57 protein-coding genes, 2 tRNA genes and 1 rRNA gene are annotated in these 55,933 nt (G+C 36.0%); 1 reads left to right on the plus strand and 59 read right to left on the minus strand.

The genetic code is table 11. From position 1 onward, the window contains the following. From LC095_RS23440 to metG, 48 genes are all read right to left on the minus strand, one after another. Positions 1–65: ribosomal RNA gene (locus LC095_RS23440) — 16S ribosomal RNA — on the minus strand; the annotation flags it as partial. A 290-nt stretch (positions 66–355) separates the two neighbouring features. Then, complete coding sequence (lysS, locus tag LC095_RS23445) at positions 356–1,855, minus strand: lysine--tRNA ligase (protein ID WP_226530417.1); 1,500 nt, start codon at positions 1,853–1,855, stop codon at positions 356–358. Positions 1,856–1,929: 74 nt separating this feature from the next. Next, positions 1,930–2,931, minus strand: a complete 1,002-nt coding sequence (gene dusB / locus LC095_RS23450; RefSeq protein ID WP_226530418.1) for a tRNA dihydrouridine synthase DusB — start codon at positions 2,929–2,931, stop codon at positions 1,930–1,932. A gap of 13 nt (positions 2,932–2,944) precedes the next feature. Continuing rightward, positions 2,945–3,160: a helix-turn-helix domain-containing protein gene (locus LC095_RS23455; protein ID WP_026562675.1), complete on the minus strand. Its 216-nt coding sequence runs from the start codon at positions 3,158–3,160 to the stop codon at positions 2,945–2,947. Beyond that, complete coding sequence (gene folK, locus LC095_RS23460; protein ID WP_226530419.1) at positions 3,112–3,639, minus strand: 2-amino-4-hydroxy-6-hydroxymethyldihydropteridine diphosphokinase; 528 nt, start codon at positions 3,637–3,639, stop codon at positions 3,112–3,114. Before folK ends, LC095_RS23455 begins: the two co-directional genes overlap by 49 nt. Continuing rightward, complete coding sequence (gene folB, locus LC095_RS23465) at positions 3,636–3,998, minus strand: dihydroneopterin aldolase (RefSeq protein ID WP_226530455.1); 363 nt, start codon at positions 3,996–3,998, stop codon at positions 3,636–3,638. Before folB ends, folK begins: the two co-directional genes overlap by 4 nt. After that, positions 3,991–4,830 (minus strand): dihydropteroate synthase, encoded by an 840-nt coding sequence (gene folP / locus LC095_RS23470; RefSeq protein WP_226530420.1) that lies wholly within the window; start codon positions 4,828–4,830, stop codon positions 3,991–3,993. Before folP ends, folB begins: the two co-directional genes overlap by 8 nt. Continuing rightward, the gene (gene pabC / locus LC095_RS23475; protein ID WP_226530421.1) at positions 4,811–5,719 is read right to left on the minus strand and encodes an aminodeoxychorismate lyase; all 909 of its coding nucleotides are present in this window, start codon (positions 5,717–5,719) and stop codon (positions 4,811–4,813) included. The genes folP and pabC overlap by 20 nt, the downstream gene beginning before the upstream one ends. Before the next feature lie 4 nt (positions 5,720–5,723). After that, positions 5,724–6,308, minus strand: coding sequence for an aminodeoxychorismate/anthranilate synthase component II (pabA, locus tag LC095_RS23480; protein ID WP_226530456.1), 585 nt, complete (start codon positions 6,306–6,308; stop codon positions 5,724–5,726). A 10-nt stretch (positions 6,309–6,318) separates the two neighbouring features. Continuing rightward, on the minus strand, positions 6,319–7,731 hold the full coding sequence (locus LC095_RS23485; RefSeq protein WP_226530422.1) for an anthranilate synthase component I family protein: 1,413 nt from the start codon (positions 7,729–7,731) through the stop codon (positions 6,319–6,321). Positions 7,732–7,933: 202 nt separating this feature from the next. Next, on the minus strand, positions 7,934–8,857 hold the full coding sequence (cysK, locus tag LC095_RS23490; protein WP_026562669.1) for a cysteine synthase A: 924 nt from the start codon (positions 8,855–8,857) through the stop codon (positions 7,934–7,936). 103 nt (positions 8,858–8,960) lie between these two features. Continuing rightward, a complete protein-coding gene (locus LC095_RS23495; protein WP_226530423.1) occupies positions 8,961–9,857 on the minus strand; it encodes a peptidyl-prolyl cis-trans isomerase in 897 nt (298 codons plus the stop codon). A gap of 36 nt (positions 9,858–9,893) precedes the next feature. Further along, positions 9,894–10,775 (minus strand): Hsp33 family molecular chaperone HslO, encoded by an 882-nt coding sequence (gene hslO / locus LC095_RS23500; RefSeq protein WP_226530424.1) that lies wholly within the window; start codon positions 10,773–10,775, stop codon positions 9,894–9,896. 42 nt (positions 10,776–10,817) lie between these two features. Next, complete coding sequence (locus LC095_RS23505) at positions 10,818–11,588, minus strand: type III pantothenate kinase (RefSeq protein WP_226530425.1); 771 nt, start codon at positions 11,586–11,588, stop codon at positions 10,818–10,820. A gap of 165 nt (positions 11,589–11,753) precedes the next feature. Then, positions 11,754–13,685: an ATP-dependent zinc metalloprotease FtsH gene (gene ftsH, locus LC095_RS23510; RefSeq protein ID WP_226530426.1), complete on the minus strand. Its 1,932-nt coding sequence runs from the start codon at positions 13,683–13,685 to the stop codon at positions 11,754–11,756. A gap of 83 nt (positions 13,686–13,768) precedes the next feature. Then, the gene (gene hpt / locus LC095_RS23515) at positions 13,769–14,308 is read right to left on the minus strand and encodes a hypoxanthine phosphoribosyltransferase (protein ID WP_026562664.1); all 540 of its coding nucleotides are present in this window, start codon (positions 14,306–14,308) and stop codon (positions 13,769–13,771) included. Between the two features lie 21 nt (positions 14,309–14,329). Beyond that, complete coding sequence (gene tilS, locus LC095_RS23520; protein WP_226530427.1) at positions 14,330–15,712, minus strand: tRNA lysidine(34) synthetase TilS; 1,383 nt, start codon at positions 15,710–15,712, stop codon at positions 14,330–14,332. A 141-nt stretch (positions 15,713–15,853) separates the two neighbouring features. Continuing rightward, entirely contained in the window at positions 15,854–16,864 is a 1,011-nt protein-coding gene (locus tag LC095_RS23525) for a serine/threonine-protein kinase (RefSeq protein ID WP_226530428.1), read from the minus strand. Beyond that, positions 16,848–17,612: a VWA domain-containing protein gene (locus LC095_RS23530; RefSeq protein ID WP_413467531.1), complete on the minus strand. Its 765-nt coding sequence runs from the start codon at positions 17,610–17,612 to the stop codon at positions 16,848–16,850. Before LC095_RS23530 ends, LC095_RS23525 begins: the two co-directional genes overlap by 17 nt. A 92-nt stretch (positions 17,613–17,704) precedes the next feature. Continuing rightward, the gene (gene spoIIE, locus LC095_RS23535; protein ID WP_226530430.1) at positions 17,705–20,179 is read right to left on the minus strand and encodes a stage II sporulation protein E; all 2,475 of its coding nucleotides are present in this window, start codon (positions 20,177–20,179) and stop codon (positions 17,705–17,707) included. Positions 20,180–20,626: 447 nt separating this feature from the next. Next, positions 20,627–20,698: transfer RNA gene (locus LC095_RS23540), tRNA-Glu, on the minus strand. 19 nt (positions 20,699–20,717) lie between these two features. Beyond that, a tRNA-Met gene (locus LC095_RS23545) sits at positions 20,718–20,794 on the minus strand. A gap of 286 nt (positions 20,795–21,080) precedes the next feature. After that, a complete protein-coding gene (locus LC095_RS23550) occupies positions 21,081–21,521 on the minus strand; it encodes a S1 domain-containing RNA-binding protein (protein ID WP_026562659.1) in 441 nt (146 codons plus the stop codon). A gap of 87 nt (positions 21,522–21,608) precedes the next feature. Next, the gene (locus LC095_RS23555) at positions 21,609–21,977 is read right to left on the minus strand and encodes an FtsB family cell division protein (protein ID WP_226530431.1); all 369 of its coding nucleotides are present in this window, start codon (positions 21,975–21,977) and stop codon (positions 21,609–21,611) included. Between the two features lie 11 nt (positions 21,978–21,988). Further along, positions 21,989–22,624 carry a spore cortex biosynthesis protein YabQ gene (gene yabQ, locus LC095_RS23560; protein ID WP_226530432.1) on the minus strand — a complete coding sequence of 212 codons (636 nt, stop codon included), beginning with the start codon at positions 22,622–22,624 and terminating at the stop codon, positions 21,989–21,991. Continuing rightward, entirely contained in the window at positions 22,621–22,932 is a 312-nt protein-coding gene (gene yabP / locus LC095_RS23565; RefSeq protein ID WP_026562411.1) for a sporulation protein YabP, read from the minus strand. Before yabP ends, yabQ begins: the two co-directional genes overlap by 4 nt. Before the next feature lie 284 nt (positions 22,933–23,216). Then, positions 23,217–23,486: an RNA-binding S4 domain-containing protein gene (locus LC095_RS23570; protein WP_226530433.1), complete on the minus strand. Its 270-nt coding sequence runs from the start codon at positions 23,484–23,486 to the stop codon at positions 23,217–23,219. 10 nt (positions 23,487–23,496) lie between these two features. After that, complete coding sequence (gene mazG / locus LC095_RS23575; RefSeq protein ID WP_226530434.1) at positions 23,497–24,963, minus strand: nucleoside triphosphate pyrophosphohydrolase; 1,467 nt, start codon at positions 24,961–24,963, stop codon at positions 23,497–23,499. Between the two features lie 15 nt (positions 24,964–24,978). Further along, a complete protein-coding gene (locus tag LC095_RS23580; RefSeq protein ID WP_226530435.1) occupies positions 24,979–26,544 on the minus strand; it encodes a polysaccharide biosynthesis protein in 1,566 nt (521 codons plus the stop codon). A gap of 131 nt (positions 26,545–26,675) precedes the next feature. Further along, positions 26,676–27,212 (minus strand): stage V sporulation protein T, encoded by a 537-nt coding sequence (gene spoVT, locus LC095_RS23585; protein WP_026562415.1) that lies wholly within the window; start codon positions 27,210–27,212, stop codon positions 26,676–26,678. Positions 27,213–27,444: 232 nt separating this feature from the next. Continuing rightward, positions 27,445–30,975 (minus strand): transcription-repair coupling factor, encoded by a 3,531-nt coding sequence (gene mfd / locus LC095_RS23590; protein ID WP_226530436.1) that lies wholly within the window; start codon positions 30,973–30,975, stop codon positions 27,445–27,447. Between the two features lie 148 nt (positions 30,976–31,123). Next, positions 31,124–31,354, minus strand: a complete 231-nt coding sequence (locus LC095_RS23595) for an anti-sigma-F factor Fin family protein (RefSeq protein WP_026562417.1) — start codon at positions 31,352–31,354, stop codon at positions 31,124–31,126. 92 nt (positions 31,355–31,446) lie between these two features. Then, positions 31,447–32,004 (minus strand): aminoacyl-tRNA hydrolase, encoded by a 558-nt coding sequence (gene pth, locus LC095_RS23600; protein WP_226530437.1) that lies wholly within the window; start codon positions 32,002–32,004, stop codon positions 31,447–31,449. A 210-nt stretch (positions 32,005–32,214) separates the two neighbouring features. Beyond that, entirely contained in the window at positions 32,215–32,841 is a 627-nt protein-coding gene (locus LC095_RS23605; RefSeq protein WP_226530438.1) for a 50S ribosomal protein L25/general stress protein Ctc, read from the minus strand. Between the two features lie 171 nt (positions 32,842–33,012). After that, positions 33,013–33,966 (minus strand): ribose-phosphate diphosphokinase, encoded by a 954-nt coding sequence (locus LC095_RS23610; RefSeq protein WP_078433057.1) that lies wholly within the window; start codon positions 33,964–33,966, stop codon positions 33,013–33,015. A gap of 18 nt (positions 33,967–33,984) precedes the next feature. Continuing rightward, positions 33,985–35,361, minus strand: a complete 1,377-nt coding sequence (gene glmU / locus LC095_RS23615; protein WP_226530439.1) for a bifunctional UDP-N-acetylglucosamine diphosphorylase/glucosamine-1-phosphate N-acetyltransferase GlmU — start codon at positions 35,359–35,361, stop codon at positions 33,985–33,987. Positions 35,362–35,716: 355 nt separating this feature from the next. Next, on the minus strand, positions 35,717–36,007 hold the full coding sequence (spoVG, locus tag LC095_RS23620) for a septation regulator SpoVG (RefSeq protein WP_026562422.1): 291 nt from the start codon (positions 36,005–36,007) through the stop codon (positions 35,717–35,719). 181 nt (positions 36,008–36,188) lie between these two features. Next, on the minus strand, positions 36,189–36,563 hold the full coding sequence (gene ridA, locus LC095_RS23625) for a 2-iminobutanoate/2-iminopropanoate deaminase (protein ID WP_078433054.1): 375 nt from the start codon (positions 36,561–36,563) through the stop codon (positions 36,189–36,191). Next, positions 36,550–37,410: a pur operon repressor gene (purR, locus tag LC095_RS23630; protein WP_226530440.1), complete on the minus strand. Its 861-nt coding sequence runs from the start codon at positions 37,408–37,410 to the stop codon at positions 36,550–36,552. Before purR ends, ridA begins: the two co-directional genes overlap by 14 nt. Before the next feature lie 59 nt (positions 37,411–37,469). Further along, a complete protein-coding gene (gene ispE, locus LC095_RS23635; protein ID WP_078433052.1) occupies positions 37,470–38,339 on the minus strand; it encodes a 4-(cytidine 5'-diphospho)-2-C-methyl-D-erythritol kinase in 870 nt (289 codons plus the stop codon). A gap of 322 nt (positions 38,340–38,661) precedes the next feature. Next, on the minus strand, positions 38,662–38,844 hold the full coding sequence (locus LC095_RS23640) for a small, acid-soluble spore protein, alpha/beta type (RefSeq protein ID WP_226530441.1): 183 nt from the start codon (positions 38,842–38,844) through the stop codon (positions 38,662–38,664). Between the two features lie 143 nt (positions 38,845–38,987). Continuing rightward, the gene (gene veg, locus LC095_RS23645) at positions 38,988–39,257 is read right to left on the minus strand and encodes a biofilm formation stimulator Veg (RefSeq protein WP_026562427.1); all 270 of its coding nucleotides are present in this window, start codon (positions 39,255–39,257) and stop codon (positions 38,988–38,990) included. A 418-nt stretch (positions 39,258–39,675) separates the two neighbouring features. Beyond that, positions 39,676–40,557: a sporulation peptidase YabG gene (yabG, locus tag LC095_RS23650; protein ID WP_226530442.1), complete on the minus strand. Its 882-nt coding sequence runs from the start codon at positions 40,555–40,557 to the stop codon at positions 39,676–39,678. A 294-nt stretch (positions 40,558–40,851) separates the two neighbouring features. Further along, positions 40,852–41,733, minus strand: a complete 882-nt coding sequence (rsmA, locus tag LC095_RS23655) for a 16S rRNA (adenine(1518)-N(6)/adenine(1519)-N(6))-dimethyltransferase RsmA (protein ID WP_226530443.1) — start codon at positions 41,731–41,733, stop codon at positions 40,852–40,854. Further along, positions 41,733–42,290, minus strand: coding sequence for a ribonuclease M5 (gene rnmV / locus LC095_RS23660; RefSeq protein WP_226530444.1), 558 nt, complete (start codon positions 42,288–42,290; stop codon positions 41,733–41,735). The genes rsmA and rnmV overlap by 1 nt, the downstream gene beginning before the upstream one ends. A gap of 193 nt (positions 42,291–42,483) precedes the next feature. Beyond that, positions 42,484–43,677, minus strand: coding sequence for a ubiquitin-like domain-containing protein (locus tag LC095_RS27180; RefSeq protein ID WP_319005842.1), 1,194 nt, complete (start codon positions 43,675–43,677; stop codon positions 42,484–42,486). A 241-nt stretch (positions 43,678–43,918) separates the two neighbouring features. Continuing rightward, positions 43,919–44,689 (minus strand): TatD family hydrolase, encoded by a 771-nt coding sequence (locus tag LC095_RS23675; RefSeq protein ID WP_226530445.1) that lies wholly within the window; start codon positions 44,687–44,689, stop codon positions 43,919–43,921. A gap of 206 nt (positions 44,690–44,895) precedes the next feature. After that, on the minus strand, positions 44,896–46,884 hold the full coding sequence (gene metG / locus LC095_RS23680; protein ID WP_226530446.1) for a methionine--tRNA ligase: 1,989 nt from the start codon (positions 46,882–46,884) through the stop codon (positions 44,896–44,898). Positions 46,885–47,501: 617 nt separating this feature from the next. Here metG and LC095_RS23685 point away from each other — a divergent pair. Then, positions 47,502–47,783: an AbrB/MazE/SpoVT family DNA-binding domain-containing protein gene (locus LC095_RS23685; RefSeq protein WP_026562434.1), complete on the plus strand. Its 282-nt coding sequence runs from the start codon at positions 47,502–47,504 to the stop codon at positions 47,781–47,783. A 34-nt stretch (positions 47,784–47,817) separates the two neighbouring features. On the opposite strand, the gene rsmI is transcribed toward LC095_RS23685, so the two are convergent. The 11 genes from rsmI to LC095_RS23740 all read right to left on the minus strand — a co-directional run bounded on the left by rsmI (position 47,818) and on the right by LC095_RS23740 (position 55,467). Next, positions 47,818–48,696, minus strand: coding sequence for a 16S rRNA (cytidine(1402)-2'-O)-methyltransferase (gene rsmI / locus LC095_RS23690; protein WP_226530447.1), 879 nt, complete (start codon positions 48,694–48,696; stop codon positions 47,818–47,820). A 7-nt stretch (positions 48,697–48,703) separates the two neighbouring features. Then, positions 48,704–48,961, minus strand: coding sequence for a GIY-YIG nuclease family protein (locus LC095_RS23695; RefSeq protein WP_216774931.1), 258 nt, complete (start codon positions 48,959–48,961; stop codon positions 48,704–48,706). Positions 48,962–48,997: 36 nt separating this feature from the next. Then, on the minus strand, positions 48,998–49,750 hold the full coding sequence (locus LC095_RS23700; protein ID WP_226530448.1) for a tRNA1(Val) (adenine(37)-N6)-methyltransferase: 753 nt from the start codon (positions 49,748–49,750) through the stop codon (positions 48,998–49,000). A gap of 108 nt (positions 49,751–49,858) precedes the next feature. After that, entirely contained in the window at positions 49,859–50,230 is a 372-nt protein-coding gene (gene yabA, locus LC095_RS23705) for a DNA replication initiation control protein YabA (protein WP_026562438.1), read from the minus strand. Positions 50,231–50,243: 13 nt separating this feature from the next. After that, the gene (locus LC095_RS23710) at positions 50,244–51,071 is read right to left on the minus strand and encodes a stage 0 sporulation family protein (RefSeq protein ID WP_226530449.1); all 828 of its coding nucleotides are present in this window, start codon (positions 51,069–51,071) and stop codon (positions 50,244–50,246) included. 2 nt (positions 51,072–51,073) lie between these two features. Continuing rightward, a complete protein-coding gene (gene holB / locus LC095_RS23715) occupies positions 51,074–52,066 on the minus strand; it encodes a DNA polymerase III subunit delta' (RefSeq protein WP_226530450.1) in 993 nt (330 codons plus the stop codon). 12 nt (positions 52,067–52,078) lie between these two features. Then, the gene (locus tag LC095_RS23720; protein ID WP_226530451.1) at positions 52,079–52,519 is read right to left on the minus strand and encodes a YaaR family protein; all 441 of its coding nucleotides are present in this window, start codon (positions 52,517–52,519) and stop codon (positions 52,079–52,081) included. Between the two features lie 38 nt (positions 52,520–52,557). Then, positions 52,558–52,887 (minus strand): cyclic-di-AMP receptor, encoded by a 330-nt coding sequence (locus LC095_RS23725; RefSeq protein ID WP_026562442.1) that lies wholly within the window; start codon positions 52,885–52,887, stop codon positions 52,558–52,560. Positions 52,888–53,035: 148 nt separating this feature from the next. Further along, positions 53,036–53,665 (minus strand): dTMP kinase, encoded by a 630-nt coding sequence (gene tmk, locus LC095_RS23730; protein WP_226530452.1) that lies wholly within the window; start codon positions 53,663–53,665, stop codon positions 53,036–53,038. Between the two features lie 6 nt (positions 53,666–53,671). Then, entirely contained in the window at positions 53,672–55,108 is a 1,437-nt protein-coding gene (locus LC095_RS23735) for an aminotransferase class I/II-fold pyridoxal phosphate-dependent enzyme (protein WP_226530453.1), read from the minus strand. A gap of 146 nt (positions 55,109–55,254) precedes the next feature. Next, positions 55,255–55,467, minus strand: coding sequence for a sigma factor G inhibitor Gin (locus LC095_RS23740; RefSeq protein WP_413467532.1), 213 nt, complete (start codon positions 55,465–55,467; stop codon positions 55,255–55,257). Positions 55,468–55,933 lie beyond the last annotated feature (466 nt).

Below are 55,933 nucleotides of genomic sequence, written 5' to 3' on the forward strand. Positions count from 1 at the left end.
TCGACTTGCATGTATTAGGCACGCCGCCAGCGTTCGTCCTGAGCCAGGATCAAACTCTCCAATAAAGTGTTTGATATAGCTCATAAAAGTTTGTACTATATAGTACGTTTTTGTTAATCGAAATTAACGTTGGCACGCTTGGTTTTGTTTAGTTTTCAAAGATCATTTTTTACTTAACACAACTTTTATATTGTAACAAAACCCCAAAGTGTTTGTCAACAACTTTTTTGTTTTGTTTTATTTAAGTTAACTGCATGTTTCGCAGCAACGTATTCAAATATACCATCACCTAATAATTAAATCAAGAACTTTTTTCAAAAAAAATTAAAACTCCTGCAAATGCAGGAGTTTATTATTAACGATGTCTCATTTGTGGAAATAACAGTACATCTCTTATTGACGGAGAATTAGTTAATAGCATAACTAAACGATCAATACCGATGCCTAATCCTCCTGTTGGAGGCATTCCGTATTCCAATGCTTCAATAAAGTCCTCATCCATCATATGAGCTTCATCATTTCCTTGCTCACGCTCTTTTAACTGTGCCTCAAAACGCTCTTTTTGATCAATTGGATCATTCAACTCTGTAAATGCATTTGCGTGTTCACGGGCCACAATGAACAGCTCAAAGCGATCTGTAAAACGAGAATCTTGATCATTTTTCTTAGCTAATGGTGAAATTTCTACAGGGTGGCCATATATAAATGTTGGTTGGATTAACTTTTCTTCAACCTTTTGTTCAAAGAATTCATTAACAATATGTCCATACTGCATATGTTCATTAATTTCAACATTATGCTGTTCCGCTAATTCACGTGCTTCTTCAACAGACATCTCTTTCCAAAAGTCTGCACCAGTATGTTCTTTAATTGCATCTACCATATGAAGTCTTGTCCATTGAGGTTCAAGGTTAACCTCATACTCCCCATACTGAACCGTTGTACTTCCTAATACTTCTTTTGCAATATGTGCAATGACATTTTCAGTTAATGTCATAATATCTTGATAATCGGCATATGCTTCATAAAGCTCAATCATTGTGAATTCAGGGTTGTGTCGTGTTGAAACACCCTCATTTCTAAATACACGGCCAATTTCATAAACCTTTTCTAATCCACCGACAATGAGTCGTTTTAAATGGAGTTCAATTGCAATACGCATATACAATGGCATATCAAGAGCATTATGGTGAGTAATAAATGGACGTGCAGAAGCTCCACCTGGGATTGAATGCATCGTAGGTGTCTCGACTTCCAAGTATCCATGATCATCTAAATAACGTCGCATAGCTTGTATAATTTTACTTCTTGTAATAAAGGTTTTCTTACTATCAGGACTCATAATCAAATCAACATATCTCTGACGATAGCGTTGTTCGATATCTTTTAAACCATGAAACTTATCAGGCAGTGGACGTAGGGATTTTGTTAATAATTTAAATGACTTAACTTTTATTGACAGCTCACCAACTTTTGTTTTGAAAATAACACCCGTAACACCGATGATATCTCCAAGGTCAGCTGTATTAAAGATTTCATAAGCTTCTTCACCAATCTCATCTTTACGAACATAAATCTGAATTTGACCAGTTAAGTCTTGAATATGAGCAAAGCCCGCTTTCCCTTTTCCACGCTTTGTCATAATTCTACCTGCAATTGTAACAGAGGCTTCTTTTTCTTCTAGTTCTTCCTTCTCAAACTCACTGTACTCTGCAATAATATCTTCTGTTTGATGTGTTCGCTCAAAACGTTTACCAAAAGGATCTAACCCTTTTTCTCTTAAGTTATGTAATTTCTCTCTTCTGACTTTCAGTTGATCACTTAATTCTTCTTGATTCATTTCTTCCTGACTCATCTATAACACTCCTTCTTCCTTAATAAAAAAAGCAGAAAACTGCCAGATTTACCGGCAGTATAAAAAACATAGAATTAACCTGCTTGACTAGCACTTTTTTCTTTTGCTTCCATTTCTAAAACAAATTCATCCAAAAGTGTAACAAATTCATCTCTAGTATTCATCAAATTAATATCATTGCGGACTTTTGCATTGCCTCGAATACCCTTTAGATACCAAGCTGCATGCTTTCTCATTTCACGCACAGCGATTTTTTCATTTTTCAGATCGATTAAACGATCTAAATGAAGCTTACAAACTTCCATTTTTTCACGCACTCCCGGCTCATCCATTAACTCACCGGTTTCTAAATATTTTACGGTTCGATAGATCATCCATGGATTACCTAAAGCTGCACGTCCAATCATGACACCATCAACACCTGTTTCATCAAGCATGCGCTTCGCATCTTGAGGTGTTGTCACATCACCATTGCCTATTACAGGGATAGTAACTGATTCTTTCACTTCTTTAATGATATCCCAATTAGCCGTTCCTTCATACATTTGTACTCTGGTACGACCGTGCAGAGCAACTGCTTTAGCTCCTGCACGTTCAATAGCCTGCGCATTTTGGACAGCAAAAATATGCTCATCATCCCATCCCATACGCATTTTAACTGTAACAGGTTTATCAACCGCTTCAACTACAGCTGATACCATATCATAGATCTTGTTAGGATCTAATAACCACTTGGCACCTGCATCACACTTAGTAATCTTTGGAACAGGGCATCCCATGTTAATGTCAATGATATCAGCCGTTGTATTTTTATCAACAAATTTAGCTGCTTCAACTAGCGTTTCTTTTTCTCCACCAAAAATTTGCAAGCTTAGTGGTTTTTCACGTTCATCTATATAAAGCATTCCCATTGTTCTTGCATTATTTAATAGAATGGCTTTATCACTGACCATTTCCGCACATACTAAACCTGCACCAAATTCTTTTACTGTTAAACGAAATGCTGAGTTACAAACTCCAGCCATTGGTGCCAGAACAACACGGTTCTTTAATTCAATATCGCCAATTTTAAACAATTTTTTCTCCCCCCTATCTATCAACATCATTTGGACTTAGCTCTTCAATTGTTACATTTAGAGATTTAGCCACATCCTCTAAAAACTCTTTGCTGGGTTCACGATTGCCTCTTTCTATTTCTCCTAATACAGAAACAGAAACACCAAGATCTTTCGCAAAGCTTTCTTGGGTATATCCTTTTAACTTTCTAAAAGCGCGAATACGTCTACCCCATTTTTCTGCTTCCATATTCGTACTCCTTCTTTATCGTGTAATTGATCTATGATAGTCGAGATTGGCTCATCTATACTAGGTATTCTTATATCTTGATTTAACTCAAATAATGGAATAAGAACAAAAGCTCGTTCATGCATTCTAGGATGAGGAACAATTAATTGTTCTGCTTCAATATTTTCATAATTAAATAACAAAATGTCAAGGTCTAAAGTTCGCGGTCCCCATCTGATATCTCGTTTACGATTTAGTTGCTTTTCAGTTTCCTGTAAAACTGATAGTAGTTGAAATGCTGTTAAATCGGTATTAATGGAAATGACCATATTTAAAAATTCTTCTTGATCTGTATAACCAACTGGATCCGTTTCATAAATAGAGGATATATTTACCACTTTAATATTTGGGTAATTATGAATCTTCTTTATGGCATCTATGAGATATTGCTCTCGATCTCCTATATTCGACCCAAGAGCTATATAGGCATGATTTTTCATGATCTTCCCCTTCTAATTTCCACCGCAACTTCTTTATAGTGTCCTGGAATAGGAGGATCCGGCTTAATAACCTTTACAGTACAATAGGATATTAGAGGAAAATCAAGTAAGATTTTAGCCGAAATTTGTTCTGCAAGGGACTCAACAAGCTTTACCGGCTGACCTTCAACAATATCCTGGCAAGCTTTATATAACGAAGCATAGTTTACACTATATTCTAAAGAGTCAGTTTCTCCGGCTTTCTTCAAATCTAATTCTACCACTAAATCAACTCTAAATCGTTGTCCAAGTTTATTTTCTTCTTTAAACACACCATGGTACCCGTAAAACTCCATTCCACTCACATAAATCTTATCGATTTTTCTCCCCTCCCTTTCCAAGCATTGCATCCATCATCTTAGCCATTCTGGATATTTCTAACACATCATGGACCCTAACCATATGACAACCTTTTTGTATTCCAAGACATACAGTTGCACCAGTACCTTCCATCCGTTCTGTTGGCGGTAAATCAAGAACATGTCCTATAAACCTTTTACGGGAAGTTGCTAACAATAAAGGATAGCCTAATTGTACAAGTGCTTCTAAATTCCTCATAACAACTAAGTTGTCATCCATCGTTTTAGCGAAACCAATACCAGGGTCCAGGATAATATTTTCATCCTTAACTCCGGCATTTTTAGCTATTGTAACGGATTCCATCAAATCTGCAATCATGTTTGGAATTAACTGATCATAGTTTTGATTGTCACGATTATGCATAAGAATAATCGGTACACCATAAGCAGCTGCGACTTTCGCCATATCTTGATCCGCTTTTGCTCCCCATATATCGTTTATAATGGTAGCCCCGGCCTCAATGGCTTGCTTGGCTACCTCCGCTTTATATGTATCGATGGATATAGGTACTTCAATCTCTTTAGACAACCTTTTTATAACGGGGATAACACGTTTAATTTCTTCATCAGCCGTAACAATTGTTGATCCTGGCCTTGTCGATTCTCCGCCAATATCAATAATATCTGCACCTTGTTTGATCATTTCTTTTGCATGTTCTACAGCTTTTTCTATATCAATATAACGGCCGCCATCCGAAAAAGAGTCAGGGGTTGTATTTAAAATACCCATGATCATTGTCTTATCCTGAATGTTAAGTGTATATTTCCCACATTTAATTTGCTGATGTTTCATTGTCACTTGCTTCATCTTTTTCAACCCTTTGCAACTCGTCTATACTTAATAGTTTCGTCCTATTGTTCTTATATAAATCATATAACTTTTGAATAATTATTCCATTTTCGCCCTCAAATTCATGTCCGTCAATATCTCTTATGGCTATAAGCTCTTGTGATGAGTTTGTCATGATCACTTCATGGGAATCGAACATTTGTTCCTTTTTAAAAAAACCTTCTACTACAGGTATTTGAAGTGTTTCTAAACATCTAATGACAAATTTCCTCGTAATTCCATTGAGAATTCCTGTTTCAAGAGATGGTGTGTATACTCCATTCTCATCTCCCCAAAAAATATTTGAGACAATGCCCTCTGCAACAAAGCCTTGCTCATTTAAAAAAATGCCATCTAGATCGGGGGTCTGAATAAGCTCCCTTTTCCCTAGAATATTATTCAAATAATGATGAGATTTAAGGCGATACTTTCCTTCTGGAGTATTTCTCCTCAATTTTAGGATGATTGCCTTCTTTTCAATCATGGCCGCCGAAGGAGCCTTTCTTAAAAAACAAAGAAGTGTTGGGTGATCATAAGTTTGAAGAAGTTGTCCCACTTCCCCATTACCGGCGGAAATATTTAAACGAACCGTAACATCCTCCGATTCACAATGATTAAGTGCGATCAACTCTTGAATTATTTCAAAAATCTCTTGTCGGTTTATTTTATAGGATATTCCTATCTCATCTACGGCAAGTTGAAGACGATCAAGATGATCATGCAATAAAAATGGAAAACCTTCATATACTCTGAACGTTTCAAATACACCTAAACCATAAAGAAAGCCATGATCAAATGGAGAAATCGTGGCTTCAGTATCTTTTATAAACTTTGAATTATGATAGATATACACTTGTTTAACTCTTTTCTACAGGTTTGTATTGAGTAATAAAGTTCTTTAATAAGTCTTTGCCAAACGATGTCATGATCGATTCCGGATGGAATTGAACACCCTCTATCGGTAAAGTTTTATGTCGAATAGCCATGATTTCATTTTCTTCAGTCCAAGCTGTTACTTCAAGGCAATCAGGTAATGTCTCATTCTTCACAATTAAAGAATGATAACGAGTTGCTGTAAAAGGATTTTCCATTCCCTTGAAAATAGTTTCTCCGTTATGGTGCATTTCAGAAGTTTTACCATGCATTAATCGATCGGCACGAACAACATCTCCACCAAAAACTTGTGCAATCGATTGATGCCCAAGGCAAACACCGAAAATTGGAATTTTCCCAGCGAAATGTTCAATAGCTGCCATGCTTATTCCTGCTTCATTTGGGCTGCAAGGTCCTGGAGAAATCATTAAAAATTGTGGGTTTAACTCTTCTATTTCCGAAATGGTAATCTCATCGTTCCTTTTAACAACTAATTCCTCACCAAGCTCACCTAAATACTGTACTAAATTAAACGTAAATGAATCATAATTATCAATCATTAAAATCACTATACTCACCTCAGCCTAATATTTTCTCTTCTTTGCTCAACTCTATGGCTTTAACTAAAGCCTTTGCTTTCTTTAAAGCTTCTTTATATTCATAATCCGGATTAGAATCAATTACAATTCCGGCTCCGGATTGAACATACCCATATCCATCTTTCGCTACCATCGTACGAATAACGATATTTAATTCCATATCTTCATCATAGCCAATCCAGCCTATTGAACCCGTATAAATCCCTCTTCTGGTCGGCTCAAGTTCTTCTATAATTTCCATCGTTCGAACTTTAGGTGCTCCTGTTATTGTACCACCTGGGAAGGTCGCTTTGATAATATCTGCATAATTTGCATCTTTTTTCATTGTTCCTTGTACATTTGAGACAATATGCATAACATGTGAATACTTTTCAATCACCATAAATTCATTAACATGAACAGAACCGTATTCACAGACACGCCCTAAGTCATTTCTTTCTAGATCTACGAGCATAACATGCTCAGCTCTTTCCTTCTCATTATGAATAAGCTCGTTTGCCAGCCTTATATCTTCTTGTTCATTTTCACCTCTAGATCGTGTCCCGGCAATCGGGCGTGTACTTACGAGGTTTTCTTTCTTTTTTACAAGTAATTCAGGTGAGCCGCTCACAATTTGCAGATCAGGAAAGTGCAGGTAAGCCATATATGGTGAAGGGTTTATTTTTCGTAATGTTTCATAAATCTTAAGCGGATGATTTTCTAATCGAAAATGCTGCCTTAAAGATAAATTGACCTGAAAAACATCACCTTGTCCAATATAATCCTTTATTGATTCTACTGCTCTTTTAAAAGCATCTTCTGTAAAGATCATGGGATCAGAGGTTTTAACCTGTTTTAAGTCGTTTTTGGTTGCTACTTTCTGTACTGATGTCCACTTTTCCTTCATTTGCTTTAATTTTTCATGAGCTTTTTGAATTTGACCTTCTTGATAATAATGGGTAATTAACCATAATTTTGATGTATGATGGTCATAAACTGCAATATCATCAAATAATAAAAAATATAAATCGGGAGTTTCTAAATCATCAACAGCAATTTCCGGTAGTGTTTCAAAATGTCGTACACAGTCATAACTAATAAAGCCAATAGCCCCACCTTGAAAATCAGGGAGATTCGGATCTGAGCTTGTATAATATTGCTTAAACCATTCTCTAAATAGATCAAGAGGTTTTCCTTCCAAAACAGTCATTTCATTATCTTTTTTGATAACCAGCTGTTCACCTTTTCCCTTGACTGTTGCAAATGGCTTAACACCCGCAATACTATATCTGCCTCCTCGTCCACTCTCTAAAAACGCATGTTTATCTTCATCTTTTGAAAGGTATTGATACTGGCTAAAAAAGTCGAGTGTATAGTCAAAGTGTACACTTAACGAGGTCCTTCTTTGCTGCATGATTTATTCGCTCCTTTAAACTCTTACTTACCATTTTACATAATTATAATCAAGAAATCATAAAATTTTATCTTTTTTGTAAAGAATGTTTATTTACTAATTAGTATACAGCAGTCTCATCAATAATATAAACTTACAACCTAAAACTGCTGTATTGAAAAAGAGGTTGACTATAGTCAACCTCTTTACTCTGCTTATGTTATTAATCAAATTGATATAAAGGAGTACTTAAGTAACGCTCACCATTACTTGGGAGTACAGCTAATACCTTTTTCCCTTTACCAAGTTCTTTCGCAACTTGTAATGCTGCAAAAATTGCTGCACCTGATGAGATACCGCCTAGAATACCTTCCTGACTTGCTGCCTTTCTAGCAGTTTCGAATGCTTCATCATTTTTTACAGTGATGACTTCATCATACACATTTGTGTTTAGGATATCAGGAACAAATCCTGCACCGATACCTTGAATTTTATGTGGACCTGGCTTCCCGCCGGAAAGAACTGGTGAATCTGTTGGCTCTACAGCATAAATTTTAATTGAAGGATAGTTTTCTTTTAGAACTGACCCTGCACCAGTAATCGTTCCACCAGTACCGATACCTGCTATAAATGCATCAAGTTGATCACCCATTTGTTCAACAATTTCTTTACCTGTTGTTAAACGGTGTACTTCCGGGTTAGCTTCATTCTTAAATTGCTGAGGCATAAAGTAGCCATGTTCTTTTGAAAGCTCTTCCGCTTTACGGATAGCTCCTCCCATACCTTCAGAACCAGGTGTTAATACTAGTTCAGCACCATATGCACGAAGTAAGTTTCTACGTTCCATACTCATTGTGTCAGGCATTACTAAAATGGCTTTAAAACCCTTTGCAGCAGCAACCATCGCTAAACCAATTCCAGTATTACCACTAGTAGGCTCAATGATTGTATCACCCGGTTTTAAGTCACCTTTTTTCTCTGCAGCTTCAATCATAGCAAGACCGATACGATCTTTTACACTGCTACCCGGATTCATAAATTCTAATTTTAAATATACATCTGCACTATTATCATCAACAAGTCTGTTTAATTTTACAATAGGTGTTTCACCGATTAATTCATGGATTGAATTTGCAACGCGTGCCATACTATCTCTCCCCTATCCCGAGTAAATTTATTGGATTTATAAGTAATATAGCAATTTAATTCGAAATTGTCAAAACCTTTTGTGCTATTTGTACTATTTTTCATTATTCTTCATCATAAAACCAAGTAACACCAATTTCATCCCATAACGGATCAACGGACACTGTGCCTTCCATTTGCTCTAAAGCAATTTGTCTGCGGATTTGCTCTTTTACATCATCAAAACTAAACGTCTGTCCCTCCATCTTTTCATGTAAGAGAAGAATTGCATACCCTGTATCTACTTCGACAGGGTCACTCCAATCTCCTTCCTTTAATTTTGGAGCTATTTCAAGATAGGAGTTTGGAACATACGTATCATTTGTTGAGACAAATCCTAAATCCCCACCGGAATTAGCTGTGAACTCATCAATTGAAGCCTCTAAAGCAAGAGCCTCAAAGCTTGAACCACCTTCTAATTCTTTCATAATAACTTTAGCTTCTTCCTCTGTTTTTACGATGATATGTGATAAATGATAGGATTCATCAATATCGTATAAATCCTTATTATCCTCATAGAACTTTTGGATATCTTTATCAGATACAGAAACATCACGTGTTAAAAGTTCCTCTAATAAGATACTGTAGCGAATTTGTTTTTCCCAATTTTCCTCATTACCAAATTGTTCTTCATCTAATGAGTTATACATTGATTTATAAACAGCAAGCTCTCTATCGATAACCTCTTCAGAGACAGTAATATTATATTTTTCAGCTAACTCTTCCACTACCTGTACATTAATTAACTCTCTTAATGTATCTTTTCCATAACGGCTTTCCAGCTCAGCCATCCATTGCTCTCTAGTTATCGTTGTATCCCCAATTGTGGCAATTGTTTCATCGGTTACTTCATTACCAGCCACTGGTATTGCTTCGGTTTTTCCTGACACAAAGTAGCCTATTGTGAGACAATTAATGATCACCAGACCAAAAATCATGCTCCATAACACTTTACCGCTCAATTTCTCAACTCCCAGTATGTCTATATCTTTATTTCTTTACTTACTTGCTTCCCTTTTCAATTCTTCCAAGTCTTCTTTTGTTAAGAGGTATACTTCATTACAAAAATGACATTGCGCCTCCGCTTGTCCATCTTCATCAATCATTGCTTGTATTTCATCAGTACCTAAACTAACAATAGCATTTTCAATTCGTTCTTTTGAACATTGGCACTTAAATTCAACAGGTTGTTTTTCTAGTACTTTGACATTTCCTTCGCCGAGTACTTCTTCAAGTATTTCCTCTGGCGTTAATCCTCTTTGAATTAATTTTGAGATTGGCTCAACCTCTCCAAGTCTCTTTTCAATTTCTGTGATGGTTTCGTCATCTGTACCAGGAAGTAATTGAATAATAAAACCGCCTGAGGCTAAGATTGTATTATCAGGGTTTACAAGAACACCTACCCCTACAGAAGACGGAATTTGTTCAGAAGTAACTAAATAATATGTAAAATCTTCTCCTAATTCACCTGATACAATCGGTACTTGTCCAGAAAAATGGTCTTTTAACCCAAGGTCTTTTACAATCGTTAAATTCCCTTGAGTACCCACAGCCCTAGCCACATCTAGTTTTCCCTTTTCATTAAGATCAAAATGAGTTTGAGGGTTTGTTACATAACCTCTTACTTCTCCTTTAGAATTACTATCAACAATAATGACGCCAATAGGGCCGCCGCCTTCAACCTTAATTGTCAGTTTTGCATCACCCTTCAACATTGAACCAAGCATAACTCCTGCAGTCATGGATCTGCCCAATGCAGCAGAAGCAGTTGGCCAGGTTTGATGTCTTTTTTGTGCTTCGGAAATGGTCTCGGTTGTTCTTGCAGCATAGGCTCTTACCTGGTTATTAAATGCAATGGCTTTAATTAAATAATCTGTCATAAATATTTACTCCTTTTCAGCAAAGTGCTGTAATTACTTTTGTTACTCATTCACATTACGTTTATAGATTAGTTGCAGGCCTCGCAGTGTTAAGAAGGGATCTACAATATCAATACAATCTGATTCTTTTGCAATAAGGGTTGCAAGGCCGCCGGTTGCAATAACTTTCGGCACCTCCTTAGATTGTTCCTTCATTCGCTTAACAATACCCTCGACTTGTCCTACATATCCATATAATATCCCTGACTGCATTGCACTAACTGTATTTTTTCCAATAATGTGATCAGGGCGTGTAATTTCTATTCTTGGCAATTTTGCTGCTCGTGAATAAAGAGCTTCCGTAGAAATATTTATTCCCGGGGCAATAGCTCCCCCCATATATTGCTTGTGTCCATCTATATAACAATATGTAGTTGCTGTGCCAAAATCCACAATGATAAGTGGGCTACCATAGTCTTGTATACCTGCAACTGCATTTACAATCCGGTCCGCTCCAACTTCTCTCGGGTTTTCATACTTAATATTGAGTCCTGTTTTTATTCCAGGTCCTACGACTAACGGCTTTATATCGAAATATTTACTGCACATTCTTTCTAGTGCAAACATAATAGGAGGAACAACAGATGAAATAATAATCCCCTCAATTTCTTGAAAAGATATGCCTTCATGTTCAAAAAGATTTTTAATAAGCATGCCAAATTCATCTTCAGTCTTATTACGGCTAGTCTCAATTCTCCAATGATGTTTTAATGTATCTTGACCATATACCCCTAAGACGGTATTTGTATTTCCAACGTCCAATACTAAAATCATAAGAATCACCACTTTGTCTTGTTCTATTTTTCAATACCGTATTATTTTATCACAAAGTACCTTGTCTTCCATATTCGTAGGTCACTTGCAAAAGAAAAGCTTTATTATGTGCTTATACGAATAAAAGACCGATGACAGATGTCACCGATCTTTAGGCTAGAAAAGTTATTTATCAGAAGAGCTATCCTCTTCTTTTTTTGTATGAATGTTGACTTTTATATCCTCTGATTTCTCTTCTTTGTCGTTATTAACAACAACAGGACGATCAGGGAGTTTTCCTGTTTCAACAAGGCTTGAAATTTGAGCCGCATCAAGTGTTTCCACTTCTAGCAATGTTTGAGCAACAAGCTCTAGCTTTTCGCGGTTTTCTGTTAGAATTTGACGCGCTCTTTCATATGATTCCTTAATGAAACGTTGGATTTCCATATCAATTTCATGAGCGATAGCATCACTGTAGTTTTGTTCATTATGAAGATCTCTTCCTAAGAACACTTGACCACCTTGTGATTGGCCAAATTGTAATGGTCCAAGCTTTTCACTCATTCCATATTCAGTTACCATTTTTCTGGCAATATTTGTTGCTCTTTGGAAGTCATTATGAGCACCTGTACTTACTTCACCGAAGATAATTTCTTCAGCAACACGGCCGCCGAGCAGTCCTGTTATCTTATCCAGTAATTCAGGTTTCGTCATGAAGTAACGATCTTCTTTTGGAAGCATAACAGCATATCCACCAGCTTGACCACGAGGGACGATTGTTACCTTGTGTACCATATCCGCTTCATCTAAAACAACACCAATAATTGTGTGTCCCGCTTCATGATAAGCAACAATATTTCGTTCCTTCTTAGAGATAACACGACTCTTCTTCGATGGTCCGGCGATAACGCGATCTGTTGCCTCATCAAGGTCCGTATTATCAATTTTCTTCTTATCTTGTCTAGCAGCTACTAGAGCTGCTTCATTTAATAAGTTTTCTAAATCTGCACCGGAGAATCCAGGTGTACGGGCAGCAATTGCTTTTAAGTCAACAGATTCATCCAGTGGTTTATTGCGGGCATGTACTTTAAGTACAGCCTCCCGACCATTTACATCTGGGCGATCAACTGTAATTTGACGGTCAAATCGTCCCGGACGAAGTAATGCAGGATCTAAAATATCAGGTCTATTTGTTGCAGCAATAATGATAATTCCTTCATTTGCTCCAAAACCATCCATTTCAACAAGCAATTGGTTCAATGTTTGCTCACGTTCATCATGGCCTCCACCTAAACCAGCACCACGTTGACGCCCTACAGCATCAATTTCATCAATGAAAATAATACATGGTGCGTTCTTTTTCGCATTCTCGAATAAATCACGAACACGAGATGCCCCGACACCGACAAACATTTCTACGAAATCAGATCCGCTGATGGAGAAGAAAGGTACTCCAGCTTCACCGGCAACGGCTCTCGCAAGTAATGTTTTACCTGTTCCCGGAGGTCCGTTTAAAAGAACACCTTTTGGAATTCTTGCACCTAACTCCGCGAATTTTCGAGGGTCTTTTAAGAATTCAACAACCTCTACAAGTTCTTGTTTCTCTTCATCTGCACCCGCTACATCCTTAAACTTAACTTTTTTCTTTTCCTCACTGTAAAGCTTAGCTTTACTTTTTCCGAAGTTCATAACACGGCCGCCACCGCCCTGAGCTTGGTTCAATAAGAAGAAGAAAAGGATAAAGATAATGACGAATGGAATGATGGATGTGAAAAATGTTACCCATCCACTTGTTTCTTCTGCCGGAGCAATGTTCAATTTCTGAACATTGTTTGCATCAGCAGCCTTGTCAACACGATCTAGCCCCTGTTCAGTTGGTATATATGTTAAAAAGGTTTCGTCTTCTTCATAACCTTTCATTTTACCTCTAACTTCAAATACACCTCGAACCGGCTGTACGGTCATTTCTGTAACATTTCCACCATTTAAGTCTGAAATGAACTCATTATACGTTATTTGCTCTGTTTTAGGATTAGCACCTGTAAAAAAGCTAACAACTCCAATGATGACTAAAAATATAAGTAAATAAAATATGGTATTACGGAAGATCCGATTCATTCCTTACCTCCTCCCACAGTAAACACAACTATTTTAAATAGTATCATAGAAAATCATGGTAATACAACAAATTAGAATACTGATTATTTTTGATAAATCTCAGGCTTTAACACACCGATATATGGAAGGTTTCGATATTTTTCAATATAATCCAATCCATAACCAACAACAAATGCATCTGGCACTTCAAATCCTACATAATCTGCATTAATATCGGCTTTTCTACCTGTTGGCTTATCAAGTAACGTAACAATTTTAATTGATTTTGCCTTACGATAACGGAATAGTTTAACTAAATAACTTAATGTTAAACCACTATCAATGATATCCTCGATAATAAGAATATCTCTTCCTTCTACTGAAGTATCCAAATCCTTAATAATCTTTACTTCACCGGAAGAAACTGTGGATGTACCATAACTTGAAACATCCATAAAATCCATTTCCAAGTATGTATCAATGTTTTTTAAAAGATCACCCATAAAAGGCATTGCACCTTTTAAAACACCAATTGCAAGTGGGAAACTGTCTTTATATTCCTCTGTTAAGACCTTTCCTAGTTCTTTTACTTTTTCCTGGATTTGCTCAGTTGTAACTAAAATTTCTTGAATATCTTGTCTCATTAATGTGCGCCCCCTAGAAGATTAGCTTCTAAATTCTAATACAATACATCTATCCCCATCGTTATTCCCGGCTTCTAGATTCGATTTTTTGAGGCCTGGAATCCAAAGGATATTCCCTTTCCCATCTTCTACGATCGGCCAAGAATTTCGGCTATGTAATGGAATTTTTTCATCAATAAATATATCTTTGACTTTTTTCCTGCCGTTCATGCCTTTCAATTTAATTTTATCTCCCTGTTTTCTCGTACGAACGATTAAAGGCTCAGTTAAATCTCTTTCACTCAGCAGGAAAATATTGTTTCCTTTTTTTGCTATTGGAATCTCCTGAGTTATATAACAAGATATACTATACCCATTTGGAAGTTTAACCACAGAGGGAATTTCAAGTACATGACAGTATTCTCTACCTTCATCATGTTCAAAAGTAAACAAACATGTCTGATAGGATTTTATCACTTTAAGACCGTTTGGATAATCTAGTGACCCTGAAGGATGTTCCTGTGAGAGCAATGATTGTAAGCTCTCGATATGTATTGAAGAAAGGGAAGATGGAATATTTTCATATAGATAGTTTAATATTAGTTTAATCCCTCTTCTTTGTAAAGGCAAAGGTAGGCTTAGAAACCCTTTGATATCCATTTCAACAACGAATTTTTCTTTCCTTTTGATTACTGTATTCATGTTTTTTTCAGTTAATGCATGTAAATACGTTTCATCCTCCAGCAAGGTTTCACTAAAATACTGAAATTTTTCATGAACAAGCGGATTTTCCTGTTTTAGAAAAGGAAGCACATATTTTCTAAATCTATTTCTTGTGTAATCTGTACTTTCATTGCTGGGATCGAACCTGGGCATTAAGTTATTCTTATTGCAATAATTAAGGATTTGTTGCTTGGAGAATTCTAGTAACGGTCTAATGATGTACCCATTATGAAATGGTCTCACCCGTTTGATACCAGCTAAAGCTTCACCAGTATTACCTCTAACCATTCTCATGAGGATGGTTTCAACCTGATCATCACCATGGTGGCCTAATGCCAAGTATGGTGAATGATACTTATCCATAACCTCTTTAAAAAACCGATATCTGCATTCTCTAGCTGCTACTTGTGAACTCAATTGATTCTTTTTTGCATAAGCTTTAACATCAATTTGATATGTTTTACAGATAATTCCCCGCTCAATACAGAATGCTATAACAAATTCCATTTCTGCTTGAGATTGTTTACCTCTAAACATATGGTCAACATGAGCAGCCACTACAGTTAAATCCAAACTCTCCCTATGTTTGTAAAACATATCGAGTAATGCTAAAGAATCAGGTCCTCCTGAAACACCAACAACAATCGTTGATCCCTTTTTAACTAGTTGCTGTTGTCGAATCAGGATATCTAAATTTTTCACCTTTTTCCCCTCTTTATACGATATTCCTCAATGTATTTTCATATATTAATCCTACCATTATTTTATCTAAAAAAACAAAAAAGAAGGTCCAGTTCACATATTCAACATATTTTCACCTGAAAATTTAAATGCATCTAGATATTATAAGAGAACATGATAAACATATAAGGAATAAATGACACAGACTCCTATTAAAATCACAACTGTTTCAAAAAAATAATTGGCTTTCTTTTTCTTCTTTTTCACTTGCTGCCTTGTCTGCTGTGTAGGTTTTTTCGGATGACTTGATTTAGGAGAACTCTGCTTTGGAACTTTTGACTTATAAGTGTTTGAAGATGGAGTTCCTTTACTCGCTTTCATAGAAAGCAACTGGATAAAATCAGCTTTCATTTCCCCGGCACTATTGTATTTCCCCATCAACGCCTTATCTAAAACATCCTGATATTTTACCAAAAAAGAGTGTTGCCGTATTTTTTCGGTTAGCTGACCTTTCCCGTCACGATCACTGACTTTTTTAAAACGTTTGGGATATGCGGCATTCATCATAATCATCGCAACTGAAAACAAATCATATGTTGGCTCTGCCTTTCGATTTCCCATTCCCCAATAACCGCGGTCAAAAAACTCCGTAAATTCTTTTATAGACCTACCCTGCTGTGTCGTTCCACCAACATCTATACATCTAATTCTCGGCGGAGGACCTGAAACAATTAAATTTTCCGGTTTTAAATCCCCAAATACCCATCCCTCTTGATGAAGTTTTTCTAAATTAGTTAAAAGCTGAAGAGTTAGTACACCTGCCCATTCTATCCCTCTTTGCTCAGTAAACTCAAGGAAGTTATTACCTTGTACATATTCCATTACATAAAATGAAACTAACTTTTGAGAGTGATGAATCCAATCGTCCACATCAAGTAAAGAAGGCCCAAGTAAAGTACCTTGGACCTTAGAGAAATGTTTAAGTACATTTACCTCAGATGTAATTGACATGTTGTTTTCGCTAAGCTTGATTGCTACGTTCCCTCTTCTACTATCTGCCAAATATACATTACCTGTTGCACCTTGTCCTAAGGCCTTAATGATTGTATAACGCTCCTGGTTCCATTTGCCTGTAATAATTGAACCAGGGGTAAGGTTACATACTTGATTCATCGTAGTACTCTTCTTCATTTTTTAATAAATTTCTAAGGGAACGTTTTTTCTTAAATTGCTGTATAGCTTCTCTAATCGCAGGACCAGTTGGTGTAATACCTCCTGTTGATAATTTAGGAAAGATGGATGATAAAGATTCAAGCCTAGGAGTCCAATCAAGTACCCTTTCAACGTCATCTTTTTTCCCAGGAAATACTGAAACTGAAAAACGATTATCCCCTATCCTTGAATTTAAACTAATGGATAGATCCAGCAGGGCTTCCTTCACTGTTGGAAGTTTTGGCTTCATACTGGCACTTGTATCAACTAAAATAAGAATCTCAAGGCTCGTAGTTTCACCAAGTTCATCTACTACTTCCATCACTTCTCCTCTTTTTTCTGGAGGTAGTTCTTCCATTGATGTATGTTTGCCTAAAATTTGTTGAAGCTCTTTATTTACTACACCCTGGAGAGTTTGTGTCATTGCCTTTCTTGTCACATGTTGAACTGTTTGTGAAAGTTGATGAGCATAGACAATTTGATGCACACCTCCACCTGACATAGCAATTCCTTCTACCTCTTGAAGAGATTCCTGATCTATTACATTTTCTTCTAATACACCAATAACGTTAACAGTAATACCCTGCTCTTGTGCTAGAGCCGCCATCGCAATCGGATCTTCCCCATGATTTGAACAACCATCTGTAATTAATAAGATTTGTTTTAAATGACCCTTTTCCATACTTACCCTCCTAGAGAGATGTTGCAGTCTCCTGATTTTTCCCCTTGTCCATTGCTACACCGACATATACATAAAAATACTATTATCATACTCGCCAGGAGGGTTTTATTTTATACTTCTTATCCTATTTTCTTCGATGAAACAGGAATACTTGCCCATTTCGGTGTATTATGCTCAATGGCTGATACCACAACTGTCATATCATCTTCTATCTTTCCAGATCTCGTTCTAATTACTTCTTCCATGATGAGGTCAGCAATTTCTTGGGGATCAGTTGTTTTCATTTCACTTATTTTTCTTTTCATCCATAAATCATGATTTTCTACATGCTTTGGTCCTTCAAAAATACCGTCGCTCATCATGATAAGTAGATCTCCGGCCTTTAGTTTTTCACCTACCACATCAACATCAAAATCATCAATGATTCCCATAGGTAAATTACTTGCTTGAATCTTTATAATTTTATCTCCTCTCTTTACAAAGCTTGGGGTTGAGCCAATCTTTAAGAATTTACTACTTCCATCTTGCAAATCAACGATTGCTAGATCAAGAGTCGAAAAGATTTCATCTGTTGTTCTTAGAGACAAGATTGAATTAATTGTTTTAATTGCCACCTTCTCTTCAATACCTGATTGCAGGATTTTTTGTAGAAGCTTAATGGTTTCATTGCTCTCAAAATGGGCCCTTACCCCATTTCCCATTCCATCACTTATCGCGACAGCAAATTTACCTACACCTAAATCAATCATGGAATAACTATCCCCGGATACTAGTCCTCCTCCTTTAGCTGCATGTGCAACACCTGTTTCAATTCGGTATTTTTTCGCTGAACCAAATGAAACATGACAGTACCCATTTGGATAATTTGCACATTCTTCTTTTTTAACAATAATGGATTCCTCCAAAATATCTGAAAGCATTGGAGCAATAATTTTTTCACATTCTCCATGTCCATTACAGAACGGAATACTCATTTCAATATCTACATTCCCTTGTTCCAGACTAAAAATATCAACATTGACAATCTCAATTCCAAAGTTTTGTAAAGCATCTAAAATTTGTTCTTCTTGTACAAAATGATTTTCCCTTTCTCTTTTAATTTCCTTCGAGAGGTCTCCCATCACATTTGAAACACCTAATAATTGTTCAGCAACTAATCGCCTGCTTTCTTGCACCTCTTTCTTTAACTTTTGGTTTGCTTGAAAATAATTAATCTCCTGTTCGATTGTCTCCTCTACTTTATTTGCCTTTGAACAATGCCTGTCAAATTCTTTCCTTAATTTCATGTTGGATTTATACGTATTTTGTTTATTCTCATGCATAATGCTTTGCATTAAATCATAGGTTTTATCAAAGTTCTCAACCCAACACTTCTCTTTTTTAAAACAATGCTGACAGGTGCTTTCTGTAATACTGCTTAAGAATAAGTCGGTCTCACGTTCTTCACTATCATCTTGTTCATCCTTATCATAGAACGTGGCAAAACTTTCTGATAACGCATGAAAAACTTGAGAAAATTGCTCTACCCTATGAGCTGTCACATCACGAATTTTTCGGACATACTGTTGTTGTTCTTGGGCATGCTCATTTGTCCCGGGTATATGCTTAGCTAATCTTGCTGTAACCGCCTTAGGTGTTAGTAAAAACAGCAAGATTGCAATCATTGATTCTAGTAATGTTGTCATCAAATCAGCTGAACCTTGTCCATATAAAGAAATCAATACTGATCCAATTAATAGTCCTATGGCCGTTCCAAACTTTTGTCCTTCACGTAAAAGTCCCCCCAGTAATCCTGAGAAAGCTAATAAACTCATATGATATAAATTTCCGACGTTTGCCAGACTGAGAATCAAGCCCGTCACAACCCCAACTGTACAACCAATACTTGATCCACCGATAAATGCAAACAAGAGAACAATATATCGTGAGAAAATATGCTCTGCCTGAAGATTTTGGAAAGATACCCCGACAAGTCCAGTCATAACGGAAGCAAGGAGAATCATAATACATATAATCTCTTCAACTTTTAACGATTGTTTATATTTACGTGCAGATATCAATGGAATACTTTGCAGAAAAATTAATGTCAAAATAAATGAAAGTCCAGACTCTACTCCTGCCATCATATAGTCATATAGCATTAACTCTGTTTTTATTGCAAAGGAGTACGCTAGTCTAGTTATCGCTACCGTTCCAAAAATAACAAAAGGAAGGACTTTTAATTGATCCTTAAATAAAGAAGAAACGAGCCGATTTAAAATAAGAAATCCGATGATTGAAATTGTAATCACTAAAGCAACCTGAAAGGAAATCGTTAATCCTCCAGCAATAAGTGATAACCCCGCTAACAAGGCCTTGTCCCTTTTCATTAGTAGAACTGCTCCAAAAAACGGAAGAGCAAATGGCAGTACTTCCGAAAGAATAATAGCCCGTCCTAATAAAAAACCGATCAATCCATAAATAATTCCTTTGTGTAAGAGGAAAAGCTGGATTCTAGATGAAATTCGATGGAAGAATCGATTAACCACCTGTTGGGTTTTTTCCATCCCCAATTCCGATATTGGTTCCATTAACCTTCTTTCTACTTTTTCCATTTTTCATTCCCCCACTTATTCATGTTGCTTGTAATTATAGCTAAGCTTATGACAGGAATTTGTCAAAAGAAGGTAGAGTATCTAAGGAACTGTTCGACTGTTTTTGAAAAAAGCGACAAATATCTAAATGAATAGTATTTTTTTCAGCAAGTCTTTCGTCATATTTGTGTGAAACCTGTAATGTCGAGTCAAGAATAGTCAAAAGAAAATTGGAATAGTATGAGCATTAATTGGGTAAGGTATAATTTATTCTTTGATTAAGCTCTTTATTGGGGGTTAGTTGAATCTCTTGGCATGATGATTGAATTATTGGATACTTTGGTTGAATTCTTAAAGAATGTGGTTAAATTTTTTTCAATCGTGGTCGAATTCTTATTAATTATGACCGAAATAAGTTTTCACATAACAAAAAAACTAGCTGCAGAACGCAACTAGTTTCTTCATTGATGACCCGTACGGGATTCGAACCCGTGTTACCGCCGTGAAAGGGCGGTGTCTTAACCGCTTGACCAACGGGCCTTATTTTCTTATTTTTCTATGGTAGCGGCGGAGGGAATCGAACCCACGACCTCACGGGTATGAACCGTACGCTCTAGCCAGCTGAGCTACACCGCCATAGTTATAAAGACGCTCCTTGTTTAAAAGCATGTTCGTCATGTCTCTTCCAGACACATTCCTCACAAGCCTACATGGAAGAAAAATCAGGATGTTTACGGCTCGCTCTAGCCAGCTGAGCTATACCGCCATAGTTTTAAAAACGCTCCTTGTTTAAAAGCACAAGATTTATAATACAATCGATTTAGGCTTCCTGTCAATATAAATTTTAAAATAAATCATATAAAAAAGGAAAACATATCAATCATGTTTTCCTTACTCACAAAATGTATATGAAAGCAGCAAGCTATCCTCTTCTAGCCCCACGACCACCACGTTTTGATTCGGTATTACGTTTTAATGAAGCTAGACGATCTTCACTATCTTTTAAGAAACGATTCATTTTTTGTTCAAAGTTCTCTTTGTTATTACTATTATTGCGGAAATCATTCCCTCTTGATCTCGGGCGGTCTGAATTTCTTGGGCGTTCCGGACGTTGAGGACGCTCTGGACGGTCAATGGCCTTTTTAATAGACAAGCCAATTTTACCATCATTTTCAACATTAATAACCTTAACTGTAACTTCATCTCCGACTTTTAAGTGATCATTAATATCCTTCACATAATTATCGGCTACTTCACTAATATGAACGAGACCTGTGGATCCGCCTGGTAACTCCACAAACGCTCCAAAATTAGTAATGCCCGTCACTTTACCCTGTAACTTGCTGCCAACTTCAATCGACATAAAAATAATGCTCCTCCTTAAACAGATAAAAAATCATTCGAACCTTTATTATATTATACATAAATAAAAAATCCAGTGTCAACAAGGCTACTCTTTTATGTTAAAGATGATCTCATTATCATCAGATAAGAAATAGTCTCGTCTGGCAATCTTTGCAATATACTCATCATCATTAAGTTTTACAATTTCTTCTCTTAGTAAATTTTCTTCTTTTTCCAAGCCGGCTAATTCTTCTTCCAACTTTTCTTTTTGCTCGTTTTTTTCATTTATGGCTGAAGATTGACTAAATAAAGTGGTCACTATAACAGAAGAAGTGACGATGACTAATATTCCTAATAGTAATAGCCGCCGAAATAAGCCTCTTTTACGCCTTTTGGAAATTTGCTGTTGCCTCTCTTGCTCCATTGCATACTGTGATTGTAGTTCCGTAATTTTTTTTGATCTTTCGAGACTCATTTTTCTCCTCCTTACTTCTTTGTTAAACGTTGCCACCACAATTTTAGCTTATTAAATGTATTCTTGATTTTATTTTGATATCCTGCTAATTTGTAAAGAATTCTTGTAATAAATTGCCTTATCTGCAGTGGAACCAGTCTCCATAAAAGCCTTCCTACCCATTTTACAGGGGCTAGTAAAATTTTAACCAAAGAATATACAAATTGAAAAGCCCATTTTAATAAAGTCCATATAACTTTGACAATTCCAAGTACAATCACGATGATAAGTTGTATCAATGCTCGTATAGGCTGAACAAGCAAAACCTGTCCGATCTTCTTGATAATATTATATAATCGGATGCTTGTCTGAATGAAATATTCCAAAAGCTTCAAATAGATTTGTTTAAGCAGCCCCTGGTATGCCGCATACCCACAGAGTAAGGCAAGGAAGATATATATCCTTAGTTCCCCTTCATTTACAAGTAACAAAAGATAAAATAATATTAGGCCTTGAACAACCCAAAACATAAAGTCATTGATAAAAACAACCCACCTAGCTCTCAATGGCCGCTTCAAAAAGCGACCATATGTGTCAAGAGCTACGCCTATCCAACTACCCATTCCTACCATCGCAAGCATAGTGTAAAACTGTGTTGTTAAACTCATTTAAATAACTTGCTAAAGAGTCCTTTAGCTTTCTCCGATTGCTGTTCATCCAAGTAAATTAGATCAAATATTCTACTGCCTTTTATAGATACGATTCCTTTATCAACATCTAAATTTTTCATTTGAAGGTTTTGCCCACGAATCGCTAAAGCCCCCATAACCGTATCCAATAAGAATTCCTCACTATCAAAGCTTTCAACCTGTTTTACGCCGGTGATCTCTATTAACTTTCTGCCTCGCATGATCACATCATGCTCTTGAATCGTACCTTTATGTCCAGATGCATGATTCTCATAGTATTGGCTCATATTCTACCTCCGAATTCTAATAAAGGATTTTCCTTTACATGTGTATGATCCTTCAATTCGGTTTAGAACAAGCTATATGAAATGCGTAAGGCGCCCGATTATCGGCGACAAGCATAAGACGAGTAGGAATAGAAGGTGTTCTTTACCTTCAATTCCTACTTGGCTTATGACTCGAGCCGATGGCGCCTGGAGCTAGACACCAACACTAAGTAAGATATTTTACATTTCTATCGTACAAATGCGGAAGCTCCTTGATTGACGAAGGCAGGTATGGAAGCAACCACTTAAAAAGAGTCTTGCTCAACCTTCTCTTCCTTCACTACTCGATAAAGGTTTGTCGCTTCTTCTTTTCTTGTTGTTTCCTTTAAGTCTTCAATGACAACTGTCACCAGCTTTTGTCCAAAGCGGATCATCAACTCATCACCAATTTTCACATTGGAACTGGCTTTACCCGGCGTCCCGTTTATGGAAATTCTCCCTTGATCTGCTACTTCTTTAGCTAATGTTCTTCGTTTAATTAACCTTGATACCTTTAAGAATTTATCTAACCTCATCTTCTATCCCTCATCCTTTATCTAATTTCTTTGCTTCATTCCAATAATGATCCATCTCTTCTAAAGACATGTTTTGGAGTTGTCGATTATGCTCAATTGCAATCTTTTCTATATACCCAAATCGATCATAAAACTTCACATTTGTTGAAGATAGAGCTTCTTCTGGTTCAATTTTATAATGTCTTCCCACATTTACAAAAGCAAATAAAAGGTCTCCAAACTCTTTCGTGACGAGCGAATGATCTTTATTCACAGCTATCTCATCTTCAAATTCTTTTAATTCCTCTTTTACTTTATCCCAGGCACCTTCCACTGAGGGCCAATCAAAGCCGACCTTTGCTGCCTTCTTTTGCAAATGATAGGCTTTAGATAGCGCTGGAAGAGAAGATGCAACAGCATCCAGTATGGATTGTTCTTCTCTTTTTCCCTTCTCTTTCTTCTTTATTTCCTCCCAATTAGCCAGGACTTCATCTGAATTAGTAACAGATTGTTGACCAAAAACATGGGGATGACGACGAACCATTTTCTCAGCTACGCCTCTAATTACATCATCAATGGAAAACATACCTTCATCCTCGCCAATTTGCGCATGCAGTACAACCTGTAATAACACATCTCCCAGTTCTTCAATGATATGATCAATATCGTCCTTATCAATCGCCTCTAATAATTCATAGCATTCTTCTATAAGATATTTTTTTAACGATTGATGTGTTTGTTCTTTATCCCATGGACATCCATTAGGTCCCCTTAACTCTGCAATAATATAACGGAAAGAAGAAAATTGGTGGTAAAGAGTTGTTTCATCTGTAACAGGTGGTATATAAACACTTGTTAAATTATTAATAGTTGTTTCACGATCTAATTCGTAAAGCTCAATTTCCTTCAATTCCTGTAGACTACTGCCTGCAGCTGTGACAATTTTAATTTTATAATGATCAGGTAGTTGCTCCATAAGTGTAAGCTTTACCTCTGAAGCTATCATTTGATCATAAACTTGAGTGATAATAACATGTCCCTTCAGTTGTAGCATCTCTTTTCTTAAATCAAATGCATCAACAAGCTGAAATCCTTCTACCGGATCTATTTCTAATGCTTGAAAAGTGGAATCCAGAAAGCTTTGTCCACCCTCAATCTTAATTGTATATCCTTTTTTTCTTCCTTCTTTTAATAGAAGCTGAACTGTTTTTTCAGCAACAAGTGGATGACCAGGCACAGCATAAATGATATTCATTTCATTTGCCTTTTTAAGAAGCATTTCCACAATCGTTGTATAAACGTGATCAAAATCATCATGCTGCTCATAAATGCTATCAAAGGACTCAAAATGTAATTGATCCCCTAGCTCTGATATAACAGGGTGTTCCTTTGTTCGTAGAAATAGATGTTCCGATTGAGTTAACAATCGATACACACCATATGGCAGCTGATTCAAATCTCCTGCACCAAGCCCTAAAATTGTAATTGTTTTTGTCATCAATGTACCTCATTTCTATTTAAAAAGTTTCTTTACTACAGGAATATATTGAATCTCTGAATGTGAGAATACTTTCATTTTTAAAATTAAAACGATATAAACAATTCCACCGATGAATACCCCAATTAGTGAGATGATCATTGAGTGTGCACGAGTTTCAGGTCCAACATATGCCATCCCTAGTTTAAGAGTAATGACCATAATAATAATTGCCATTCCTATTTGACCAATTGTTCTTAAGTATGGAAAAGAAAAACCTTTCACTTTAATGAATACCATCATGACCAAAGCTACAACAAAATATGCTACAAGACTTGATATCGCGGCTCCCGTCACATCATACTTGGGAATTAACATGATATTTCCAAAATATTTAAAGGACACTCCGATTACAACCGCTATTGAAGGTACAAATGTGTACCCTAACCCTTGTAAAACTGCAAACATTGTCAGGCATATAGATGTAAATAAGATAGATCCGCTTAAAATCATCAGTACTTTTGAGCCTGAAATATCTTTAAAAAGCATCATGTTAATAGGATCTATTAAGGCTATTAATCCTCCAGCCGCGCCTGCACCAATAACTAAACATAATTTCAAGGAAATCTGCAACTTTTCCTTTATAAAATCCTCATTTTGATTCATTTTTGCTTGAGCAATAGCTGGAACAAGTGATAGTGCGAAGGACGTTGCTACCACTGTACCTAATTGAATTAACGGTTGTCCTCTGTCATATACTCCCTTTGCTACTTTTGCCATCTCCTCATCTATGCCATTATGAAGAAGTAGAGCATATAAATGCAGGGCATCGACTAACTGAATGAGAATCAGCAACAAACTAGTAATCCCAAAGCTAAAACTATATTTAAGTAACGTTAAAACAATTTCTCTAGCTTGAATTGATGCTGATAGATTCCAATGTAATCTTCTTTTCTTGTTTCGTCTCCATAAGAAAAGAAGAATGAAAAATCCTGCTATACTCCCCATTACAGATGATACCAATGCTCCCCAGCCTGCTGTATAAAGGTCATACCCAAAATAAATAAAAAAATAGGAGCTTATTAAAATAAAAGAAACTCGAAATCCCTGTTCTACCACTTGTGATACTGCTGTTGGTTGCATATTCTGTTCAAATTGAAAATAGCCCCTTAGTAAGGAAACAAAAGGAACCAACAAGAATGAGAAAGAAGAGATTTCAATAAGAGGAGCTAGTTTTGCATCTCCCATTATTTTTGAGATAGGTTGTGAATATATGTATAGAAGGAAAAACAACGCCACCCCAAAGCTCGTTAAATATATCATAGCAATGGACATTATTTTTGAACGATCCTGCTCCGATTTCCCGTGGCCTAAATCACTCATTACCTTTGATATCATAACAGGAAAACCGGAAGTTGCTAACACCACGCTCATCCCATAAAATGGATAAACCTGCTGATAAATATAAAAGCCAATATCCCCTACAATATTTTGATAAGGAACACGGTAAGCCGCACTTAATATTTTTGTTACTAACCCTGCAATTGTCAGGATGAAAACACCACGCAAGGCAATATTCATATGATCTTTTTCGATGTTCATTCTATCCCCTCTCAAACATCCTCTATGAGGATTATAGCATATATCAAAAGCGCAAGTGCCTTGGTCAGACCTCACGAACCTAATTTTCACGTACATAAAAAAAGGTAGCGAAAATCCGCTACCTTTTTTTCTTATTGCTCCATTTGACGAGCTAAAAATCCTGCCGCTGTTTCCACTGCCTTGTGTTCAACCTCTCCAATTGACTGCTCTTTAGAAAGGATGATAACAGCTCCAATTGGATCTCCATTAGCAACGATTGGCCCAATTGTATACGACTTAATATCTTCGCTTAAACCTTCAACGATTTGGATGTCTCCTGCATCAGTTTTTAAAACTGAATTTCTTTCTTCCATTACCTGCTCGACAATGTCACTAATGTTCTTGTTTAAGTATTCCTTTTTTGATCCTCCAGACACAGCTATGAAAGTGTCTCTATCACAGATTAAAACAGGATGTCCCAAACTATCGTATAAGGCATCAGCATATTCTTTAGAAAAATCGCTTAGCTCACTAATTGGTGAGTATTTCTTTAGAATGACTTCTCCATCGCGATCCACAAATATTTCTAAAGGATCTCCTTCACGAATTCGTAAGGTTCTGCGTATTTCCTTTGGAATAACTACACGACCTAAATCATCAATGCGACGAACAATACCAGTTGCTTTCATCTTATGTTGCCTCACTTTCATCGGATGATAGGAAATTAATGATTGTTGTTAATATCCTGCTGTAAGTATAAAAATAAGAACTGTTTATGACAGGAGCTTCTTTTATGTAACAATCATCGTTTGTTGAAATTAGTATCCTTCACCAAACGTGTAATATACATCCTGAACCGGATTTTTTAGGAGAAAATGAAAAGCAATTAATAATAATCGCCTATTAACACTTTTTTTAAACTTATTTTGCTGAGATTTCTTCCTTTTTCACTTGTGAAAGACCATTTAAAAGATCTGTAATAATCGCCAACCATTTTTCAACTTCAAGACCTTTTGTATTGACGGTTAATTTTAATCTGCTGCCTTCCATACCTAAACCGACAATGCGAGGATATTTATTGCTTAAATCAAACAGCTTTTGTCCATCAATTTGGTTACTTGCCTCATCTTCTATAAGCATCATAATTGTTTCTTTATCTTGCTTGATAAGTTCAACTCGTTCTTGAATAGCAAAAACCTTAATTTTTGCAATATGGAATAGGTACTCAACTTCTACAGGATATTCCCCGAAGCGGTCAATCATTTCTTCCTGTAATTCTTCCAATTCGATTAATTCTGTTATTGATCTAAAACGTTTGTACATATCAATTTTTTGACGCCCATCCGTAATATATGTCTGCGGAAGATAAGCATCAACCTGAAGATCAATCTCTACATCAATAGCTTTTTGTTTTGGCTTATCTACTTGTCTTTCCTCTATCGCTTCTTTCAGCATTTGAGAATATAAATCAAAACCAACAGAATCAATGAATCCATGCTGTTGAGCACCTAATAGATTCCCGGCTCCTCTAATTGAAAGATCCCTCATTGCAATTTTGAATCCTGAACCAAGCTCAGTGAACTCCTTAATTGCCTGTAGACGCTTCTCAGCAACTTCTGTTAGGACTTTATCTTTTCTGTAAGTAAAGTATGCATATGCAACTCGATTAGATCGTCCAACCCTTCCACGGAGCTGGTAAAGCTGCGATAGTCCCATTTTATCTGCATCATTCACAATTAATGTATTAACATTAGGAATATCCACACCGGTTTCAATGATTGTCGTACTTACAAGTACATCAAATTCTCCTTCAAGGAAGCTTATCATAACAGATTCGAGTTCATTTTCAGTCATTTTTCCATGTGCAAAGGAAACCCTTGCCTCAGGAACAAGCATCGAAATTTCTTCTGCTTTACGATCTATATCTTCAACACGGTTATATAGGAAAAACACTTGGCCTCCACGTGCCATTTCCCTCTCAATTGATTCTCTTACTAATGCCCCGTTGTATTCAACAACATATGTTTGAACAGGAAAACGATTCTCAGGTGGAGTTTCAATAACTGATAAATCTCTCACTCCGAGCATGGACATATGCAATGTTCTAGGAATTGGAGTTGCTGTTAAGGTTAGCACATCGACATTTGCTTTTAGTTGCTTTATTTTTTCTTTATGTGTTACACCAAAGCGCTGCTCTTCATCAATAATAAGTAACCCCAAATCCTTATATTTAATATCTTTTGAAAGTAAACGATGAGTTCCTATCACCATATCTACGCTGCCATTACCTAATCCTTTTGTTGTCTCAGTAATTTCTTTTCTCGTTCTAAAACGACTTAAAAGGCCAACATTAATAGGATATTCCTGGAAACGTTCCCGGACCGTTTCATAATGTTGTTGAGCTAAAATCGTTGTTGGGACGAGCAACGCTACTTGTTTTCCATCGGCAATTGCCTTAAAGGCTGCTCGAATTGCAACCTCTGTTTTTCCATATCCAACATCTCCACATAATAAGCGGTCCATCGGACGAAGTCGTTCCATATCTTTTTTAATTTCTACGATAGAGCGAATTTGGTCCTCTGTTTCTTGATAAGGAAATGCCAGTTCAAATTCTTTCTGCATTTCTCCATCTGGTGAAAAGGCATAACCTTCACTAGCTTCCCGCTCGGCATACAGTTTGATCAAATCATCTGCAATATCTTGTACAGAAGATTCAACCTTTTTCTTCACTCTACGCCAGTCATTCCCACCAAGCTTATAAATTTTCGGCTCTTTACCTTCAGACCCTACATATTTTTGAACTTGATCAATTTGATCAACAGGAACATATAACTGGTCACTACCTTGATAGCGAATATTTAAGTAGTCCTTATGAATTCCATTAATTTCAAGTGTTTCAATTCCAAGGTATTTTCCAATACCATGATTAACATGAACAACATAGTCGCCAATTTCCAGTTCAGAGTAACTCTTAATCCGTTCTGCATTTGAAAGCTTTTGTCTTCTGACTTGTTTTTTAACTCTTTTCTTAAAAAGCTCTTCTTCGGTAATAACCGCTAATCTTTGCATTGGGAGTTCAAAGCCTGTTTGCAAATCCCCTTCGACGATGGAAATTTTACCAATGTGTAAAAATTCATCTTCCCCTAAAATCTTCGCCTCAATCTCATAGTCTTCCAATACATCCTGAAGCTTTTTTGTTCTTTCCTCATTAACACCTAAAAATGCTACCGCATACTGTGCTTTTTGCCAACGTTCTAATTCATTTTTCAGCACATTCATTTGGCCATGGAAACTTTGCATTTGTTTACAAGATAAATTTAGTATGTTTTGAGGACTCGTATGTGGCACATGTCTTAAAAATAAGGAAAGATAAATAGAAGGATGCTTGCTTTTTGACATAACATCCATATAAGAGTGTGACACTTTCACATCCTGAAATACCTTTCCTTCTTCAAGCAGGCCTGTAAACCACTCGGCTTCTTCACGTTCTAACTGATCATATGTCTCATGAATTCTACTTATTTCATCAAGAACAACCATAGAATCTTTCGAAAAATAATCTAGTAAACTAGCAGGCTGATCATAGAAGAGTGATGAAAACTTAAACATATCTTGATTTAGCTGATTGTTGCGTAAACGCTCTAAATCATATTGAATATTTTCAATCAACAATTCCTTTTGCTGTTCATTCTTCATCTTTTTGAGATTTTTCGCTAATCCTTCTTCTACTCTTCGTATACAATTCTCTCTTGACTCATCTGTTATAATCATCTCTACAGCTGGACCAATCACAACATTTTTTAACATCTTTATCGATCTTTGGTCTTCTATATTAAACGATCTGATAGAATCAATTTCAGTATCAAATAACTCTATTCTTATTGCATTGTCCTCTGTAAGGGGATAGATATCTATAATTCCTCCGCGAACGCTAAATTCACCCGGAGCACTAACCATATCAACTCTCTCATAGCCTAATGAGATAAATTGTTGAATGTATTCATCCAAGTCTATATCTTGTCCTAGTGACAACTTATATTGTTTCTGTTTCCAGAGCGTTTTTGGCGGCAGCAATCTCCTTATCCCTGCAACGGGAGCCACAACTATCGAGCTTTTCCCTTCAGACAATTGATTTAATACTTCAATTCGTTGTGCTTTTAGCTCAGGACTCGCTACTGCCACTTCAGATGCTATCAAATCATTAACAGGATAAAGATACACATTATCTTTAATCAAGTTTAGTAAATCTTCATAAACCTTTTGAGCTTGAAACAAATTATGTGTCACAATCAAGATCGATTTATCTAACTCATGATAGAGTGAAGCTGTAAAAACTGTCCTAGCTGAACCGGAAAGACCTGCGACAAGTTGTTCTTTTAGTCCTTCTTCGATACCGGAAACAATTGTTTTAAAATCATCATTTTCATAAAAAAACTGCTGTAAACTTTTCAAGCTCAGCCCCCCTCTCAATATTTCATTTTTCACTTTGCTAAATATAAGAAATGTCATGGTTTTCGGTACTACTTATAATGTTCGATTATGTTTCTATCCATTAGTGGAGAGGTAAACAGAAAAACGCTTTGGGGGTCACCCAAAGCTCTTACTGAATGAAGTGTTCCACTTGGTGTAAATCAGGATTTCTATGTAATGCATCCTGACAGTCTTCACAAATCGTCTTTATGTGCATATCACCACTTTGCTCATATGTGATCATCTCCTGGCGTTCATCATGTGTTAAATGATGAAATCCAAGCTGCTCACTTGAAGCAGAGATATTATCAAGGCTCCCTACCTTTACACCACAGTGTCTACAATAATAATGCAAAGCCATCATAATCCTCCTAAAAAGGAATGTTTTACGTTTAGTATGGTCCTTTTTACGTGGGACTATACATACGGAAAATGAAGGCAAGCACATTGGTTTTAATTATATTCATTCATCACTTGTACGAAATTCTTCTGAAGCCAATCTTCACAAGCCTTCGCACTGTAATTTATTGCTTCGTTTATACCTTCCATATCTTCTTGAGTAAATGTGCCTAGCACATAGTCTGTAATCTTCATCCCATTAATTGGACGGTCTATTCCAACTCGTATTCGATTAAATTCCTGTGTTCCTAAGTGAAGAATCATTGATTTAATACCATTATGTCCACCGGCACTGCCTTTAGATCTTAAACGAATTTTACCTGTAGGAAGATCTAAATCATCGTATATGACAACGATTTCTTCTGTACTTATGTCATAGAAATCCATTAAAGGACGAATACATTCACCTGATAAATTCATGTATGTAAGTGGTTTTAATAATATGACTTTCTCTCCGGAAATATGACCAATACCGTATATCCCATTAAATTTCTGCCGATCAAGAGGAATTGCTAACTCCTCTGATAGCTTGTCAATTACTTTAAACCCCACATTGTGCCTGGTATTTTCATATTGCCTCCCAGGGTTTCCCAACCCAATGACGAGCTTCATAAACACCCTTCGCCTCCAAACAAGATCATCTATTTAAAAATCATAAAAAGAATTAATAGTATTGCCCTTTTTATTATTATATCTTATTTAGCATATAAATTCTTATCATAAAAGTAAAGTGTCAGCCTTCATTTCCTTAAAATATGGATAAGATTACTCCATACTTGGATCATGAAGAACTGACACTAGTTTTGTTCTATTTTAATTATTTTATTCTTCGCTATTCTCCCGACCTTCTTCATTTTCAGGTTGTCCCGGTTCTTGTTCTTCTCCGCTATCAATTTCTTCTTCCTGTTGTGGCGGAAGTATAGAGGCAACTACCTGCTCCTCATCCTGAGTAAATTGATAGTTTGGACTTGTCGAGAGGTCTTTAATATAAAGAGTCTCATTCACACCTAAGTTTGTAATGTCTACATCTATTGATTGAGGAATATTACCCGGCTTTGACGTAATCGTTACTTCATGTAATGATTGTTGTAATACACCACCGTCTTTAACACCCTGTGCTTCACCAGTTAGATGAACCGGTACTTCAACTTGAACATCTGCCTGCATATCCACAATATGAAAGTCAGCATGAATAATTTCATTCTTCAGTGGGTCTGTCTGCATATCATACAACATAACTGCATGTGATGAACCATCAACATCCAAATGGAGAACGGTATTCTTTCCTTCATCTCTAAGCGTCTTAATTAATTCTATGCTATCTAGTGCTACTGGTTGGCTTTCTTTAGCTTTGCCATAAATAATAGCTGGAATCTTCCCAGACTCACGAACTTTTCTTTTTGCCGAATTAGTGAACTCTGTTCTTTTCATTGCTTGTATAGTTGTCATATTTACACCTTCCTAACGATATTCGTTCATATATATTGTTTGCCCATAACGAGAAAGGTATAAACATTTTTGAGAGAATAAAGTGAAAGATACGAAAAAAACCTAGCCAGCACCTAATCTATATCTTAGATAAGGTACGGTAGGTTTTTTTAAAATAAGAGAGAATAAATCTTAATCAAAAAGTAAGCTTACTGATTGTTTTTCATGTACTCGAATAATCGCTTCACCAATAAGTGGAGCAACGGATAGTTCTACTAGCTTATCAATTCGTTTTTCTTCCGGAAGTTGAATTGAATTTGTTATGACTAATTCTTTGATTTTTGAATTAGCAATACGATCGATTGCCGGTCCTGATAGAACAGGGTGAGTACAGCAAGCATATACTTCCTTTGCCCCATTCTCTTCTAAAGCATTTGCAGCTAATGTAATTGTTCCAGCTGTATCAATAATATCATCTATTAAAATCGCTGTTTTACCTTCAATATGACCAACAATATTCATAACCTCTGCCACATTTGGTCTTGGACGTCTTTTATCAATAATCGCGATAGGAGCTTTTAATTTATCTGCTAGTTTACGGGCTCTTGTTACACCCCCATGATCCGGAGAAACAATAACGATATCATCTAATTTTTTTCCTAAGAAATACTCACCTAAGATGGGTACTCCCATTAAATGATCGATTGGGATATCAAAAAATCCCTGTATCTGCGGTGCATGAAGATCCAATGTAATGACACGCGTTGAGCCGGCTGTTTCTAGTAGGTTTGCAACAAGCTTTGCTGTTATAGGCTCCCTTGCTCTTGCTTTTCTATCTTGTCTAGCATAGCCGTAGTATGGAATAACAATATTTATTGTTTTTGCTGATGCACGCTTTAAAGCATCAATCATAATTAGTAGTTCCATGATATGCTCATTCACAGGGTTACTAGTAGATTGAATAATATACACATCACAGCCACGAATACTTTCTTCAATGTTTATTTGAATTTCTCCATCACTAAAGCGTGTTACAGAACTCTTCCCTAATTCTACGCCAACAATATCAGCGATTTCCTTTGCCAGTGCAGGGTTGGAATTTAGTGTAAATATTTTTAAATTTGAATCTCCATAGCGATTAGACATGTAAAGTGTAAACCTCCATTAGGAATTTTTATGATTTAAACGGTCGACATAATTCTCTTTATTTACTTGTCGAGCACGTGCAACTGTTAATGCTTTTTCTGGTACATCATTCGTTACAGTTGAGCCTGCTGCTACATATGCACCTTTTCCAACTGTAACGGGCGCAATTAAGTTTGAATTACAGCCTATGAAAGCACCATCTTCTATTTTCGTTAAGAATTTATTTTTCCCATCATAATTAACTGTAATGGAACCACATCCAAGGTTTACATCAGATCCAACCTCTGCATCCCCAATATAACTTAGGTGAGAGGCCTTACTGCCTTTGCCCATTGATGACTTCTTAATTTCAACAAAATTTCCAATCTTCACCTCATCGGAAATGTGAGAAGAAGGACGAATATGTGCAAATGGGCCTATTTGTACTTCACTGCCGATTTCGCTATCATGTGCGACAGATTGTCTGATCGTTGTTTTAGTATCAATATTACAGTTTTTAATTTCTGTATTTGGTCCAATAACACATTCTTCACCAATCACAGTTTCACCAATGATCATAGTTCCTGGATAAATCGTTGTGTCTCGGCCTATCTTGGCATCAACGGAAATATACGTATTATCCGGATCTATAATTGTAACACCATTTCTCATATGCTCTTTATTAATACGTTGTTTCATTAGTTTTTCCGCTTGTGATAATGCAATTCGATCATTTACTCCTAATGTTTCTTCAAAAGATGCTGTTTGATACGCTGAAATGACTTTCCCCTCTTTTTTCAGTATCTCAATTACGTCTGGTAAATAATATTCTCCTTGAACATTATCATTAGAAACATTTTTTAATGCCTTGAACAATTCCTTATTGTCAAAACAATATGTACCAGTGTTAATTTCCGTAATCATTCGTTCGTCTTCTGATGCATCCTTATGTTCAACGTTTTTTTCTACTGTTCCCTCTTGGTTACGGACAATACGGCCATATCCAGTCGGATCTTCAGCATTTGCTGTAAGAATCGTTGCCTTTGCATTTGTTTCTTGATGATGGGCTAACAAAGCAGACATTGTTTCAGCCGGAATTAATGGAGTGTCACCACAGATAACAATTGTTGTACCCTTTTCATCTTCAAGAAATGGTGCAGCCTGCATTACGGCATGCGCCGTCCCTAATTGTTCACTTTGTAATGCATACTCTGTTCGATCACCAAGCTCAGACTTTACCTTTTCCGCACCATGGCCGACAATTGTGACAACTTTCGACAATGTTAATTGTGTTACTTGATCAAGTACATGCTGAACCATTGGTTTCCCACAAACAGGATGTAACACTTTATATAGTGAGGATTTCATTCTTGTCCCTTGTCCAGCAGCCAGAATAACTGCATACCGATTATCCATTTAATAAGCCTCCAATAAGCTATAATCAATAGAAAAACTTCACTCTTCGCCAATTCCTAAGGAGAAAGCATTGGTTTTTCTTATTCACCATAAAACAGTACCTTTTTATCCATAAAAAAATATATCTTAAAATAAGTCGTATTTCAAGACAACAAACAAAAGTACATGATATTTCTAATTTTATCACAAGTTTCATCTTTCAATTGAACTTACCGGAAAAATCATTTAATCTTGTTTGAGATCTTGAAAAAATTGTCGAATCTTCTTCCTACATATGGAGCGATTCTTAGATTCTTAGTATTTCCTAAAACAAAAAAAAGAACCTTGTACAGTTGTACAAAGTTCCTTTGTTATTTTATGAAGCACCTGCTTCTTCAAATTCAACTTCTAATTCACCTAAACGATGATATTCAGCCAGTACAGCATCTTGAATTTTTCCGCGTGTACTAGAATTGATAGGGTGTGCAATATCTCTAAATTCACCATCAGGAGTGCGCTTACTTGGCATCGCAACAAAGAGACCATTATTACCATCAATAACGCGGATATCATGAACTACAAATTCATGATCTAACGTAATAGATGCAATTGCTCTCATACGTCCTTCGGTATTTACGCGGCGTAATCTTACGTCTGTAACTTCCATTCTGTTCACCACCTTTTCCCCATATGAAAAACTTTAGTTACTAAATTCAACGTTACTTCTGTTATTCCTCCCTTAATTTGAAATTTTTTTAAATTTAGGCAAAATAATTGACAAATATTCTATTTTTTTGATTTTTAACTACAAAAAAAGTCAACCACTTTAGAGTGATTGACTTTTTATATTATTTAACTAATGCAATAACCTCAATTTCAACTAAAGCATCCTTTGGTAATCTTGCCACTTCCACACATGAACGTGCAGGCTTATGAGTCGAGAAATATTGTCCATATACCTCATTAAAAGAGGCAAAATGATTCATGTCTTGAAGAAATACAGTTGCTTTTACAACACTTTCTAATGATGCACCTGCTTCTTCTAATACAGCTTTTAAATTTTTAAACACTTGGTGTGTTTGCGCTTCAATTTCTCCTGAAATCATTTCTCCTTCAGCAGTTAAAGGAATTTGACCGGAGCTATAAAACAAGTTATTTACAATAATCCCTTGTGAATACGGTCCAATTGCTGCAGGTGCTTGACTTGTACTAACGATCTTCATAAAGTTCCTCTCCAATCTCTTTAGTATTTACAATCTGAAAGTAAGTGCCTTCTGTTACGTGAATATTTCGTTCTCGAACATCCACGTCAGCTAATTTTACCAGTGATACATATTGATCAACTAATCTTTCTTCAACACCCTCTGTTTCCACTAGAACACCTATGCCCGCTACAGTTGCTTTAAACTCTTCCAAAAGGCTAATCATGCCGTTAATTGTACCCCCAGCTTTCATGAAGTCATCAATAATGAGCACATTTGAACCTTCTTTTAAGCTCCGTTTAGCAAGCAACATCGTTTGTATTCTCTTTGATGATCCCGAAACATAGTTTATACTTACGGTTGAACCTTCTGTTACTTTACTGTCTTTTCTAACAATAACAACAGGTACATCCAGCTGTGCTGCTACGGCATATGCCAATGGTATCCCCTTTGTTGCCACCGTCATGACTACATCAATTTTCCGGTTACTAAAAACTGTCGCAAAAAGACGACCAATTTTATTAACGATAGATGGGGTACCTAGAAGGTCAGTTAAATATAAATAACCTCCGGGAAGCAGTCTTTCTGGTTTTGCAATAAGCTCACATAGTTCAGCAATGAATTGCTTCGCCTCATTCGCTTCCACCTTAGGGATATATTTCACTCCACCTGCAGCACCTGGCACAGTTAATAATGTCCCGATTCCTTGCTGTTCGAACGTTTCTTTAATAATCGTTAAGTCTTCACTAATAGATGATTTAGCAGATTGATATTTCTCAGAAAAAAATGTTAATGGTACTAAAGAGTGTGGATGATGAAGCATGTAGTTTGTCATATCAACAAGTCGACCACTACGACGAAATTTCATGAACTGGTAACCCCCAAAATCCGAATATTATTATTGTAAATATAACTTAATATCCGTATTTAATCAAGGATGTTTCGCTCTCCAAGCATCCTTACGGCAAATACTTGATCACAAAAGCCTCTTAAACCATTATATACACGTGGTAAACGTGACTCATACTGCACCAATCCAAATACTGTTGGTCCACTTCCACTCATCAATACAGCATCAGCACCAAATCTTTTCATTTGTTCTTTTATATTTGCTACCTCTGGATGCATACGCAATGTAACATCTTCTAGAACATTCCCCATTAAGGAACAGATTTTTTCATAATGATTATTATGTAAGGCACTAACCATTCCATCTACATCAGGATGTTGAACCGTTTGCAGATTTAAGTTTCGATATACATCTGCTGTTGAAACCCCGATCGTTGGTTTTGCAAGCACTACCCAGCAATGTGGTGGCGGGTCAATTTGCTGAATCATTTCACCACGGCCTGTTGCCAGTGCAGTTCCTCCATATACACAAAAGGATACATCTGATCCAATCTCTGCTCCGAGCTTTGCTAAGTCATCAAGAGTCAAACCAAGTTTCCATAACTTATTTAGACCTCTTAATGTCGCTGCCGCATCACTGCTCCCTCCCGCTAATCCTGCAGCAACCGGTATTGTTTTTGTAATTGAAATGGATACACCTCTTTCAATATTAAAACGGTCCTTTAATAACTTTGCTGCTTGATAAGCTAAATTCCGCTGATCGTCTGGAACAAAACGATTATGTGAGACTATCCTGATTTCATTTGGGGAAATATCTACTAATTCAACACGATCCGCAAGATCAATTGTTGTCATGATCATTCTTACTTCATGAAAACCGTCTTGTCGCTTGCGGAGAACATCTAACGATAAATTTATCTTGGCTGGTGCCTTTTCTAAAACACGCATCTTTGTCACCTACTTGAACGAACTAAAATTGTATCAACATTGTACCACAAAAGCAGGTATCGTATTGCTTTTTTCGACATTTCCATTGTTTTATAACCAGATTCTCGGAATGGATAGAAGACGATGACCATTAGATATATGATACAAATACAAGTACCTCTGTTCATTTCTTATCATATTAGTGGTTTTTTATTCTTACAGAGAATAAATAGTAAATAAAATTACATATCCTATAATTTATATCGTAAAAAAAAGGGCCGGTTACAAACCATTCAAACCAAAATGAATGATCTATTACCAAACCCTGTGCCGCCAATCTAAGTTACTTATTCTGTTGTTTCGAAAGCTGTGTTTCAGCTAATTCGATTGCACGCTTCACCATATTCCCTGCATCACGTGAGCGAATTGCTCCCCAGCCTTCTTCCTTCACGATATCGTAAAACCCCAAGTCTTTTGCTAATTCATATTTAAAGCTTTCAGACATTATTCCACGACGTCTCGCCATCTGCAAACACACTTCCCTTCAAAGGATAAGCTAAAGTTTCCAAATAGAAAAAGTACTGCGGCTTTTATAGTATTTGAATATAAACATCTAGATATGTATGATATGAATTTTAAGCAAAAAAAAAAACAGTAAACATATGCTGTCTACTGTCCGCTAACTGCAAAAGAACCTGTTGTATCTTCAAAAAATGTAAGTTGTACTGTTTCAGTCAAAACATCGGCATAGCTGTAAGATACACGTTCAAACGAATTTTCATCTTGATCAAGCTCAATAACAAAGACAGATGGATAGGTTTCTGCTAGTACACCACAGCGTTCTATCGTTTTTCTACGACCACCATTAGCTTTAAGAGTTAGTCGTCTGCCAAGATTACCATCCAAGGATTTTTTAATATCCGTTAGAGTTTTTCCCATTGCATCCACCTCACTAAGATTATTATACAACCTTTCGCCTATGTAAGTCAAATAAAATTTAAATTATAACAGTATCTTTTCACTACTGTCAATAAAATATTTTCAACAAAATTCTCATTTGTCACCTATAGTTTGAACAAACATCCTAACTTTTATGTAACAAAAATGAATGTTTTTTCATCTTATTGATATGAATGTTCATTTTTTTCATACAATGCATAAGTTTAGAGAGGAAAAAACGAATTAAATTTGTCAAAATGATGAATATTTTCTATCTATGTGTTGAAAGGAATTAGCCATTCTTTTTTGAGATTTAGTCGAAAATAGAAGATAAATTTCCCTCTTTCCTATCACTCCACGTAAAACTGATCAACAAAAAAATAGCCACTTACATAGTGAAAACGTAAGCGGCCAGGAATCATGGATTTGATGGTTTTCTGTAAGGCATACCTGTTCTAAGTACTCCTCTTGTTTCGACACCGCCGAGCCCCTTTTCTCGAGTGAGAGTGTTCCGTAAAACATCCCATACATTAATCCTTTCAACAAAAGGTGTAAAGCTGATCTTTGCAACGATATAAACCGGATCTAGTGCATGAATATTAACTCTAGATGGGGAACTTGCAAAATTAGCACCTGCACGTATAAGTGATTCAAAATGTGACTGACATGCCCCGGCAAAGATGACAAGCTGATCAAGGTGTGGAACTTTATTACGTGCCTGCCGAACTGTTTGAACGAAGTGCTTGGAATGCCTATAAGCATTAATATCATCGATACTACCTTTATGCTTTGAATAAGCATCGTGTCCTGTAACAACTAATATATCTGGTCGATATTTTGTTAGGAGGTCCGTAATTTTTTCAGGCATTTCTTTTTCATTTACATGAACACCATTTACAGGTACTCCAATTTTTTCATACAAGGAGAGGCATTTTTGTAAATAAAGTGGATCACCATCAACATGAAGGACCCTCCCCGGGATATGGAAAAACTCCTCATTATGACTGTAGCTGGAAGTAGCATAATATTCTTGTTTTTCTCTTAGTAATTGATAATCCTGCCGAAATAAATAATAAGACTGATCAATTCGCTCTTTTTCTTTTTGTTTTCTCGTATTTTTTTCAGCCTCATCAACGATAACTAAATCGTTGCACCCTGCATCTGCAATTAGTCTTACTTCATCTCCATATAAAATTGCCACCTGCTCTCCAGTAGCAGTTGTTTTTACGTCTATAACACGAAATAATAAGTCTAGATTATATGATTTTCTCGCAACAACATCTCCAATTTTTACTTGCATCCTCTACCACTCCAATGAATGATTCACCTGTGTCTTATCAAGTTAGCTCACAACGTCAGGCCTTTCTCCTTTTAGCTGGATCAAGAATTAAAAATGATCCTTTTCTAGCCTATGTAGGTTTTTAAAATTGGTGATATGCTGAAAAAAGATTAGAAAAACTAAGGCTTGTCGCCAAGTCCTAATGGCGAAAGCCTTAGTTTTTCTTATACTATCATCCATAAAATTTATATGCTTTCTGATAGTCAAACAAAAAACCAGGGGTGGTTCCTTCTACGGGACACTCCTGGTTTTTTATCAACTGCTTACTATTTTAACTAAATGATCGCTAACCTTAGCAAATTCTTGTATTGTTAATGACTCTCCTCTTCTTTTACCATCAATTCCAATTTCAAGAAGAGCCTCTTCAATTTTCCCTTTCTGCTCTTTTCCATTTGGCAGATAATGTACGAGATTGTTTAATAAAGTTTTTCTCCTTTGCGCAAAGCTCGCACGTACAATTTGAAAGAAAAAGCCTTCATCTTCAATTTCAACAATTGGTTTATCTCTAACTAATAATCGAATGATTGCTGAGTCTACATTCGGTTGAGGTACAAAAACTGTCTTTGGTACAGTCATGACCGTCTTGGCTTCTGTATAATATTGAACAGCAATTGAGAGTGAACCATATTCTTTTGTGGACGGAACTGCTGATATTCGATCAGCAACTTCCTTTTGAAGCATGACAACAATACCTTTTAATGGCAGTTTTTCTTCTAATAGCTTCATAATAATTGGTGTAGTAACATAGTACGGTAAATTAGCCACAACCATAATCTCATCACAATCGTGAAAGGAATCTTCAATTGCCTTACTTAGATCTGCTTCCAGAACATCTTGATGAATAACTGTTACATTTTTATACGGCTCTAATGTCTCCTTAAGAATAGGAAGCAGCCTTTGATCAATTTCAAAAGCAATCACACGCTTTGCTCTTCTGGCTAACTGTTCAGTTAGAGCACCAATACCCGGTCCAATTTCTATAACGCCTGTTTTATCTGTTACTTCTGCATGGTCAACAATCCTGGAAAGAACATTGGGCTCAATCAAGAAGTTTTGACCTAAGCTTTTTTTAAATGAAAAGCCGTACTTTTCTAAGATCGCCTTTGTTCGAATGGGTGTTGCTATATCCTTCGTCATCACTTATTTTCCTCCTGCAGGATTTTGTTTATAGCATTTAAATAATCGTCTCTTGAGATTTGAAACATTTGTAACCTTTTGTGAAGTTGCTTTCCATTTGTATAACCTATTTTCAAGAGCAATCCTAATTTTTCACGTCTATCCTTTGCCTTACTGCCACCTATTAAACCTGCATCAAGTAAGTCATCAAAACTAATCTCACTTGTAAATTCCTTCATTTCTTCCTTAACTGCATCAAGAGCATTTCGGATGGCGTCATTTGAAGCATGCTCTACTCCTATTCCTCTACCTCGTTTAGGCCTTGCTTCATCTTTGGGCAAAAATGCATGCTTACATCCAGGTACTAGTTCTGAAATGGTCTTTCGGATTTTTTCACCTGGAAAATCGGGATCAGTAAATATAATGACTCCACGTGTTTGTTGAGCCAATTTAATTTGTTCAATAACACTATTTCCTATTGAAGATCCATTTGTTTCAATTGTATCTGCATCAACTGCTCTCTTTATAGCTGTAGTATCGTCTTTTCCTTCTACAACGATAATTTCTTTTATTTTCATTATTTCCTCCAAAAAAAGTTGAAACTTTTCCCTATGCAATTACGTCTTATGTAATAAAGAGATATAAACAGTATACATTCCTTTTATAAAGAACAAAAGTGCAGGTTGGAATAGCCTTGTTTCATAAGCATCATCATAAGAAATTATTTCAAAGGGAAAATAAAAAACAGAGGAAATTAATCCTCTGTCAAATCTAATCTAAAATTTTAATTTTTACTCTTTTCGAACCCCATCGATAGGCAGCTGATTTTGATGATAAAAACACATCGATTTTGTTCCCTTTAATAGCAGAACCAGTATCAGCAGCAACTGCATATCCATAGCCCTCGACATATACTTTGGTACCCAAAGGAATGACACTAGGGTCAACAGCAATAACCTTTGCATTTGGATTTGCTTTTAAATTCATTCCTGTTGCAGTGGTTCCTGAACAACCATTACAATTTGCAGTATAGGCCGTTGAATTTACATAAAACTCTTTTGAAACAGAATCATTTCCTCGAGAAGCAATAGTTGTACTCGTCTGGACAACCTTTGTTCCTAGAGCAACTACACGATCCTCACTTTTTTGAACTGTTTCAGTTTTCAGTAGTTTTCTCGTTACTTCCTGGCCATTTTCAATCGTTACTTCATAATGTTTTTCTTGCTTACCTTCTTTTCCTGAGTTAATAACTTTTTGTACGCCCTTCTCAATGTTGTCATCCTTCTTTTCCACAACATTAAAGGCAATCGGTTCTTCCACTACATCGGTGACTTTTTCTATTCTGGTTACTGTAACATTACTCTTTTCAGTTAATTCATCTGTTAGAGCGGGTTCAACTTTATCCAATTCATTTAATTGAACATCTTGATTCTTTAAAAAGTCAGCGACAGTAGTCGAAGTAGTCCAAACATGTTGCTTTTCCTCTTCGCCAACATTTAGTGTAATTTGAAATGCTTTATCAATTGTTAGTGACAAATCGTTCTTAATTACTGTATCTAAAGCTGGTTCTATTCGATCATGCTCAGTGACATCAATATCCTCTTGTTGTATCAGTTCTTTAACTGTATCCGCTGTTGTCCAAATTGTCCTTCGTTCATCACCCATTGCAACTTTAATTGGTTTTGCTGCTTTATAGGTGATTTTCATATCATCTTTAATTTTATTTTTAGTACCGTGTGATAGTTCATCTTCTTGTCTTATATCTATTTCATATTCTTTAAGTAAATCGTTGACAGTGTTTGCATGTGTACGGACTATTTCTTCTTTACCGTTGATGGTCAATGAGACAGATTCTTTCGTTAACTCATATGTACCGTACGCAGACCCTGATCCTAAAACTATTAAACTAGTAGCAGAAAGGACAAATTTGTTCTTTATTACTTTTTCGGAAAACAGCTTTTTCAAATTTTCACTAAAAATGAAAACCGCCTCCTTCTTCCTCGTGGATTATATAGAGTATCTTTCGTCTTGTCAACCCTTTGGGCGTTGTCTCATTTTTCCAACGTACTCATAATTATGCTTAAAAAGTCAGGAAAAGTGAAGTAAGAGTTATCGACAAAGATATACTATGAGGAAGTTTAGACATGTAGAACTGAATGATTTTCTCAAAAAGTGGACAAGCTCCTGCATAACTCGACAACTTTCGTTATCGAGTTATGCCGAATACTTTCATGGCATTGTCGGATGTTTTTTGAGCAATTTCCTCAAAATCCATCTCTCTTAGCTCAGCAATTTGTTCTGCTACATACTTTACATAACTTGGCTCATTACGCTTCCCTCTAAATGGGTGTGGTGTTAAATAAGGACAATCTGTTTCAATGAGTAAACGCTCGATTGGAATTTCTTTAGCAACTTCCTTCGGTTTCTTTGCATTTTTAAAGGTTACAGGACCGCCAAATGAAATATAGAAGTTCATGTCCATGCATTGCTTTGCTATCTCTAAACTCCCGGTGAAACAATGCATAATGCCTCCTACTTCATTAGCTCCTTCCTCTCGTAAAATTTCCACCACATCTTCTGTTGCATCACGATTATGAATGATGATTGGAAGCTTTACCTCTTTAGCCAATTGAATTTGTTTTCGAAATACTTCTTTTTGTATTTCCTTCGGTGACTTATCCCAGTAATAATCTAGTCCCATCTCACCTATAGCAACTACTTTTGGATGTGAAGCCAAATCCTTAATCCACAGTAAGTCTTCATCTGTCATATCTACTGCATCAACGGGGTGCCACCCTACTGCTGCATATATCATGTCATATTTTTCCGTGAGTTCCATTGCTCTTGTAATCGTTTCTTTATCAAAACCTACCACAACAATGTGTGTAACTTTTTCCAATTGGGCTCTTTCGATAACTTCTTCCAAGTCCTCATCGTATTGAATAGCATTTAAATGAGCATGTGTATCAAATAGCATTTTTCTACTTCCCTTCCTCAACTTGTTTCGACAAATCTGTATTATGTTTTACAAAATGTTACACGTGAAACATTTGTTTTTCGGCAGCTTTCATCAACTTGTTTTAATGACACTAACTGTTCTAATATCCACATGTAATAAGGTTTTCAAACTTCTAATAATAAAAGTGAGCGTCTCATTAAATATAAGACGCTCAAAAAGGGTAGTTATTTTACTCTTGAACCGTTTGGAAGGTCAGCAAAAACTGTTGCGACTGAAAGTAAATCACCTTGTGATCCAGCTAAAATCATCCCTTGAGATAATTCGCCACGAAGCTTCACAGGTTTTAGATTAGCAACACAGATAACTTTTTTTCCTATAAGTTCCTCTGGTTTATAATGTTTGGCAATTCCAGAAACAACCTGTCTTTTCTCATAACCTAAGTCCAACTGTATTTTTAACAAACGATCTGCTTTTTTTACTGGTTCAACTTGGAGAACTTCCGCTATCCGAAGGTCTAATTTCATAAAATCATCAATTGTAATTTCCTCTTCTTGAGGAGCGATATTTGCATCTTTTTTCTCAGTTTCTACAACCGGAGCAGAGCCTTTCATTTGTTCTTTGATATACTTTACTTCTTCTTCCACTTCTAATCGTGGGAAGATTGGTGACTGCTTATTTACTTTTGTTTGGTCAATCTGGCCAAATGCCAAAATGCTATCCCAATTCTTTAAAGTCTCAGTGCGAATACCTAGTTGGTCAAAGATTTTATTTGGTGTTTCTGTTAAAAATGGCTTTAATAAAACTGCAGTGATTCGTAGTGATTCAGCTAAATGGACCATTACTGAAGCCAATTTTTCATTGTCTTCTTCATTTTTTGCTAGGACCCATGGTTGCGTTTCATCAATGTATTTATTTGTTCTGCTAACAAACTGCCATAGGGATGAAAGAGCAATTGAGAATTCCATATTTTCCATCGCTTCTTCATATTTCTTAATTGTTTCCTGTGAAATCTTTACAAGTTGAGCATCAAATTCTGTCTGGCTTCCATTATAAGCAGGGGTTTTCCCTTCAAAATACTTATCAATCATAGCTACAGTTCGATTGAGCAGGTTGCCTAAGTCATTTGCTAAATCATAGTTAACACGATCAATAAATCCTTCAGGAGTAAAGACTCCGTCAGATCCAAAAGGCACTTCTCTTAATAAATAATATCTAAGAGCATCTAAGCCGTATTTATCAATTAATGTAACAGGATCCACTACATTCCCCTTAGATTTTGACATCTTACCATCTTTCATTAAAAGCCAACCATGAGCAAATACCTTCTTTGGAAGTGGAAGATCCAATGCCATTAACATAATAGGCCAGTAGATTGTATGAAAACGGACAATTTCCTTCCCTACAATATGAACATTTGCAGGCCAGTATTTTTTATATTTATCGTCTTGTTCTGTTCCATACCCAAGTGCCGTAATATAATTTGAAAGTGCATCAATCCAAACATAGATAACATGTTTTGGATCTCCAGGTACTTTTATTCCCCAATCAAAAGTTGTTCGCGATACAGCCAAATCTTCTAATCCAGGTTTAATAAAATTATTTATCATTTCATTTTTTCTTGATTCTGGTTGAATGAATTCTGGATTTTCTTCATAGAACGCTAACAACCGATCTGCATATTTACTCATTTTAAAGAAATATGATTCTTCTTTTACTAATTCAACCGGATGACCGCTGTCAGGACTTTTTCCCCCAACGATTTTGCCATTTTCTTTAATTGGATCAACGAGCTGAAGTTCCGTGTAGAAGGTTTCATCTGGTACTGAATACCAACCTTCATATTCATCTAAATAAATATCACCTTGTTCAACAAGTTGAGCAAAGATTTTTTCTACTACTATTTTATGCCGATCTTCTGTGGTTCGGATAAAGTCATCGTAAGATATATCCATTTTTCCCCAAAGATCTTTTATCCCGGATACAATTCCATCAACATATTGCTGTGGAGTAATGTTATTTTCTTCCGCTTTTCTTTGGATCTTTTGTCCATGTTCATCTGTACCTGTTAAGTACATGACATCAAATCCTCGCATACGTTTATAACGAGCCATTGCATCACCTGCTACGGTCGTATAGGCATGTCCGATATGTAACTTTCCACTCGGATAATAGATTGGAGTTGTAATATAAAATGTCTTTTCTTTATTTTCCATTGTATAACCTCCTTGTGCTAACTAGTTATTAAAATAAGTACCCTGCAAGTCGTCAAAAAAGGCCCTCGCCCAAAGGACGAGAGCGATAAGAAACCATGTATCCTTAATGCTATTCAAATACCATAGCCCCAAAGGTACTTCCGGTACTATTATGTATCTTAAGATTTTGATCAATAAGTAGCCCTTACTAACCTAACCATCTCAGACTTTTTCATACTCTTAATGATACCATCTTAGCCTCTAATATCAAGAATATATACCTAAAGTTTTAACATTTCTCTGATTCGACATTATCATTTAGATTTTTGTCGAATTTTCAAATATAGATGTCGAACGAACAACCTTAATAATGAATAAAAATAATAAAATATTCCGCATACACTTTTTTCCAATTTTAGGTTTATTATACATAATTTGCGGGTAAATAATAGGTAAAACCCACTTATACTAAGGTTTCTATATGGCACCTATTTTTTTACATGGAAATATAATAAAAATGATTGACGTTTATTGGAAACACTGATATGCTTAAAAAGCAAATCAGTTTTTGTCGAATATTGACGAAGTATAGTAAAAAAACATAAATATATATATAGGTGAGAGGAGATTACCAAATTATGAAATCTACTGGAATTGTACGTAAAGTTGATGAATTAGGCCGTGTAGTTATTCCTATTGAATTACGCCGTACTTTAGGTATTGCTGAAAAGGATGCATTGGAAATTTACGTTGATGATGATAAAATTATTCTGAAAAAATACAAGCCAAATATGACTTGCCAAATCACTGGAGAAGTTTCTGATGATAACTTGGCGTTAGCAAATGGTAAATTAGTTTTAAGCCGTGAAGGTGCAGAGCAAATCTTATCTGAAATTCAAAATCAATTAGTAAATAAGTAATATAAAAAAGGGATCATATTTGATCCCTTTTTTATTATTCTATATGATATGCCTGATAAACGTCTCTTTTTTGAACATTTCGTTCAAGTGCTACTTTTTTAATAGCCTCTTTTGAATTTAATCCTTCGCTTATATAGTGCTCAACATGTTCTTTTGCAGATAGTGCATTCCACCAACTATCTTTCTCATCAGTGATTTCTTCTTTTGAACCTTCTACAATGATACAAAATTCTCCACGTATCTCATTGTTTTCAGACCAAGATATGACCTCTTCGATATGACCTCTTATGAATTCTTCGAACTTCTTCGTTAATTCTCGCGATAAACATATCGATCTATTTCCTAAACACTCAAGCATTACGTGTAGTGTTTCTTTTAGACGATGGGGTGACTCATATAAAATAAATGTTTCGTTACGACTACTTAATGAAGTTAATTGATTTTTTTTCTCTTTCTTTTGGCGATCTAAAAATCCAAAAAAGTAAAACGGTTGTGGTGTTATACCGGAAGCAATGAGTGCTGTTAATGCTGCATTAGCACCTGGTAGTGGAATTACCTTTGCACCTGATTCTAAAACTTGTTGTACTAGTTCACTACCGGGATCAGAAATTGTCGGCATACCTGCGTCACTAATTAATGCAACACTCTTATTTTCTTGTAAATACTCAATGATTCTATGTCCACTGCTTTCTTTATTATGTTCATGATAACTAAAGATGGGAGTATCAATTTCAAAGTGATTACATAATTTCTTTGACTGACGTGTATCCTCTGCAGCGATAAGATCTACTTCCTTTAACACCTTAATAGCCCGAAAGGTCATATCTTCCAAGTTACCGATTGGTGTTGGCACTAAAAATAAATCTCCCATTTTCATTTCATCATGAATAAAGCTTTTTTGGGTATGTAGCATATTCCCTTCACCTGCCTTCTATATATGATTGTTTCCTTTTCTTAGAAAACTTTTTGAATTTAATTTCCATTTTTAATGCTTCACTTTTCGATTCAAACTTTTCTGAGTATAGGAGTTTCACCGGAGTTCTGCCTCTCGTATATTTCGCACCTTTTCCAGTGTTATGATTGTGTATACGTCTCTCAAGATTTACTGTATATCCTGCATAATAACTTCCATCACTACATTCTAACACATAAAAATAGTGTGCTTCATTTTGTACCATCTATATGATCCCTACCCATATTGTTGCCTTTTCTTTTTACTTATCTTCTTCTTTTCCATATAAAATCTCCTTTATAACTGGTGTATACTCGTGATTTTCATCGTAAACAAAAATAGGTGTCAACAGTTTCAGATCGGCTTGCCCACCCTTAATACCTTCTATTAAGACTGTGTTCGCTTCCTTGCCTTGCTTTGGATAGACAAATTGCAATCTTTTTGGTTCAATACCGTAGCTTCTCATGAGTTCAACAAGATCTACTAATCTTCCCGGTCTATGAACAATTGCAACTTTTCCACCTTGTTTGACGAGCTGGCTGCTTACTTTAATAACATCCTCTAATGTACATAAGATTTCATGTCTAGCAATGGCCAAATGTTCATTGAGGTTTTGTTTATCCTTCTGTGGTGTTTTGAAATAAGGAGGATTACAAGTAACTACATCAAATTTCCCAAGCCCGAGCTCCTGAGGCATGCTTTTCAGATCTGCGTGGATCAACTTTATTTGTTGTTCCAGCTGGTTGTAATGGACACTTCTAACCGCCATATCATAGAGCCTTTCTTGGATTTCCACACCGATAATATTTCCTTTTGTTCTTGTGCTTAGAATAAGTGGAACAATGCCGTTTCCTGTACATAAATCAATGATATTTCCTCTTTGAATAGGCATATAAGCAAATCTTGATAATAACACAGCATCTAATGAAAAAGAAAAAACAGACGGGCTCTGAATAATCCTTAAATTTTCAGCAAGTAAATAATCTAACCTCTCATCTCCTATTAACTTAACCATTGTTCTTTTCTCCTTTAATCTTTTCGCAAAAGCATTCAATAGCAAAAAAAGACTGACACATAGCACTTGGTTTCATCTTTTGGACAAGACCAGTATGAGTCAGTTCTATTATTTCTTATTTAGGAATGATAAGCAAAATAAACAATCACCATCTTTACGAATACTTCCATAATGTAAGTTACAAATATGGAAGCCTTCTTGATAAAGTCTCGCTAAGTTGTCATAGCCTTCTCCTATATCAACCTGCTGACTTTGCTTCTTTTGCTCCTTATCCGTTGCTTTTGTCTTTTTTGCTTTTGTTTTTGTACTAGTCATTGTTGAATCTAATCGTCGGCGTAAGTTCTCATTTTCAATTTGTAAATGATGATTTTCTTCAATGAGTTCTCCTAAATGTTGCTTAAGCTCGCCTAATTGTGTATATAAAGATCCTATTTGTTCCTCCATACTGCTGACAGATTCAAATATTTCCTTTTTATCCACTTGTTCCACCCCATCAATCTGTGGATTGCATTGGAACTACGCCTTCTTTCTGCAATTCATCCCAAGTGTATTCAACCACGCGTTCTTGTTCCACAAGGTTTACCTGTAGAATTTTCTCTAATATATTTAAACCAACTACTTTTCCTAAACCACCTGGAGTACCAATCATCTCTCCTAAATCAGGTAATTGTTCCTTGGCAGATTCATACTCATCATTCTCATACTTGAGACAGCACATTAATCTTCCACATAAACCTGAAATTTTTGTTGGATTTAATGATAAGTTTTGATCTTTTGCCATTTTGATTGATACAGGTTCAAAGTCTCCCAGAAATGTGGAGCAGCATAACATACGACCACATGGACCAATACCACCCAGCATTTTTGCCTCATCACGGACACCAATTTGACGTAGCTCTATCCTTGTTTTGAAAATCGCAGCCAAATCTTTTACAAGCTCCCTAAAATCAACACGTCCATCTGCTGTAAAGTAAAAGATCACTTTATTTCGATCAAATGTATATTCAACATCCACCAGTTTCATATCGAGGCCATGCTCAGAAACCTTTTTCTGACAAACATGATATGCCTCAGATGCAGCCTCTTGGTTTTCCTGAACCATTAGCCGGTCCTTGTCGTCAGCTAAACGAATGACTTTTTTTAGAGGCAGAACAACATCGTTTTCTTCTACTTTTTTATTGTTTAAGACGACTTTGCCATATTCAACCCCTCTTATTGTTTCCACAATGACAAAATCATCATCCTCTATTTGAAGACCATTAGGGTCGAAGTAATATATTTTGCCCGCTTTTTTAAAGCGAACTCCTACAACATTATACAAACTTATCCCTCCTGCAATGTTAAAACCAATTGTTCCATTAATAATTGTGGATTTACATTGGCATGAAGCCGTTTCTTAGCTTCTAATATAGAAGTTACCTTCTCAGTCACACTTCTTTGAGTTATTTGAAGGGCATGCTGTTTAATTTGCTGAATGATGTCCTGATAAATCACATGTTCATCATTTCCTAATTGAACAGATAAGACATCTTTATATATATATAATAATAAGTCTAACCCTGTTTCTTGCTTTTCCTTATCATTAAAATAATTCATCCACTCTGTGTGTATATACAGAGGTGCCTGTCCTTTTCGAGTGGTGAGGACTTCATATAATTTTATCACTTTCAATCTAGCCTGCGCAAACCAATCATCTTTTGACAGATTAAAAGCCGCTTCTGTGTCATTGGTTAGTTGTGCCACTAATGAAGCAATATGTGGTGCTGTCCCTGAATCTGTCAATGTCTGTTCAATGGCTTTTGGTTGCAATGGCTGAAAAGATAACAATTGACATCTTGATAATATTGTATTCAATATTTTATGATACTGTTCTGTTATGAGAATAGCAATTGTGTTGGCGTTGGGTTCTTCTAAAAACTTAAGTAAACTGTTTGCAGCATTCACTGTCATCTTATCTGCATGAACAATCATATAAAGTTTTTTGTTCGATTCTACTCCCGACTTTGAAAACTCTTCTTGAAGTGCCTGAATTTGGCCCTTTTTAATTGAAAGGCCATCGGGTTCAACAACATGTACGTCAGGATGATTACCCGACTCTATTCTTTTACAATTTCTACAATTGTCGCACGGTTCATAGTTTTGAAGACTTTCACAAAAAAAACTTTTCGCTAAAAGAACTCCTACTTCTCTTTTACCAGTACCTTTTTTCCCCTCAAAAAGGTATGCGTGTGCCAATCGGTCCTTGCGAATACTATTTGTTAATAGTTTGATAACCCTTGGCTGATATGAACTAAATTCACTCAAACTTTTTGTCATACTCATCACTCTCTACGTATATAGGTTAATAAGTAATCCCTTAACCTCGCCTATTTTTGCAAGAATATCTATTGTCGAATCTTCCTTGCTTATTATCTCGTCTGCTAATTGAACTAGTGATTCATCCACCTGTTCAATTATTTTCAATGAACGGCTATTTCCGTTATAATCCCAGCTTCTGGATTGTTTCATATTCATGCCATACTCAACAGCTTCATGGATAAACTTTTTTACCAAAATCTTGTATTTTGAAAGGTCACTGAAATTTCGAGATTTTGCCAATCTTCGTCCAGCACTATCTATGTCAACTAATAATTTATTTAGCTGTTCATTTTGAAGCTTACTTCCTTGTTTAACAAACAAATCATGGAAACCTTTGCTGGATGTTTGGGAAACTTTTTGCTCTAATCCCCTCTTGTCCATAGTTGATCTAATATCTTGACTTATTTTCATCCTTTACCTCCATGGCATATAGCCATTTAGATATTTTACTAAAATTGATGAAACTGTTCGACAGGAAGAACAAATACAGTTGCACCGCCTACTTCTACTTCAACAGGATAAGGGATAAAGGAATCCGCATTACCTCCCATTGGTGATACTGGAGCAACTAGTTGATCTCTGGATTTACAATTATCCTTTATAATTTGCAACGCCTTATCTACTCGTATATCTTCTGTACCTATCATAAATGTTGTATTTCCTGATTTGAGAAATCCGCCTGAACTTGATAATTTAGTAACACGGAAATTATGCTCAGTAAGGGCATTCAATAGCTTGTTACTATCTTGATCTTGTACAACCACAATAATTAACTTCATATAGAGAAGCCTCCTTTTATTGTAACATGTTCAATTAAGTGAATCATTGCACGATTAATGGTAATTTTATTTTATGTTAACTTAGAAAGGCGCAAGTTGCCTGGAGCTAGACACCTACACTAAGTACAAATTTAAAACTTCTTACCTGTTAAAAAGAAATTACCTGTTTTAATTTGTTCTTCACTTCAGCGACAACTTCCTCAAGTGATTTTTCAGCATCAATGACAACAATTCTTTCAGGAAACATGGCAATGACTTTTTCATAACCCTCCTGAACCTTTTGATGAAATGATAAGTCCTCTAAATCAAGACGATTTTTCTCTCGCTCTGAACTCTTAGAAATCCTTTGTAAACCTACCTTTGGATCTATTTTAAAGTAAAATGTAAGATCTGGCATTAATCCGTTAATTGCAAACTCATTTATTGATAACACTTCTTCTATTCCCAGCCCTCTGGCATATCCTTGATAGGCTAAAGAGCTATCAATAAAACGGTCACAGAACACAATTTTTCCACGTTCAATTGCAGGTACAACTCTTTCTACTAAATGTTGCCTTCTTGCCGCTGCATATAATAATGCCTCTGTTCGCGAATCCATCTCAGTATGCTCTTTGTTCAAAATAACTTCACGGATTTTCTCTGATATATGAATACCACCAGGTTCTCTGGTAAAAACCATCTCCATCTCAGTTCCGCTTAGTTCTGTCATTAATAATTCCAGTACAGAGGTCTTACCTGCTCCCTCCGGCCCTTCAAACGTTATAAACTTCCCCTTCAAAAAAGTTCACCCTTTACTCATGTATATGTTTATTTGTCCTTTTTTAATATGATAATCTCCTTGGATGTTTACTCCTAATTCTATCATTCGTCTAATCTTCTCCACCAACTCTTTGGTTATTTTCTCACCAACCATAATTAGAGGAATACCTGGAGGATATGGAATAATAGCTTCTGCTGAATAATGACCTACGGCATCATCTAATTCAACTAGTACCTTTTTACATTTTTTGAGATAAAAATAAGATACTTCTAACGTTTGTATTCCTTTTACTTCTTGTCTTTTTAACTTCTTTGTAGCCAATCTTGTTTTTTTAGGTTTTAGGTGATCTGGATTGATTTGTGTTATTTTATTAATAATCGGATTCATATCACCAATTGGTAATATACATAAGCAATGTTCAGGATTGGCTAATTCGATAAAAACATTATGTCTTTCAAAAACTTCCTGCAACTCATATCCTGATAAACCATTTGTTGATCTTATTGTTAATTTTAAAGGATCACCTTTAACAAGTCGATCATGTGACTCAATAATCTCCAGACCATTTATCGCACCTATTTGTTGTTTGATCTTTTGTACCGATTCTATTATGTCAACTTGCCAATTCTCTTCCATTGTCATACTTAAATATGCACGTGCTAAATCGAGTGAAGCCATAATCGGATAGGAAGGACTGCTACTCTGCAACATTGAAAGATAGCTCTCTACCATTTCCTTGTCTATTAAGTCACTATTAAAGTGCAAAAATGACCCCATTGTCATAGCGGGAAGTGTTTTATGTGCTGAATGGATAACTATATCCGCCCCAATCTCTACAGCAGATATAGGAAATCTATCTCCAATAATAAAATGTGCACCATGTGCTTCGTCAACAAGCACAGGAATTCCATGGTCATGTGCATATGTAACAATCTCTTCTAAATCAGTGGCAAGGCCGTAATAATTAGGATTGGTTAATATAAGAACTTTTGTATTTGGATAGAGCCTTATGGCTTCTTTTATTCTTTCAAATTCAACATAACTAGGAACTATGAGCTCTTCATCCACTTTAGGATCCAGGAAAACAGGCCTAACCCCTGCAAGTTGTAGACCATTCATAATTGACTTATGGGAATTTCTTTGAACAAGTACTACATCATCTACTTGGCAGCTTGCTAAAATCATTGCCAGATTTCCCACAGTTGAACCATTCACTAAAAAGTACGAGCTTTTTACTCGATATAATTCTGAAGTAAGCTGTTGTGCCTTTAGAATAGCATCCTGTGGGTGATGTAAATCATCCAGTCCTGTTAATTCAGTCACATCTATTTGTAAGATATCTTTATACAGGTGGTTTGCTTCTTGTAAAAAAACTGCTCCATTTTTATGACCAGGTACATGTAAAGATGTTGGTTTCACATTAGCATGGTTTAATAGAGCAGTGTAAAGAGGCGTCTCCATTATAAAATCAACGTCCTTTTTTATAGATAAAATCTATTATAACAATATCTAACTTACCTGAGTATATACAGATTCGTCATATAGCACAACCAATAGAGATGTAAGAAACAATAAAAAAGACTGATTTTCCAATCAGCCTCAGAATTTTATGAATAAAGTGGTGAGTTTTTTACCCTTCTTAACTTTTCTAAATAATATTGATATTTAGGGTCAGACGTTGGTGTGTTAGTCATTTCTTTTTCACAGTCTCTGCAAATAAAACTTGTATAAAGATGAATTCCTAACTCCTTCTCTTCATCACATACAATGCATGTTTCCCCAAGAGACTTTTGTAAACTATTTGAATTCAAAATCTCCACCTCCATACTTTTTATTTTTACCAAAAAGTATTATTGTATACACAATTTTGAATTTAAATAAAATGATTTAAATTAAAATATGTCTATTAGTTCAATATGTGCCTGTTTTTTTATTAGTAAGTGACATCGTTCATATCCTCATGTGCCAACTACGTACACTCCGATCTTCTCTCGGCACTTCCTTACTTGCACAGGATGTGCTGACTTCTACGTTACTATAGGACGTGTGGCGTTCTTAGTAGAAGTTCCTTGATAGGCTTCTCCCAAGTCTCAGGCTAGTAGTTATACTTTTTTCTCTACATCTTAACGGAAAACCTTCGGTTTCGTTTTAATTATTTCATTTAAACAAAAAAGACCAGTATCTCTACTGATCTTTCCCTCTTCTTACTTGGCGACGTCCTACTCTCACAGGGGGAAACCCCCAACTACCATCGGCGCTGAAGAGCTTAACTTCCGTGTTCGGCAT

The organism is Metabacillus niabensis (assembly GCF_020524345.1).
In the GTDB taxonomy this organism is placed as follows: domain Bacteria; phylum Bacillota; class Bacilli; order Bacillales; family Bacillaceae; genus Metabacillus; species Metabacillus niabensis_B.

Coding starts and splice junctions, on each gene's coding strand:
- lysS (WP_226530417.1), bottom strand. CDS start 1,855: ATGAGTCAGGAAGAAATGAATCAAGAAGAATTAAGTGATCAACTGAAA.
- LC095_RS23455 (WP_026562675.1), bottom strand. CDS start 3,160: ATGGAAGCAGAAAAATGGGGTAGACGTATTCGCGCTTTTAGAAAGTTA.
- folK (WP_226530419.1), bottom strand. CDS start 3,639: ATGAAAAATCATGCCTATATAGCTCTTGGGTCGAATATAGGAGATCGA.
- folP (WP_226530420.1), bottom strand. CDS start 4,830: ATGAAACATCAGCAAATTAAATGTGGGAAATATACACTTAACATTCAG.
- LC095_RS23485 (WP_226530422.1), bottom strand. CDS start 7,731: ATGCAGCAAAGAAGGACCTCGTTAAGTGTACACTTTGACTATACACTC.
- cysK (WP_026562669.1), bottom strand. CDS start 8,857: ATGGCACGCGTTGCAAATTCAATCCATGAATTAATCGGTGAAACACCT.
- hslO (WP_226530424.1), bottom strand. CDS start 10,775: ATGACAGATTATTTAATTAAAGCCATTGCATTTAATAACCAGGTAAGA.
- LC095_RS23505 (WP_226530425.1), bottom strand. CDS start 11,588: ATGATTTTAGTATTGGACGTTGGAAATACAAATACCGTCTTAGGGGTA.
- ftsH (WP_226530426.1), bottom strand. CDS start 13,685: ATGAATCGGATCTTCCGTAATACCATATTTTATTTACTTATATTTTTA.
- hpt (WP_026562664.1), bottom strand. CDS start 14,308: ATGAGACAAGATATTCAAGAAATTTTAGTTACAACTGAGCAAATCCAG.
- LC095_RS23525 (WP_226530428.1), bottom strand. CDS start 16,864: ATGAATCAAGTATGTAACCTTACCCCTGGTTCAATTATTACAGGCAAA.
- spoIIE (WP_226530430.1), bottom strand. CDS start 20,179: ATGGAAAAAGTAGAAAGAAGGTTAATGGAACCAATATCGGAATTGGGG.
- LC095_RS23550 (WP_026562659.1), bottom strand. CDS start 21,521: ATGTCGATTGAAGTTGGCAGCAAGTTACAGGGTAAAGTGACGGGCATT.
- LC095_RS23555 (WP_226530431.1), bottom strand. CDS start 21,977: ATGAGTCTCGAAAGATCAAAAAAAATTACGGAACTACAATCACAGTAT.
- yabQ (WP_226530432.1), bottom strand. CDS start 22,624: ATGAGTTTAACAACACAGTTTTACACTATGCTTGCGATGGTAGGAATG.
- yabP (WP_026562411.1), bottom strand. CDS start 22,932: ATGAGCCAATACTATGAGAATCATGCATCTGGACATAAAGGTACGATT.
- LC095_RS23570 (WP_226530433.1), bottom strand. CDS start 23,486: ATGAGGTTAGATAAATTCTTAAAGGTATCAAGGTTAATTAAACGAAGA.
- mazG (WP_226530434.1), bottom strand. CDS start 24,963: ATGACAAAAACAATTACAATTTTAGGGCTTGGTGCAGGAGATTTGAAT.
- LC095_RS23580 (WP_226530435.1), bottom strand. CDS start 26,544: ATGAACATCGAAAAAGATCATATGAATATTGCCTTGCGTGGTGTTTTC.
- spoVT (WP_026562415.1), bottom strand. CDS start 27,212: ATGAAAGCAACTGGTATTGTTCGTCGCATTGATGATTTAGGTCGTGTA.
- LC095_RS23595 (WP_026562417.1), bottom strand. CDS start 31,354: ATGGCTTTGCATTATTATTGTAGACACTGTGGTGTAAAGGTAGGGAGC.
- pth (WP_226530437.1), bottom strand. CDS start 32,004: ATGAAGCTCGTCATTGGGTTGGGAAACCCTGGGAGGCAATATGAAAAT.
- LC095_RS23605 (WP_226530438.1), bottom strand. CDS start 32,841: ATGACAACTATACAAGCAATGAAAAGAACAGAGTTCACTAATTCGGCA.
- LC095_RS23610 (WP_078433057.1), bottom strand. CDS start 33,966: ATGTCTAATCGCTATGGAGATTCAAATTTAAAAATATTTACACTAAAT.
- glmU (WP_226530439.1), bottom strand. CDS start 35,361: ATGGATAATCGGTATGCAGTTATTCTGGCTGCTGGACAAGGGACAAGA.
- spoVG (WP_026562422.1), bottom strand. CDS start 36,007: ATGGAAGTTACAGACGTAAGATTACGCCGCGTAAATACCGAAGGACGT.
- ridA (WP_078433054.1), bottom strand. CDS start 36,563: ATGAAGATCGTTAGTACAAGTCAAGCACCTGCAGCAATTGGACCGTAT.
- purR (WP_226530440.1), bottom strand. CDS start 37,410: ATGAAATTTCGTCGTAGTGGTCGACTTGTTGATATGACAAACTACATG.
- ispE (WP_078433052.1), bottom strand. CDS start 38,339: ATGCGTGTTTTAGAAAAGGCACCAGCCAAGATAAATTTATCGTTAGAT.
- LC095_RS23640 (WP_226530441.1), bottom strand. CDS start 38,844: ATGGCGAGACGTCGTGGAATAATGTCTGAAAGCTTTAAATATGAATTA.
- veg (WP_026562427.1), bottom strand. CDS start 39,257: ATGGGAAAAACTCTAACGGATATTAAAAAATCCTTGGATGGTAATCTT.
- yabG (WP_226530442.1), bottom strand. CDS start 40,557: ATGCAAGTAAAAATTGGAGATGTTGTTGCGAGAAAATCATATAATCTA.
- rsmA (WP_226530443.1), bottom strand. CDS start 41,733: ATGACGAAGGATATAGCAACACCCATTCGAACAAAGGCGATCTTAGAA.
- rnmV (WP_226530444.1), bottom strand. CDS start 42,290: ATGAAAATAAAAGAAATTATCGTTGTAGAAGGAAAAGACGATACTACA.
- LC095_RS23675 (WP_226530445.1), bottom strand. CDS start 44,689: ATGCTATTTGATACACATGCTCATTTAAATGCTATTCAATACGATGAG.
- metG (WP_226530446.1), bottom strand. CDS start 46,884: ATGGAAAATAAAGAAAAGACATTTTATATTACAACTCCAATCTATTAT.
- LC095_RS23685 (WP_026562434.1), top strand. CDS start 47,502: ATGAAATCTACTGGAATTGTACGTAAAGTTGATGAATTAGGCCGTGTA.
- rsmI (WP_226530447.1), bottom strand. CDS start 48,696: ATGCTACATACCCAAAAAAGCTTTATTCATGATGAAATGAAAATGGGA.
- LC095_RS23695 (WP_216774931.1), bottom strand. CDS start 48,961: ATGGTACAAAATGAAGCACACTATTTTTATGTGTTAGAATGTAGTGAT.
- LC095_RS23700 (WP_226530448.1), bottom strand. CDS start 49,750: ATGGTTAAGTTAATAGGAGATGAGAGGTTAGATTATTTACTTGCTGAA.
- holB (WP_226530450.1), bottom strand. CDS start 52,066: ATGACAAAAAGTTTGAGTGAATTTAGTTCATATCAGCCAAGGGTTATC.
- LC095_RS23720 (WP_226530451.1), bottom strand. CDS start 52,519: ATGAAAATAAGTCAAGATATTAGATCAACTATGGACAAGAGGGGATTA.
- LC095_RS23725 (WP_026562442.1), bottom strand. CDS start 52,887: ATGAAGTTAATTATTGTGGTTGTACAAGATCAAGATAGTAACAAGCTA.
- LC095_RS23735 (WP_226530453.1), bottom strand. CDS start 55,108: ATGGAGACGCCTCTTTACACTGCTCTATTAAACCATGCTAATGTGAAA.